Here is a 57,186-nt window from a genome sequence, read left to right as displayed (position 1 = left end):
ATCTTTGAGCAATCCAATCATGAAACGTAGTTCAAAAGGCGGCCTTGTCTATTCGACCGACGGCGGACAGATGTGTCCCGAATGCAGGCAGGTGATCGCGGAATGTATCTGCAAGGCAGTTGCCAAGACATTACCGGTAGGCGATGGCGTGGTGCGAGTGTCACGCGAGACCAAGGGCCGTGGCGGGAAAAGCGTGACGATCGTTAAAGGCTTAGCGCTCGATCCTCTCGCCTTGGCCTCATTAGGCAAGCAATTGCGCACAGCCTGCGGTTCTGGTGGAACGGTCAAGGATGGCGTGATCGAAGTGCAGGGTGACCATTGCGAGCGGGTCATCGAAGCGCTCAAGAAGTACGGCTACAGCGCGAAGCGCGCCGGGGGCTAATCGCTTCAATGAGCGTTAACGCCCCGACGTAGATCGATTCCGCTTCGCTTCGTGCCGATCAACAAAGGTGACTAGACATACCGCGCTTCGTTGAGGTCGGCGATGAGCGTCGGTCCGGTTGGATGCCAGTTCAACCGGGCTTGTGTCTGAACACTCGAGGCCGGCATATCCAAGCCGACGAACATTGCCATCCATCCAAAATGCGACGCCGCTTCATCCGGGCTGATCGAAACGACGGGCAAGTTCAGACCCCGACCAAGCGCCTCGACGATTTCGCGGCTACTGACCCCTTCTTCGCCGACCGCATGATATCGAGCCCCCTGTTGGCGCTTTTCCACGGCGAGCCGATAGAGACGCGCCACATCGGAGAGATGGCCAGCCGGCCAGCGGTTACGGCCCTCGCCCACGAAGGCGCAGACGCCTTTCTCCCGAGCGATAGCAACGAGCGGCGAGATGAGACCCTGCCTGAACGGGTTGTGAACCTGAGGTAGACGCACCACTGACACATTGACACCCGCCTCCAGAAGCGCGTTCCCAGCAACCTCAGATGCGATCCGAGGATTTGGATGACTGATATTAAAGACATCCTCGGTCGCCAGTTGACCATGCTCGCCGCTGCCCATGCCGGTCCCGGAGGTGATGATCAGAGGACGGTCGGAGCCAGCGAGCACCGAACCGAGTGCCGCGATCGCTCGCTTGTCCTTTTCGCAGTTCTCCACGAATCTTGAGAAATCGTGATCGAATGCCGTGTGGATGACGGCATCTGCTTTTGCGGCGCCGCTGCGCAGGCTTTCCGGGTCCTCCAGGGTTCCGCGATGCACTTCCGCACCTGCATCGATAAGCGCTTGCGCTCCCGCGTCCGAACGCGTCATGCCGATCACATGATGACCCGCGTTGATAAGTTCGGGAACGATGGCCGCACCGATGAAGCCCGTCGCGCCCGTCAGAAAGATACGCATAGTGAAACCTCCGTGATTGTCACCGCGACTATCTGACCATTTCCCGTTCTGTTGAAGTGGTGACGTCATCCTATGAAAGGAACTAACAGGATCCCGATGTCGGCCGGCCAATCCAACGCTGACGCAATACGTCGATCCGCCCCAACCTCAGCGCCCGGCCTTAAGCTGTGTCCACAGCCTGTTTTCAAGGCGCAGGATATCGGCCGGCAAAGGCAATGACAGCGTGAGCGATTTCATCTTTTCTCCGCGAGGATAAACCGCTTCATTCTCGAGGATCGCCGGCTTCACAAAAGCACGGGCCGAAGCGTTAGCGTTCGGATAGAAAACCTGATTGGTGATCGCCGCGCTAACCTTGGGCTGAAGGATGTAATTGATCCATTGCATTGCAGCTTCCGGGTGTGGCGCATCTTTAGGAACTCCCATCAGATCGAACCACAACACCCCATCGCCCTTGGGAATGACGTAGCGAATCTCATAGGCGCGATGGGCCTCTTCTGCACGCCGCTTCGCGATCCCGACGTCGCCCGACCACGCTAGCGCGATGCAGACATCGTTATTGGCGAGATCGTTGATGTAGCCGGAAGAATTGAACTGGGTGATGTACGGGCGAATCGTTTTGAGCAGCTTGAACACTTCCTGATAATCGGCGGGGTTCTTACTGTTGGGATCCTTATGCAGGTAGATCAACCCAACCGAGAATGCGTCCTCCGCGGAGTCGAGCACGGAAACGCCGCAGGTTTTCAGCTTCGAAACGTATTGCGGATCGAACAGCAGGTCCCAACTATCGTAGGGTGCGTCCTTGCCTAATATCTGCGTCACTTTCGTGACGTTGTAACCGATGCCGTCCGTGCCCCATGACCATGGCACGGTGTATTGATTGCCCGGATCGGCCGACGCAAGCATCTTCATGAGCACGGGATCCAGATTGGCCAGGTTTGGAATCTTGGTCTTGTCGAGTTTCCGATAGACACCTGCTTCGATCTGCTTGCCGGCATGGCTGGATGACGGCACTACAACGTCATAGCCCGATGATCCGCTTAGCAACTTTGCCTGCAAGGTGTCGTCGCCGTCATAGACGTCGTATCGCGTGTGAATGCCGGTTTCCTTTTCGAACCCAGAGACGGTGTCGTCGGCGATATTGTCCGACCAGTTGTAGACATTCAGCTCTTCGGCTTGAGCATGGTTTGCGGTCGCGGCCAGCATCCCCACAGCTGCGAGGAGTCCAGTGACGACAGTGATGAGATGGCGGGGTGTCATAGCAACCTTTCGGTGTTAATGAAGGAACTCATGCAAGGGGAAGAAGCGTCAGTCAATCAGCGAACGAGGCGGCGGTCGCGGCGCCAACCAACTTGTTCCAGTGCTTTCAGCAAACGGTCGGCGCCGAGCGCGGGGACATGAACGCCTTGGCCGTCCATATCTTCAGCAGCAACAAGGGCGTTGAGAATGGCTTCTTCGACCGCTTCCGCAGCCGCGACGAATAGCGGAGAAATGAAATCGTGAATGACGCTGCGCACGCTGATGACAGGCTCGATTGCCTTGCCGTAATCCGCCGGCGGTATGCCGCGGTTACCCACCGAGAAGGCAATGAAGATGTCGCCACTGGAGTATTCGGTGCCGCCGCCCACGCGGGCTAATCCAATGCTCGCGCGCCGTGCAATTTGCTCGCACTGATGCGGCAGAAGCGGCGCGTCGGTCGCAAGCGTCACCACGATCGATCCCATTCCGGGGACACCCGCACGACGTCTGTCGAATGGCGACGGCAGGTTCCGCAGCACCTCGCCAACCGGATAGCCGGCCACACGCAGCGCGTTGCGACGGCCGTAGTTCGCCTGGACCAGTGCGCCGACGGTCCAGCCACCGTCCTCTGCCGCGAGCCTGCGCGAGGCTGTTCCAATGCCGCCTTTGAACTCATGACAAATCATGCCGGTACCGCCGCCAACCGAGCCCTCGGCCACCGGTCCACTGCGAGCGGCGGCTTGCGCCTCGTGAACGTGCGCGGCGGTGACATGCTGCCCCCAGATGTCGCTCAGCACCCCATCGAAAGTTTCCAGCACCACCGGCATGCACCAGTACTGGCTATCGCCGACGCATGCGCGTTCGGCGGCGACCAATGCGTCGCGAACCACGCCGACGCTGTGCGTGTTGGTGTAGGCGATAGGCGTAGTCAGCAAACCTGATTCGCGGATCCATTCCAGGCCGGTGGCATCGCCGTTTCCGTTGAGCACGTGACAGCCGGCAAAACATGGATCGAGCCGTGCCATGCCGGCGCGTGGTTCGATGATCGTCACGCCGGTTCGAATCGAAGCTTCTGCGCGGTTTTCGACCAGGGTACGATGACCGACTCTTACGCCTTGCACGTCGGTGATGCTGTTAAACGGACCGGGCGTGCCGTGGCCAACTCGAACACCGATGTCTCTGATACCCATACTTTTCTCCAGTGTTGCTCGCTGTGAGCAAGCTTGCCGACGCGCATGCGACGGGGTACAGAGATGGTAGGGTGGGGGACGACGCGTGAAAATCAGGCCGAAGGGCTAGAACGATGGGACGAGCTACCCTTTAAGGGGTAGTGGGGGAAACTGACATGCAGCTTGATGTATCGGACGTTGCCTTTCATCAGCGGCTTGGACGTCTGGTCGAAAAGCTCGACGACAAACAGTTCTGGCATGCGCTGATCGACCTGTTGCGCAAAGTGGTCCACTTTGACAACTGGGTGGTGGTGATCTTCTGGCCCAACGGGAAACCCCAGTTGATTGCGGAGATCCAGTCACGTACGCCGAACGCCGAACTGTTCAAGGGGTATTTGAACAGCGTCTATTTGCTGGACCCTTTCTATCAATTCAGCCTGGGCGGGATCAGCCCGGGCGTGTATTGCCTGGACGAAGTTGCCCCCGACCACTTCCGGGAAACCGAATATTTTCGCCGCTATTTTTCGGTGAACGTGCTGGAAGATGAGGTGCAGTTGTTAGCCCCGCTGCCCGCGGGTGGAACGCTGTCTGTATCGATGGGCAGTGAACGCCGCTTTAGCTCGACTGAAATCGGAACCCTCTGTCTTTACGGCGCATGGTTGCTTCCGTTGATGTGCCATGCTTTGGCGGCGCAAACAGCCGTGCTTCCGCCGCCGGTAAGTTTACCCGCGGGAGGTGATCGACGCCTTCACTTCGAACAGGCGTTGCGCAAGCGCTCCAATGCGTCGCTGACCAACCGCGAAATCGAAATCGCACTGATGATTCTTGCCGGACATTCGACCAAGAATATGGCAAGGCTGCTTGGCGTGTCACCCGCTACCGCCAAAGTTCATCGGCGCAATCTTTACAAGAAGCTGAACATCTCATCTCAGGCGACACTTTTTCTGCTCATCATGGATGAAGACCCGGAGACCAACTGAGGCGAACCGGTTCTGATGGGTGATCCTAAGGGGATGCCTGGCTTTGAACCGCGCCCTTTCTTCTGTACGCTGTCATCGACAGGCCGTCCGCTGATCGGCCCATTGCAGGAGGATCAGCGTGACCAGACGGGCCGCCAGGCGCTTGAGCGCCGGCGCACCGTTCGCTGGCCGGGGGCCCCACCCACTGAGAAGGAGCCATTCATGGAATCGTCTTCAGGCCAACAACCGGGCGCCCCTGCCGGCCACGTCGCTGAAACCAGCCACGGGTCGATGGCCAAACTGGCGCTGGCCGCCATCGGCATCGTGTTCGGCGACATCGGCACCAGTCCGCTCTACACCATGAGCACGGTATTCGACTCGGGTCACGGGCTGGTGCTCAACCGCTTCAATGTGCTGGGCGTGGTGTCGCTCATCATCTGGTCGCTGATCATCGTGGTGACGCTGAAGTACGTGACGCTGATCATGCGTGCCCACAACCACGGCGAGGGCGGCATTATGGCGCTGCTGGCGCTGGCTTCCAGTTCGGTAATGAACCGGCCCCGCCTGCGCCACGGGCTGCTGCTCGCCGGCGTGTTCGGCGCGGCGCTGTTCTATGGCGACGGCGTCATCACGCCGGCCATCTCGGTGCTCAGCGCGGTGGAAGGGCTGGAAGTGGCGGAGCCGCAACTTAAGCCCTTCGTGGTGTCGATCGCGCTAGTCGTGCTGATCGCCTTGTTCCTGGTGCAGCGGCGCGGCACGGCCGGCATCGGCGCGGTGTTCGGGCCGGTGATGGTGCTGTGGTTCGGCGTGATTGCGGTGTCGGGTCTGCTCACCATCGGCCGCGCGCCGGGCATCCTGGCCGCTTTCAACCCGTTCGTGGGTCTCGAATTTCTGGTGCGCAACGGCTGGCGGGCCTTTGTCTCGCTCGGCGCGGTGGTGCTGGCGCTGACCGGCGCCGAGGCGCTGTATGCCGACATGGGCCACTTCGGCGCGCCGCCGATCCGCCTGTCGTGGTTCGCACTCGTGCTACCCGCGCTGGCGCTCAACTACCTGGGCCAGGGCGCGCTGCTGTTGTCGGACCCCAAGGCCGTGGACAACCCCTTCTTCCACCTCTTCCCGTCGATGGCGCTGTTCCCGATGGTGCTGCTGGCCACGGTGGCGACTGTGATCGCGTCGCAGGCCGTGATCAGCGGCGCGTTTTCCATGACCAAGCAGGCCATGCAACTCGGCTTCATGCCGCGCATGGGCATCGTCTACACCTCCGAACGCGAGGTCGGCCAGATCTACGTGCCCGCCATCAACTGGATGCTGCTGATCGCGGTGGTGGGGGCGGTGCTGGGCTTCGGTTCCTCCACGGCGTTGGGCTCGGCCTACGGTATCGCCGTAACGGGCACCATGATGATCACCACCTTCCTCACGTTCTACGTCGTGCGCTATGCCTGGCACTACAACTGGTTGCTGTGCGTGCTGGCCACCGGCTTCTTCTTCGTCATCGACTTCACGTTCTTCTCGGCCAACCTGCTCAAGTTCGTGGATGGCGGATGGTTCCCGTTGCTGCTGGGCGCCATCATGTTCACCATCATGTCCACCTGGCACCGCGGCCGTGAGCTGATGGTCGAAGAGGCCACCGTCCATGCCGGCGCGCTGCCGCTGGCCAGGTACCTGGACAGCCTGTTCGCGAAGGCAACGATACGCGTGCCCGGCACCGCCGCGTTCCTGACCATCAACCCCAGCACCGTGCCGCATGCGCTGATCAACAACCTGGCGCATAACCACGTGCTGCACGAGCGTGTGCTGTTCGTGCACGTGACCAACCTGGATGTGCCCTATGTGCCGCGCGAGCAGCGCGTGGCGATCACGCCGCTGGGCCACAACTGCCACAGCATCCTCGTGACCTACGGCTTCAAGGACGAGGCCAGCCTGCCGCAAGCGCTGCGCGACTGCGAGCCGAAGGGCCTGGTAGTCGATCCGGCGCAGGTGTCCTATTTCCTCAGTCATGCCACCGTGGTGGCGACCGGAGGCAAGGGCATGCCGGTGTGGCGCGAACGAGTGTTCAGCGTAATGGCGCACAATATCGGTAACCCTGCGGCTTATTTCAAGCTGAGTTCAAACCGGGTGATCGAGCTGGGCTCGCGCGTCGAAATATGAGGTAGAACCCGCAAACATGAAGAGACTTTTCGTTTGCTGCGACGGCACATGGAACTCGGATAGCGACGAGTTTCAGGGGGTGCCTGTTCCAACCAATGTCGTTCGCTTTTTCAACGCGTTGAGTGACCACGGTGACGATGGCGTCGAGCAACTCCGGTACTACCACGTCGGCATTGGCGCTAATGAAGGGCGAGTTCGTCGTATCGTAGACGGTGCGCTGGGATTAGGCCTCTCGCGAGACATTCGAACCGCGTACAAGTGGCTGTCCGACCACTACGAGGAAGGTTCTGAAATCTTTGTCATTGGCTTTTCGCGTGGCGCGTTCACGGCTCGAAGCCTGGTGGGCATGCTTCACCGTTGTGGACTTCCTCGCGAGGCAAGTTGGGCGCTGGTCAAGCAGGCATGGAACCTGTACCGGCTTGACCCAAAAATGCCGGAAAACATCAGCCTGCAGGAACGGTTCTGCATCGAGAATGGCAAACCACCTCCCATTCGCTTCCTGGGCGTGTGGGAGACGGTGGGCGCTCTCGGTATTCCTGAAATTGCGAACTTATTCGGCTTCGGGAGACAGCGCTTCGAATTCCATGACACGAGGCTTTCGCCAGAAGTTGAACGCGCGGTGCAAGGCCTTGCCATTGATGAGCAGCGGAACACCTTCTTTCCAACGTTGTGGACGGACGCGGATGGTTGCGACCCGGTACGCGTGACGCAAGTGTGGTTCCCTGGCGTGCACGCCGACGTTGGGGGCGGCTACAAGGAGACCGGGCTTTCTGATGCCACACTCAAATGGATGATTGCCGAGGCTGCGCAGTGCGGTGCGGTGTTTGAATTGGAGATGTTGGACCAGATAGCGGATGCGGGCCAGTTGTCGGCGGTACATGGCGTCCTTCACAACTCACTCACAGGCTTTTACAGGAGGATCGGATTTCGTCCCCGGTCCTTTCCCTATCTGGCGAAGGATTCACGAATATGCTCCGAATCGATATCGGATCTGGCATTGGCACGGCAGGCCAGTCCGCCAATCTTTCAGGCCCCCTATCGACCGAACATAGACCCTGCGATGGGGGTCCAGGTGCGGGTTTTCGCGAGCACGTTGTGGAACTGGACCGGTATTTTCATGAAGGAAGGGGTGAGCTACCGGTTCAAGGTGCCTGAAGGTCAAACATGGCTGGATGGGGACAGCGTATCGGGCGCGGAGGGCACGCCAGGTAACTGGATGCAACGCCTGTTTGCATGGTCCAAGCGGGTCAGGGGGGCGAACTGGTTTGAACTCTGCGGTGCGATCTCATACCCAGGGGAACCGAGCGAAGCAGGTGTGTCACCTGAACCCTTCTACTTCAGAATCGGCAGAGAGATGGAGATCAAGGCGCCTTACTCGGGTTACCTGTATTGCTTTGCCAACGACGCCACCTGGGCGTACTGGAATAATCAAGGAAGTATTCGGGTTGACATTGCCGAATCAGGCCGCGTGCCGGCTGGCAAAGAGATGGCACACCCGTCTTCCGACGAAGACCTGACTGCGCCGGCAACCGCACCCGGAGGTTCGGGAGCAGGTCAACCATCATGATGCGTCACGCAGTTCGTCAGGTGCACTCGATCCGCATTCACGGCGCGTTAAGGGGCGTTCATGAGCGACCAATCTTCCGGCCCTGCTTCCGGGCAAGCGGACCGTGTCTCAGCCTGGAGCCTGATCAGACCGTACTGGGTCTCTGAGGAACGCAAGACCGCGTGGGGTCTGCTGATCACGATCATCGTCATGGACCTGGTTCTGGTCGGCATCAACGCCCGCCTGAATACATGGAACCGTGATTTCTACAACGCACTGGAAGGCAGGAAGGTCCATGAATTCCCGCAGCTGATGCTGCTTTTCAGCGCGCTGGCGTTCGCGTTCGTCGCGATCTCCGTCTATAACCGCTATCTGCGCCAGATGCTTGGCTTCCGATGGCGCCAGTGGCTGACCACACGCTATCTGCAGGAATGGCTGGGCGACGGCACCTTCTATCGCATCGAGCGCGACCGCCTCGCCGACAACCCTGACCAGCGGGTCGCCGTCGACCTCGAGTCATTCGCCAACACTACACTTTCGCTCACACTCGACCTGCTCTCGACGCTCGAGACACTCGTCTGGTTCTCGATCGTCCTATGGAGCACGGCGGGCGCGCTGGCCGTCATGATTGGCGGCACGCCCGTCCAGATTCCCGGCTACATGCTGTGGGCAGCCATCGTCTATGCGATTGCCGGCTCGCTCCTGACCAACAAGGTCGGGCACCCGCTTGTGTCGATCAACTACCAGTTGCAGCGCGTCGAGGCGGATTTCCGGTTTGGTCTGATCCGTCTGCGCGAAAACGCCGAGCAGATTGCGTTCTACGACGGGATGCGGACCGAGGAATCGACCGCCCAGGACCTGTTCGGCCGGATTCGCGAAAACTGGTGGCGCGTGATGAAGTACACGCGGCGCTACAGCTTCGTGCTTAATTTCTACGCTCAGATCGCCGAAATCTTTCCGATCGTCGTGGCATCGCCCCGTTATTTCGCGGGTGTGCTCAGTTTCGGGACACTGATGCAAATCGCCGACGCATTCAGTTCGGTTAGCGGATCGCTTTCATGGTTCATCAACAATTACGACACGCTCGTCCAATGGCGCGCAACCGTTAATCGTCTGCGCGAGTTCAAGCGCGTCATGCAGCTACCTCATCTGAAGGAGTCTGTGTCGCCCGCCACCGAGCATGGCGGCATCAATCTGCACTACGTCGACGAGAGCCAGCTCGCCACGCACACCCTCACGCTTGCGCTGCCCAACGGCGAGACGCTTGCGAGCGTGCGCGACATTGCCGTCAAGCCCGGTTCGCGCTGGCGCGTGCGTGGGCCTTCCGGCTCAGGCAAGAGCACGCTGTTGCGCGCGCTGGCGGGTCTCTGGCCGTTCGGAAACGGCTCGATCGATGCACCTGTGAACGCGCGCATGATGTTCGTCCCGCAGCAGAGCTACCTGCCGGTTGGCACCCTGAAGGCTGGGCTCACCTATCCAGCAGCGGCCGCCCACTTCGGCGACGAGGAATGTTGCGAGGCGCTGCGTCTGTGCCGGCTCGAAGGCTACGTCGACCGATTGCACGAATCTGACCATTGGTGGCGCATTCTTTCTCCCGGCGAGCAACAGCGGCTAGCAGTCGCTCGTGTGCTGATGCACAAGCCTGACTACGTGTTTCTCGACGAAGCAACGAGTGCGCTCGATACCGAGAACGAAGCGTATCTGTATCGCCTGTTGAACGAGCGATTGCCGAAAGCCGCGATTGTCAGTGTCACGCACCGCGAGTCGCTAGCGGCATTCCACCAGGAGACGCTCGATATTGTGCGCGCGCGCGGGCACACAGTGGCACATACACCGCCGCCGTAGACGTGACTTATGTGACTTGTTGACCGCTACCCTTGCGCAGAACGCCCGGTTTCATCAAGCCACCGAACGATGTTCTGCACCGTATCGCCATAGAAGGTGCGATACAGTTCCTTCGACACATAGCCGATATGAGGCGTCGCGAGCACGTTGGGCAATTCGCGCAGCGGGTGCGGATTGTCGAGCGGTTCGACGTCGTACACGTCCAGCGCAGCGCCGGCAATCTGACCGGTCGTGAGTGCCCGAAGCAGGGCGGCATTGTCGACGATCGCTCCTCTCGACGTATTGATCAGCCGGCTCGTGGGTTTCATCTGCGCGAGCTCCGTCGCGCCGACCAAACCTCGGGTTCGCTCGCTAAACCGCAAGTGGATCGACAGGAAATCTGCCGTGGAGAACAGCACACCCTTGCTGACTCGTTGCACGCCTTTTTCCGCAGCACGTTCCTCGGTGAGGTTCTCACTCCACGCGATGACGTTCATTCTGAATGCCCGGCCGATGATGCCGACAGCCGAGCCGATATGGCCAAGGCCAAGCAATCCGAGCGTCTTGCCCGCGAGTTGTTCGCCAAGCGAAAGCTGCCAGCCTCCCTGACGCACTGATTGAGTCTCGAGAGGAATGTTGCGGGCCATCGCGAGAATCAGCGCCCACGTCATCTCGATCGTCGGCGTGGACGAATAGCCCGTATGACGAATTTCGATGCCGCGTTCGGCAGCCGCCTCCTGATCGATCGATACATTCCCCGGGCCGGTCGAGGCAATCAGCTTCAGGTTCGGCAGGCTTTCGATGACCACGCGGGACAGCGGTGTGCGTTCCCGCATCACGCATACGACGTCGAATGGCTGCAGGCGTTGAATCAGGCTCCCGATATCAGCGACGTGATCGTTGAACACCGTCACGTCTGCCAGGTCCTTAAGCGGCGACCAGTCTGCCACGCTCAGCGCGACGTTCTGATAGTCGTCGAGGACGGCGACCTTGATCGGGAGTTTGGGGTTCATGTTGCGCGCTCCATGAGTTGTTGATATTGCTGCTACCCGAATGCTAAGAATCCCGGCCCGTCACGTAAATCAATAAGTAACGACGCCACCCATCGCGAGCCGCGATGGCTCACCATCGACTTGTGACCGTCATCATGACTCGTTGTCCCGGTGCTTGTTGAGGTGGTCGACCAGCATGCGAGCAGGAAGCGGCAGCGTCTCAAAGTTGCGGGCGATGATGACCAGTGGCCGCTGCGACCACGGTTCATCGAGCTCAACGACGCGAAACGGCACCGACTGCATATATGGCGTCACGCTTCCCTTGGGGAGCACGCCAATGCCGAGACCCGCGCTGACCATGTTGCGCACGCCCTCGAAGCTGGTCACTTCGATGCGCACGCGAAGCCGCATGCCCGCACGCTCAGCGGCGGCGCGACACAACTTCGAAATGGACGTGCCATACGGCATGCTGACGAAGTCGTCCTCCAGAACTTCGGCGAAGGTCACGCTTGCGCGCTCGGCGAGCCGATGATCCGACGGCACGATCACGACCAGCTTGTCGACGGTGTATGGACGCCACTGCAGATCGCCGAGGGCATCCCTGGTAGCCGCGCAGATGCCGAGATCGGCGACACCGCTTGCGATTGCCTGCACGACTTCATCGCTCGACTTCTCGGCCATATCGATCCGCACCTTCGGATTGGTGCGCAGGAAGGTGCGCAGCACACCCGGCAGATACTGGACCATGGCCGTAAAGTTCACATAAATCCGGGTATGGCCCCTCAATCCCGCCGAATACTCAGACAATTCATCCGAAATTTGCTGCAAGTGCTCGCTCAGCCGCTTCGCATGATGATAGAGCGCCTCGCCGGCCGGCGTAGGTTGCACACCGCGGCTGTGCCGATACAACAGCGGCGTGCCGGCGTCCTCTTCGAGATCCGATACGCGCTTACTGACGGCTGACGCCACGATATGCGTGCGGGCCGCCGCCGCGGCAATGCTGCCCTCCTCAATGACAGCCACAAAAATGCGCAGGGACTCCATGTCGAGGCGCAACGGCCGCTCTGCTGAAACACGCATCCTTACTCCTTCGGGTTGGCTATCCGGTCGCGGGCACCCATCGCGGTTGGCGATGCCTCTATTGAACATTGAGAAGTTTTCAATCCGCCTCGTGACCGGCATCCTGTGTGCCATAGGGCTCGATCCTCGCAGGACGAACGGTCGAGGCGTGCGACCGGGCACTGTGCCTCGCGATTCTATGTCGAGGCGGCGCGGTTGTCCTGGACGCCGGCCCATCAGCCTTTTCAGAAGCACAAGCCGGTGGACGGCCGGCACGCAGGAAAACTCGGTTGAAAACATGAAGGAGACGAAAGATGGAACACAAACAACTGGCCTTGAGCGCGCGAACTCGCTGGTACGAGGGGCTCACGGCAATGCACTGGCGTGTGCTGAAGGCCAGCTTTCTCGGCTGGATTTTCGACGGCTATGAGGCACTGGCACTTGTCGTCGTGCTTGGGCCGATGCTGCATTCGGTGCTGTCGCCGGCACAAGCCGCGTCGCCCACGACATACGCAGGTCTGGTTATCGGCATCACGTTGCTTGGCTGGGGGGCGGGTGGTCTGATCGGCGGGATTCTCGCGGACTATGTTGGACGCAAGCGGATGATGCTCTGGTCCGTATTCCTCTATGCGGTGTTTTCGGGTTTGACCGCATTCTCGCAAACCTTCTGGGTGTTGTGCGGGCTGCGCTTCCTGACCGGCCTCGCCATGGGCAGCGAATGGAGCACGGGCGTCGCGCTGCTGTCGGAAACCTGGCCTGAGCGGGCGCGTGCGAAAGGGGCGGGTTTCCTGCAATCGGGCTTCGGCTGGGGCACGCTGATCGCGGCGGTCGTGTGGTACGCGCTGTCGTCGGCGCATCCACTCGGCGCCGAAACCTGGCGGTTGATGTTCGTGCTTGGCGCAGTCCCGGCGCTTTTTGTGCTGTACATCCGCCGCGGGGTCAACGAGTCGGAGAAATGGCAACGCGCGGTGCGCGAAAAACGCTGGAGCGCGACGAGCACGACGAGCACCCAGCCGGTTGCGGGCGACGCGTCTGCTTCCGACAAGCGCCCCTTCACGCTCACGCAACTGTTCCGCGAACCCGAAGCGCTGCGCCGCACGCTGCTTCTGCTCGTGCTGTCGATCGTCACGACCGTTGGCTGGTGGGCCATTTCCAGCTGGCTGCCGACCTATACCGTAGCGCTCGCTAAAGCCGAAGGCATCCCCGATGCGTTGTCGTGGGGCTCGAAGGTATCGATTGCGTACACCATCGGCGCGATTGCAGCCTACATGATCGCGGGCTTCGTGGTGGATGCAATCGGCCGGCGAGCGTTCCTGTCACTCACTTTCGTCGGTGCGCTGCTGACAACGATCGTCACGTACAAGCTGACGACGAGCGTCGAAGCGATGATGGTCGTTGCGCCAATCAATGGCTTCTTCACCCTGGGCTGTGCCTATGTCTGGATGGCGATCTACCCATGTGAACTCTTTGGTTCCAGCGTACGTTCCACCGCGATTAGCTTCGTGTTCAATGCTGCGCGTCTGATCGCGTGGGTGTTCCCGATCATCGCGGGCAGCATGATCAAATCGTTCGGTGGTGTGTCTCAAGCTGCGTTGGCACTCGGCTCTGTGTATCTGATCGGTATCGTGGTTCCGTGGTTTTTGCCGGAGACGCGTGGCACGGGCATGCCGGACTGAGTCAGTTCATAAATTTGGATACCTGATTCTATTTGGAGAGAAAGATGCCTCAAAATTTTCGTATCGGACAGATCGTTCCAAGCTCGAATACGACCATGGAAACGGAAATTCCCGCCATGCTGCGTGCCCGTGAAGCGATCCGTCCCGAGCGGTTCACTTTCCATTCGAGCCGGATGAGAATGCACAAGGTCACGAAGGAAGAACTGGTCGCGATGAACAAGGAAGGTCTGCGCTGCGCGGCGGAACTCGCCGACGCGCGTGTCGATGTCATGAGCACGGCGTGCCTGGTCGCGATCATGGCGATGGGGCCCGGATATCATCGGCAAACCGAACGCGAACTGCTGGAAGTTGCGCGCGCCAATCATTGCCTTGCGCCCGTCATGACCTCCGCGGGCGCGTTGGTAGAAGGTCTGAAGATCATGGGCGCCCGCCGGATTTCGCTGATGGCGCCGTACATGCGGCCCTTGACTGACCTTGTCGTCGCTTATATCGAGAACGAAGGCATTGAGGTCATCGATTCCCTCTGCTTCGAGATTCCCGACAACCTTGAAGTCGGTCTGCGCGACCCGATGCAACTGGTCAACGACGTTCGCGGTCTGAACACGGAAGGCGCGGACGTCGTGGTGGCGTCCGCTTGCGTCCAGATGCCTTCATTGCCGGCGATTCAGCGCATTGAAGACATGCTGGGAATCCGCACCGTCTCGACTGCGGTATGCACCGTTCGGCGCATGCTGGATCATCTTAAGCTTGAGCCGATCGTCCCTGGCGCGGGGGCGTTGCTTGCCGGGGTGTGATCGGCTATCGCTGACGCTCAGCCGATTTTTTCGAATGCGGCTTTGTGCATTAGCGGAGCTCTGCGCGAAGCTCGCGCACTCCCCGCCCTAAGCGATCACGCAAGAGCGTTCCCAACGTCGCCCCGTCAGCGTAGCCGACCTCGACTGCGATGGCGTCGAGCTCAAGGTCGCTGCCGTGGACAAGCGATCTCGCCCGCTCGCCCCGCTGGGTCTTCTGCTCCAGGGCAAGTAAGTGCGGGAGGCGCCATCAATGAACGCCCTCATCGTCATTGCTGGCGCCACCGGCAGTGTCGCGACTTGGCGCTTGCGACCGACAACCGGAAGCTGGAATACGCCGCGCTGCATGTCGGCGAATAAGAAATAGAAAAGACGTCGAACAGTTCGCCTTAAATAGTGGCCGGTTTGACGCCGCACGTCCGTTCGTCCGATGCCGCCTTGATATCGCCCATAATATCGATCTCACGCTGTACCGCGCGGATGACGTCAGTCACCGCGTTGCCGGTTTTTTCAGTGAACGGCGAATCGCGCGGTATGAGCCAACCCGCATTCCTTTCATCGGGAATATCGCTGGGTGGAGTAACGTATTGGGGACTCAATTTTTCGTCAGGTCAAAATGAGCTTTGAGGCGCTTATGTCTACGGACGCAGACACAATCACGGACGAACTCGTCGCCGGAATCGCAGATCGCATGGTCGAAGAAGGCAGGAAGGTGTCTCCAGTGACCATTTGGCCGGAGATTCCTGGCGGGTCGATCGTTGCCATTGCGGCAGCTTTGCAGCGCTGGCGCGAAGCGCGACAGCCCCTCACGCCCCATGTGCAGGTTCAGGCCGGGTTGCCGGAGCATATCGCCGGAACCATGACGAGTGCCGCTGAGCGGCTCTGGATGGCCGCCCAAGGCGAAGCTGACCGGGCGGTCAGTCAGCACCTGAGTGCCGTGAACCAGCACCTCGATGCTGCCCGCACGGAACGGGATGAGGCGCTTGCCGAGTATCAGAAGACAGCGGCGGAAGTCGAAGCCGGGCGTGAGCGGCATAGTGCGCTGGCGAGCGCGCTGAGCATCGCCGAGGATACGTCCGCGCGTCTCGCGGCGGAACTCGCGGCTGCTACGGCGCGTGCTGACGCTGGCGAGGCTCGCGCGGAAGAACTGGCACAACGTGTGTCGGTGGAAGAGGCCGCGCTGGAGCACACGAAGGCGGAACTCGACCAGGAGCGTCACGCGCGTGGGGAGTTGGCCGCTGCTGCTTCCAGCCACCACGATCAGATCGCACAAATGAAGCAGGAGCTCGACGAGGCGCGGCAGGAGGTTACCTCGATCGGCTACGACTGTCAGGCGAAGTCGGCCGAAGCAGATAGAGCGTTGGATGAGGCTAGCGAGGCTTCGGCGCGCGCAGAAGCGGCCACGGCGCAGATGAACGAGAGTCTCGCGCGGGTTGCTGGACTCGAGGCTGAGCGGGATGAGGCGCGCTTTGCGCTCGAAGCAGAGCGCCAGACGAGCGCGGCGCGGAGCGAGGAAGCGTTGATTCAGTTTGATGAATTGCAGCGCGTCGGACCGGAACTGGAGGCGGCGCGGGAGCAGGTCAGCGCCATGACTGAGGCGAAGGCGGCTGTGAGCGCTGAGCTGGCTCAGGTTTCGCACGACGCGTCTGTCGCGAGGGACGAACTGGCTCGGGTCTCGCAGGATGCGTCTGCCGCGAAGGAGCGGGCAGAGGCCGCCGAGCAGCAAGCGGCGACGTTGCAGCAGCGCCTCGCAGAAGTCGAGCAGGCGAAGTCGTCCGAAGCTGAGCGATGGGCGCAGGAATCTGTCGCGGCTTCGTCGCGTGCAGAAGCCGCTACGGCGCAGGCGAACGAGAGCCTCGCGCGGGCCGCCGCGCTGGAGGCTGAACGGGATGAGGCGCATGCCGCGCTTGCAGCAGAGCGTCAGGCGAGCGCAGTGCGGAGCGAGGAAGCGTCGGGTCAGTTCAACGAACTGCAGCGTGTCGGTCGGGAACTTGAGGAGGCGCGAATCGCGCTCGAAGCAGAGCGCCGGACAAGCGCAGAGCGGAGCGGGGAGGTATCGATTCAGCGCGACGAACTGCAACGTATCACCCAAGAGCTCGAGGCGGCGCGACAGCAGGTCAGCGCCATGACCGAGGCGAACGCGGCCGCGACCGCTGAACTGGTCCAGGTTTCGCACGACGCGTCTGCCGCGAAGGAGCGGGAAGAGTTCGCGGAACAGCATGCGGTGACGTTGCAGCAGCGTCTCGCAGAAGTCGAGCAGGCGAAGTCTGCCGAAGCGGAACGATGGTCGCAGGAATCCAGTGCGGCTTCATCACGCGCAGAAGCCGCCACGGCACAGGTGAGCGAGAGCCTCGCGCGGGTTGCCGCGATCGAAGCTGAACTCAATGAGGTGCGCACTGCGCTCGCTGCCGAGCGCCAGACAAGCGCGGCGCGGGGCGAGGAAGCGTCGGTCCAGCTCAACGAACTGCAGCGCGTCACTCGGGAACTCGAGGAAGCGCGGATCGCGCTCGAAGCAGAGCGCCGGACAAGCGCGGAGAGGAGCGGGGCAGCGTCGATTCAGCACGACGAACTGCAAGGCGTCACCCGGGAACTCGAGGCGGCGCGGGAGCAGGTCAGCGCCATGACTGAGGCGAAAGCGGCCGCGATCGCTGAACTGGCTCAGGTTTCGCAGGATGCGTCTGCCGCGAAGGAGCGGGCAGAGGCCGCCGAACAGCATGCGGCGACATTGGCGCAGCGCCTTGGAGAAGTCGAGAAGGCTCGCGCGGAAGAAGCGCGACGCAACCATCAACTTGCCCTTCAGGCGGGCGACTCTGCGAAGGCGGAAGAAGTCGTCGAGTTACAACGGCAGATATCGGCTCAGGCCAAAGCGCATGAGAAGGCCTTTAACGAGCTTCGCACGATTGCTGAACAGTGGGTGGAGCATGCTAAAGACCTGAAGGAACGACTCGCTTCGGCAAACGAAAAGCTATTGTTCATCGACTCGCGCAGCACAGGAGAAGTGGCGCTCATCCGGAAACTCTCGTCTGAGCTTGAGCGGCTTAAGCCCGATAGTGAGTTGGTATCCCGGGACACGCAGCAAAAGCTGATCGGGGCGACGATGACCGAGCGACTTTCGCAGAAGGGTTATCGGTATGACCCGACGACGGCGGTTATGTCGAAGGTAGAGCGTTGATTTCCTGCTGGCCATCGACATCGCCGGCCAGCCCACTGAAGAACGCCGGATCCTTTGATCCGGCGTTCTGCGCCGTCGTGCCGGCAAATCACACGGCTTACCACTTATGCCGGAGTCCGATCACCGCCGACACTTGCGACTTGGTGGTGGACGGTGAGAGCGAATAGATCTGCGCGTACTGCGCATCACCCGCCGCTTTCTGATAGATGCCAACCAGAAATAGATCGGTGCGCTTGCTGAGCAGGTAGTCCACGCCGGTATTCACCTGATGCCATTTTGGACTGTTGTTCTGCGGGTGATATTGCCCTGTCGTGAAGATATACGCGGCGCCCAGAATGAGCTGCGGCGTCACGTAGTCGGTCAACGAAACCTCAAAATTCTGCAGCGTCAGGCGCGACGTGTCGAGATAGTCGAATCGCGCGTTGGTATAAAGCAGCGACAGGTTCGCCGGCCCGAACGCGTAAGCGCCGCCCGCTCCAAACATCCTCTGCTTGTTGACGCCCGCTTTGGTCGCCGGATTCGTGATGAACGGTGACGTGAAGCCATAGTCGTTGACCACCGCGCCGTTCGTGTTATTGGCGTCGTTCGGCGTATTGACCTGAAGGAACGCCAGGCCGGCTGACAGCGGTCCGTTGCGATACTGCACGCCGGCGCTATAGGCGTTGTTGTCGGAGAAGCCACCCGCCTTATTCGAGAAGCCGTAGAGCCCTTCAAACTGAAGACCTTTGTAGTCGATGCTCTTGTACTGGACCGCGTTATTGATCCGGAACGTGTCGAACACGTTATCGCTGTCGCCAATGTGCGCACCGTACGCCGCGAACTGACAGGCCGACGAGAATACACACAGTGTTACCGCCTCGTCGTATTGACGGCCTAGCGTCACCATTCCGAGGGTATCCGACGACAAGCCGACAAACGCCTGCCGGCCAAACTCACGGCCTCCCTGGGACAGTGCGCCAGTCGCCAGGCTGTAGCCGCCTTCCAGCGTGAAGATGGCCTTCAGACCTCCACCCAGATCCTCTACGCCCTTCATCCCCCAGCGAGGCGTCTGCATCGGGCCGCTCGCGAATTGCCACGTCGCGTGGCCTTGCTTGTCGGCGCCTTTCTGATTGTTCGCGTAGACGATGCCGGTCGAGATCAGCCCGTACAGGGTCACGCTGCTTTGGGCGGATGCCGTCTGGCAGAACAGGGCCATTGAAGCGAGAACAAAGATGCGTCGATTCATGATTTCCTTTGAATGGCTTGTTTTGGGAAAGTGAAAGCAAATACTTGAATCTGAATTGTTATTAGGATCACGAAACAAAGTCATTGCGCAGGGAAGGCTTTGTGTCTTCGATGACCGTCTCAACTTTCTCGGGTGAATGGACAGATCAGCCTGGCGTTCCCGCGCCGTGAAGGTCTGTCGCTACCACTGCCTTTCGGTAATCGACCTGTACGGCGATGCGAATCTGGTGCGATTGCTGGCGATTCTTGCGGAACAAAATTCCCGACAGCTAGCACCGAATTTGACCACCAGTGATCGAATTTTTAGCGCATCGAAGGCTTGGAGGTGCGCGAATCGCGCACGCTCGCGTGCAATTTGTCTGATGTTTTACGCAGAATGGGTGAGCTAATTCCGGCATCACTCATCTTCAAAATTGATGCTTGCGGGGACACTTTTGGCTCTTAATAATCGTTTGGACCGGCAGCACTCAGCGTTAAACGACCGGCCCCTTGTATCCAGGAAGGACCAACGGAGGAGATGATGTCAGTAATCGAAAATGCCGGACGTCGGCGTTTGCTGCGGATGACACTCGCGGCGGGCGGCATGGCTGCAACGGGCGCGCTGCTTTCTGTGCGCGCCTTTGCGGGCGACAGGGCAACCGTCAACATGCAACTGGGCTGGATTCCGGGCGGCAACCAGGTCGGTGAGGTGACGGCGAAGCGGCTCGGCTATTACGAGCAGGAAGGCATCGATTTTCACATCCAGCCGGGTGGCCCGAACATTGACGGCGTCGCGATTGTCGCCTCGGGCCGATCCGAGGCCGGTGAGATTTCGTCGAGCCCGTCGATCATGCTTGCGGTCTCAGAAGGCTTGCCGATCAAATGCATCGCGGTCGGGCTGCAGCAGCATCCTTACAGTTTCTTTTCACTCAAGAAGAATCCCGTGCGCACGCCGCACGACATGATCGGCAAGCGTATCGGTATCCAGTCGACGGGCATGGTGCTGCTCAAGGCGCTGCTCGCGAAGAACAAGATCCCGGAAAGCCAGGTCAACATCGTGCCGATCGGCGCCGACATGATGCCGCTTCTGAGTGGCCAGGTCGACGCGGTGACCGGCTGGCAAACCAACACCACAGCGCTCAAGGCGCTCGGGGCAGATCGCGTCGACCTGCGTCTGTGGGACACCGGCGTGCGCCTCTACGCGCTGCCGTACTACGCGAACACCGCGACACTCAAGGACCATCCTGACATCGTGACGCGTTTCATGCGCGCAACCGCGCGCGGCTGGCTTTACGCGAATGCGCATCGCGACCAGGCTGTCGATCTGCTCATCAAGGAATATCCGAATCTGAACCACGCCGATGAGCGCGTCGCGATCGATTCGCTGATGGGCTACGCGTTCGATTAGGCCACGCAGACCCAGGGCTGGGGCACGATGGACGCGAAGGTCTGGGAGGAGCAGATCACGATGTACGGTCAACTCGGCCAGTTCCGGGGAAGTCAGCCCAAGGTCGATGACGTGATGACGATGGACGTTCTCAACGCTACCCGTTCTTCTCGCCTCAAGGTGTAATCCATGCATGCTGCCACTATGAATCCGCCACGCGCGGACGGGTCGGGCTCGTCTGCCGGCGCGCTGCGAGACACCAATCTGTCTATCAGTTGCCGCAATATCAATGTGCGTTTTTTCACCGACCGGCGCAGCGTCACCGCGATCGAAGGCTTGAGCCTTGACGTCGCCGCCGGCGAATTCCTCACGCTCCTCGGTCCCTCTGGCTGCGGGAAGTCGACGTTCCTGCGAGTCGTAGCGGACCTCATCAAGCCGAGCCGTGGCGAGATCAGCGTGCTTGGCGCGGCGCCTCGTGTCGCGCGTGAGCATCGGGACATCGGCTTCGTGTTTCAGGACGCGGCGTTGCTGCCGTGGCGCACGGCGATCCAGAACGTGCAGTTGCCGCTCGAAGTCGCGGGTGGCAAGGCGCGTGCAGGCCGGGCGACACCGCGTGAACTGCTCGAACTCGTCGGCCTCAAGGGGCGCGAGGACGCTTACCCGCACGAGATGTCCGGCGGGATGCGCCAGCGTGTCGCGATTGCGCGTGCGCTCGTCAGCGACCCGAAAGTCCTGCTGATGGACGAGCCTTTTGGCGCGCTCGATGAAATCACGCGTGACCGTCTGAATGAAGAATTGCGTCGCGTCTGGAAAGAGATGGGTCTCACGACGCTCTTCGTCACCCACAGCATTTATGAAGCGGCGTTTCTCGGCCAGCGCGTGCTGATGCTGGCCGCCAATCCTGGGCGTGTGAAGGAGATCGTCCCGGTTGGACTGCCGGAAGACCGGACGCTCGATATCCGCGAGACCCGTGAATTCGTCGAACTCGCTGCCTATCTGCGGCGCGTACTGGAGACCTGCTGATGACCACGTCCGAAATGCAATTGAACCTGTCGTCTCAAGCGGCGGACCCTGAAGCGCAAGCATGGCTTGCGCAACGCCGCCAGCGCCTGTGGCGCGCGCGCCTCCTGCCGGTACTCGGTGTCGCGGGCTTGCTGTTCACGTGGTGGGCGGTGGTGGCGGGCTTTCATGTGAAGCCGTTTATCGCACCGTCGCCGCTCCTGGTTCTGGAGACGCTGTTCAACAAGAGCGACGTGCTGCTGCAGAACCTCGTGCCGACGGCGATCGAGGCAGTGGGAGGTTTCCTGCTCGGCAACCTGGCGGCGATCCTGATCGCCACCGTTTTCGTGCACAACAAGACGCTGCAGGACATCTTCTATCCGGTCGCGGTGATGATCAACTCGATTCCGGTGGTCGCGAAGGCGCCGATTCTCGTTCTCATCATGGGTAACGGTCTTGAGCCGAAGATCACGATCGCGGCGATCGTCTGTTTCTTCCCGACGCTCGTGAATATGGTTCGCGGGCTGCAAGCGGTGAACCCGCAGGCGATGGAACTGATGCAGATCCTGTCGGCAAGCAAGCGCGAAATCTTCTTCAAGCTGCGCCTCTACGCTTCGCTGCCTTATCTCTTCTCCGCATTGCGCATCGCTGCGTCGATGTCGGTAATTGGCGCGGTGGTCGGCGAATGGATCGGCGCCACGCAAGGTATCGGCGCCATGATCATCCAGGCGACCTACAGCTTCGATTCAGCCCTGCTGTATACGGCAATCATCATGAGCGCTGTGCTGTCCGGCATGTTCTTCCTGGTGATCGCGATCATCGAACGCCTGGTGGTGAGATGGCAGCCCGAAAGCACGCATTGAACCGAACACGAAATACCCGAATTCTCAGAGGAGACAAGTGAACATGATCAGCGATTTGATTCAGGAAAGTGCGCGCGATGTGCGCGTTGCGGCCAAGGCAAATGTCGTGGTGGTGGGCGGCGGTCCCGCAGGCCTGTCGGCAGCGATCGGGGCGGCGCGCAACGGCGCCGAAGTGATTCTGCTGGAGCGTTACAACCACCTGGGCGGCCTCGCATCCGGCGGCATGGTGCTGGTGCTCGACGACATGTGGGACAACCACCTGCAGGAAATTTCAGTGCGCGGCGTCTGCATGACCTTCATCGAACGGATGGCGGCGCGCAAGCTGGCGGCGTTCCCGCGCTCGGACGAGTGGGGCGAGGATCCTGCCGCGTATCGCAAGTGGGGACGTTGGGGCACCTTCGACTTTCATAGCCAGAAGACACCTCACCCCGTGTGCTTCGCCGCAGCGTTCGATCCGGATGGGATGAAGCGCGTCGCGCTGGAGATGGTGGAATCGCTCGGCATCAAGTTGCGTTTGCATTCATGGTTCTCGCGCACGCTGGTCGAAGACGGTCAGGTGAAGGGCGTGATCTGCGAGACGAAGAGCGGTCGTGAAGCGATCCTCGCCGACGTGGTGATCGACGCGACGGGGGACCTCGATGTCGCGGCGTCGGCGGGCGTGCCGCATGTCGGTGGCACCTATATCACGACGACGGTATTTCGACTCGGCGGCGTCGATACTGAGGCGGCCGAGCGTTTCGAAGCCGAAGAACCCGAGGCATTCGCGGCACTGGATCGCCAGATCAAGCGCATTCTCGGTGGCTCGTGGGGCTACTGGTGGCTGAAGACACCGTTGCCCGGCGTGGTGTGGTGCAACTGCCCGCACATGGCCGGTCTCGACGGCCTCAAGCCCGAAGACCTGACGCGTGCTGAAGTACAGGGCCGGAAGCACATTCACGCGGTGGTCGATTTCGTGCGCGAAAAGTTGCCCGGGTTCGAGCAGTGTTACGTGATCGATGTCGCGCCGCAAACCGGCGTGCGCCAGACGCGCCTGCTCGAAGGCGAGTATGTGATGACGAAGGACGACCTCGCGCAGCGTACCCGTTTCGACGACAGCATCGCGCGTGGCCGTGACTACTACATGCCGTATCGCGTGTTGCTGCCGAAGCAGATCGACAACCTGCTGGTTGCCGGCCGCCACTATTCGGCGACCTCGCAGGCGCAGAAGATGTCGCGCGAAATTCCGCCTTGCATGGCGATGGGCGAAGCCGCAGGTGTGGCTGCCGCGCTCGCGCTCGACGCGGGCGTGCGAGTGCGCGACGTCGACGTGCACTCGCTGCAGAAGACCTTGCGCACACAAGGCGCCGATCCGGGCGACCAGGCCGGCCGCAACGCCGACGTCCCATCGCTTGCCGCACACATCGAGAAGCGGGAGGCCGCATGAGCGTCGCCGACAACGTCGCGAAGACAACTGACCTGCCGCTTGCCGGCGTGCGCGTAGTCGATCTCACGCAGGTCATGATGGGTCCGGTCTGCACGCAGATGCTCGCGGATTACGGCGCCGACGTGATCAAGGTCGAGAGAAAGGGCGCGGGCGACTTGAGCCGTTCGACGTTCGAGCCGGTGGCCGGTGCGGACAATCCGATCTTCTGCAGTCTGAATCGCAACAAGCGCAGCGTGGCGCTCGACCTGCGCGACGCGCAGCAACTGGCTGATCTGAAGGCGCTGATCGCGGACGCGGACGTGGTCGTCAGCAATTTCCGCGCAGGCGTGATGGACCGTATGGGCGTCGGCTACGAAGACTGCCGCCGATTGAATCCGCGGATCATCTACGCGGTGGGCACGGGCTTCGGCGAAACCGGACCGTATGCGCACAAGGGTGGCCAGGACGTGCTCGCCCAGGCGATGAGCGGTGTGATGGCGCGCCGCGCTGATGAGTCGTTGCCGATTTCCGTGTACCCGACTGCGCTCGCCGACTATTCGGCCGGCATGCACATGGTGCAGGGCATCCTGCTCGCATTGCTGCATCGTGAGCGCACGGGCGAGGGGCAGAAGGTCAACGTGTCGCTGTACAACTCGATGCTCGCGATGCAGATGCAGGAAGCCGCCATGATCATGATGGCCGACTCGGAAGTGAACTGGGCCGCGATGCCGCTCTCGGGTGTCTTCGATACCCAGGATGGCGCACTGGTGCTCGTCGGTGCGTTCAAGGCGAATCCGCTGCGCGACATCTGCGCCGCGCTGGATATCGACGACCTGTCGCTCGACGCGCGCTTTTGCAATCTCAACCAGCAGTTCGTTCACAAGACCGAATTGCAGCGGATTTTCCGGGAACGCTTTGCGAGCAACACACGCGACTTCTGGCTCGCACGCCTCGAAGATCAGGACCTGCTGTGTGCACCGGTGCGCGATCTGCGTGAAGCGCTGGTCGATCCTCAGACGCTGCACAACCAGTTGATTCTGGAAGGCGAGGGCGAAGGCCAGCCGGTGCGCTTCATCGGCAGCCCGATCGAACTTTCGCTCGCGCCGGTTGGCTTGCGGCGTGGGCCGCCGCGCCTCGGCCAGCATACCGAAGAGGTCCTGCAACAATTACGCAGCAAGGTCGCCACGGAGGCTGTATGAGCGTACGTCTTGTCATCGACCAGCACGTTGCCACGGTGACGCTGGCGCGGCCGGAAGCGCTCAACGCCGTGGACCTCGCCACCGAAGCCGAACTGCAACGCGTGTGGAACGAGCTCGAACGGAACCGCGATGTGCGGGTCGTGGTTCTGACGGGCGAAGGCGAGCGCGCGTTCTGCGTCGGCGCGGACCTGAAGAATCCGTCGGTGAGCGGCCTTGAGTACTGGGCGGCGCCACGGCCAGGCGGCTTTGGTGGCATTGCGCTTCGCGAGACGCTCAACGTGCCGGTTATCGCGCGGGTCAACGGTTATGCGCTGGGTGGCGGCTTCGAAATGGTGCTGGGTTGCGATCTGGTGGTCGCGTGTGACGAGGCGAGCTTCGGGCTGCCCGAGGCGCTCGTCGGGCGCATGCCGCTTGACGGCGGCATGACCCTGCTGCAACGCCAGATCCCGTACCGCCAGGCGATGGCGATGCTGATGACCGGCCGCCGCGTTTCGGCACGCGAGGGACTCGAGATGGGCCTCGTCAACGAAGTCGTGCCGCGTGCCGAACTGGACGCCGCCGTCGAGCGCTGGGTTCAGGCGCTGCTCGCGTGCGCGCCGCTGTCGCTGCAGGCGATCAAGCAGGTGGTCAAACGCACCTCCACACTCTCGCCTGCGGACGCCCAGGCACTGCGACTGCCCGCCTTGGTGGCCGCGTTGCAATCCGAGGACGCGAATGAAGGCGTGCGCGCGTTCCAGGAGAAGCGCAAACCGGTCTGGAGTGGACGCTGATGGCCTACGTCATCACTTCGCCGTGCATCGACGTCAAAGACGGTGCGTGCGTGCAATGCTGCCCGGTCGACTGTATCTACGAGGGCGGCCGCACGCTCTACATCCACCCTGAGGAGTGCATCAACTGCGGGGTGTGTGTATCGGTGTGCCCGACCGAAGCGATCTTTCACGATGAAGAACTCCCGCAGTCGGAGGCCATTTTCGCCGCCGTGAACCGGGATTTCTTCGGGCCGGAAGCGAGTGCGCTCGGTTCCCCGGGTGGCGCATGTGACGTCGGCAAGGTAGCCTGCGATCATCCCGTGGTCGCCGCCTGGACGGTGCGGCCGATGAACTGAGAAAACACGATGCATGCGAATGTCCTGAAGTATTTTGTCGAAGTGGCTCGGTGCAGTTCGATCCGCAAGGCCGCGCAGAACCTCTATGTCGCGTCGAGCGCGGTCAACCGGCAGATCCTGAAGCTCGAAGCCGAGATGGGGACCGAACTGTTCGACCGGCTGCCGAACGGCATCCGGCTGAACGCGGCCGGCGAGCGCATGCTGCAACACATTCGCGCGACGCTGAACGACTTCCACTTGATGCGCAGCGAACTTGACGACCTGAAGGGCGAGCGCAAGGGACACGTGTCGGTGGTGGCAATGGACTCGCTTTTCGTCGATTTTCTGCCGGCGACCGTCGAGGAGTTTTCAGACGCCTATCCGGCTGTCACTTATTCGATCGCCGCGGTGCCGCCGCACGACGTACCGACGCGACTCGTGAGTGGCGAGTATGACGTCGGCATTACGTACATTACGAAGCTGCCCGCCGGCCTCGATGTCGTGACCGAGGTATCGTTGCCGCCGGGTGTGGTGATGGCGTCATCGCATCCGCTAGCGAAGACGGAGCGCATCAGCTTCGACGAATGCCGCAATCACGCGTTTCTGCGGCTCGAAGGACGATCGCCGATCCAGGGCGTCGTCACGACCGACTTTCCCGAGTACTGGGAGTCGCTGCAGCCGAGCGTCACCTGCAACTCTACGACGCTGCTCAAGCGGCTGATTGCGTCAGGGCGGGGCATTTCATTTTTTTCCAAACTGGCTTTCCTCGACGAACTGGCGCGCGGTGACGTGGTATGGAGACCGCTCGACGACGTGAACGTGAACGCACTCACCGTCGGCGTCATCACACCCAATCAGCGTGCGTTACCTCACGTGACGCTGGAGTTCGTCGAACGTATCGTGCGGCGCCTGAGGCATGTCGAATTGGCGTTGCGCGACGCGTGATCTTCAACTAACAGGAACATAACGTGGTCACATCAGGCTATACAGATACCCGTCTTCTGATCAACGGCGAGTGGTGCGACGCCGCCAGCGGCAAAACTCTCGACGTCATCAACCCCGCTACCGGCAAGGCCATCGGCAAGGTGGCTCACGCCGGCATCGCCGATCTGGACCGGGCGCTGGCCGCCGCGCAGCGCGGCTTCGAAGCCTGGCGCAAGATTCCGGCCAACGAACGCGCCACCACCATGCGCAAGGCCGCGGCTCTGGTGCGTGAACGTGCTTCGGACATCGCCCGCCTGATGACGCAGGAACAGGGCAAGCCGTTCGCCGAGGCGCGCGTCGAAGTGCTGTCCGCGGCGGACATCATCGAATGGTTCGCCGACGAAGGCCGCCGCGTCTACGGCCGGGTCGTGCCGCCGCGCAATCTGGCGGTGCAGCAAACCGTGCTCAAGGAGCCGATCGGCCCGGTGGCGGCCTTCACGCCGTGGAATTTCCCGGTCAATCAGGTCGTGCGCAAGCTGAGCGCGGCGCTCGCGTGCGGCTGCTCGTTCCTCGTCAAGGCGCCGGAAGAAACCCCGGCGTCGCCGGCGGCGCTGCTGCAGGCGTTCGTCGAAGCCGGCGTGCCGGCCGGTACGGTCGGCCTCGTGTTCGGCGATCCGGCGGAGATTTCCAGCTACCTGATTCCGCATCCGGTGATCCGCAAGGTCACGTTCACCGGCTCGACGCCGGTCGGCAAGCAACTGGCCGCGCTGGCCGGCACGCACATGAAGCGCGCGACGATGGAGCTGGGCGGTCATGCGCCTGCCATCGTGGCCGAAGACGCCGACGTCGCGCTGGCCATCAAGGCCGCGGGTGCCGCGAAGTTCCGCAATGCCGGCCAGGTCTGCATCTCGCCGACGCGCTTTCTGGTGCACAACAGCATCCGCGAAGAATTCGCCGCGGCGCTCGTCAAGCATGCTGAAGGTCTCAAGCTCGGCGACGGCCTGGCGGAAGGCACCACCATCGGGCCGCTCGCCAATGCGCGCCGTCTCACCGCGATGAGCAAGGTGCTCGACGACGCGCGCAAGACCGGCGCGAAGGTCGAGACGGGCGGCGAACGCGTGGGCTCGGAAGGCAACTTCTTCGCGCCGACCGTGCTGACCAACGTGTCGCTCGAATCGGACGTGTTCAACAACGAGCCGTTCGGCCCGATCGCCGCGATCCGCGGTTTCGACACGCTCGAAGAAGCGATCGCCGAAGCGAACCGTCTGCCGTTTGGTCTCGCCGGTTATGCGTTCACGAAGTCGTTCCGCAACGTGCATCTGCTGTCGCAACAGATGGAAGTCGGCATGCTGTGGATCAACCAGCCTGCCACGCCCTGGCCGGAAATGCCGTTTGGCGGCGTGAAGGATTCGGGCTATGGGTCGGAAGGCGGTCCGGAGGCGATGGAAGGTTATCTGGTGACGAAGGCCGTGTCGGTCATGGCTGTCTAGAAGCGCGAAACGGTCAAATCCGGTGGGCTCGTAAGCAGACGGTCACCACAATTCGCACCCGTCATTTACGCCTCTATTGCCTCAGAAGTGGCGTGACAACGCGTTGCAAGCGATCGGATGTCCAAACGGGAGATTTGTCGTCCCACCCGTTGTCCGCGAGGAGACCCGTTCGTCCGATCGTGAAGCTCACCGGAATGCGCCACATGCGCCCGTAGTCACCTGCCCAGGCGCTGCCCAGCAGGCCCACCGGAAAACTAAGGCCGGCGGCAACCTCACGAACGGTTGACAGATCGTCTGCTCCATCCAGACTGAACCCGAGTACTTGCAGCCCGCTATTTGCGTTGCGCGCGGCATAGGCCGACAGCAGAGGCAGTTCGTCACGGCACGGCTCGCACCAGGTGGCCCAGAACGTCAGAATAACCACCTTGCCGAGCAGATCAGCGCTGCTTATGCTCCGGCCATCCAGTGTATGAAGGACTAGAGGCGGAGCCGGTTGACCAACGGCCAGCGTGGCCGCGCGGGCCGCCAAGGGCCGGCCCAACCCATCTGCACCCAGGCACACTGCCAGCACGGCACGCAACCACGCGCGCCGCGCAGTCGATATCGAGGAGGCGGGGTCGTCTTGCGCCAGTGGCGCTCGCGATTCGTCAGAACGCATAGCTCATTCCCACGTTGCCGCTCCAGCGTGGAAACAACTGATAACCGTCGAGTTTGCTGTATATAGCGCGCTGCACGAAGCCATACACCTCCAGGTTTTTCCATACGTTGACGGTGATGCCGGGGCTGAGATAAACGACGGTTCCCGCTGTGTTCGCAGTATCCGCAAGCGTGCCCTGGTCATGGCTCTTGCGGGTAACGTTGATCTGCAACTGCGGAACCCACTTCGGATTCGCCTCGTAGCGCAGGCCGAGGCTCAAACTGGCCAGATTCCCGGGGCGGTATGTCGCGCCGGGGTGATCGAGATTCTCCACGATTGCGGACTGGAATTGCCCGTTGATGAACGCGTCGAAGTTCTGGCTGATCGCCTGGTAATAGTAGGCCCCTACAATCAGGTCAGTACTGCCGGTGCCCGGCTGCAAGCTGGTGTCGAGCGCCTGGCCTGCGGCCGCATTGGGGCCGTTCGAGAAGAACACTGGATTGTGCCCAACGATTGCACCCGTATTGACGTCCTGACCACCGTACCGGCCTGTGGGTAACTTGACGCCAAGCTGCAGTCCAAGATTGTGCGTAGGTAGAAAACCCTGATAGTTGGCGATGAGCTTGATGTCTCCCAGGCCTTTGCTGGTTGCGCCGCTCACGTTGTCGGGAGTGAGCTGGTCCGTCGTCGCGTTGCCATATGTCGTGTGGCTACGGTAAATATAAGGAATGAGCGCACTGAAGTTCCAGCTCGCGCTGGGGCTATAGCTGATGCCGAGATTGATGTATCGATTGATCGTCTGGCGCTCCACCTCCTGGCTGCCACCGGCGTCATTGATGCTGGCGGGTTGTGTGTTCGACACTGAACCGGTGCCGCTGCGCAACTGGTTCTGGTTGATGAAGTTGTATTCGATGTTGATTCGCCAGCCTGGGGCGGCGGAATAGCCCATCGCTGCATCGGTGCTCAAGGAGCAGCCGCAAGTGGCGCATGCGTGAGCCGCAGCGGGAAAGATCGCGGCCATGGCGAAAGGCAGCGTGCAGCGCAATAGCGCGTTCGGGTTGGTAGACATGGTTTCCTCTCCGCTCGATGCGGGCGCGCGTCAACCCCCTCCTCGGGAGGAAGGACGTGCGTGTTTTCCTGAGACGACAGACTGCCGCGACGGCCTGATTACGAAGCAGGCTGACGCTGCGACTGACAGAAACAACGACTAGGAAAGGACGGGAGGATCGCGAGGCCGGCCGGATGGAAACGCGGCCGCGTGAGGGACAAACGGGGGCGGCGCCGATACTTGCGCATCCGCTAGTGAAAGCATTGCAACGAGGCCGGCCGGAGGGACACTCGGAGCGGCTACATGATGAGCGAGGAAGTCGCAGTATCCACACGCTGCGGTCTTGTCCGGGGACGCATGGTGTGCGGCGGGAGCGTCACTGTCGACTGCCGAACAGATGGCACTGACCGGCTCATCGGCGCGGGAGGCAACGAGCAACTGGCTCACGAGCGGCGCGAAAACGACAAGCCACATGGCGATAAGGCCAAGCCATGCGACAGAGTGTTTGTGGGCGCCGGGCTTCATGGGTAGTCAAAAATTTTTCAGGATTCTATCCGTCGGATAGCGGGCCCGTATAGCACCTTCCTTATGCGTGCCATCAGCCGGAAGGGGCCGGATCGGCTGGACAGGTACTTCGTTGGGTAACTGAAAGTCGGGACCGTTTCGCGCGGAACAGAAAGCGCCCGCGGTCAGATCGACACGTTGATCAGCCGAAAGGGTTTGCGAGACCGGCGGTGCGAGCATTGCCATCGGGATTGCAAGCAATCTGAGAATGCCGCCAATCTTCGGATTGAAAAGGCGAGGCATGATCTTGACGGACCGACCGGCTAGTGTGTTGTAGACGATTGTCGCGCAAGTTTTTGACAGCGCCGATGGGTAAATATCCTACAAAAGAGTAGGGAAAGAACGGGGCATGTCGCGATACAAAAAAGGGAGATCACTCGGGAATAAAGGAAATTCTGCCCGGGTATTACAAGAGCGTGCCGAGTCTTTGCGAGAACCCTTGATGCTTTTCGAAGCGGCACGAAATCCCGGCGCAAACTGCGTGATTCGATTGGCGTCGGGCATGTCATGCACCATGCTGGAGAATATGATGAAAGCTCTGACTTTAATCCCTATTGCCGCATTGACGTTGTGCACCACGCTCGCCTATGCGGGTGACAACACCGACACATCCAAAACGGCCACCGACAGCAACGCGGCTATGACGTCGGACGCAGTCGGCGGTACGTCCGTGGGCGGTAGCGATAGCGGTGCCATCCATGGCAAGACTCGCGCGGAGGTCAAACAGGAATTGCAGCGCGCCCAGCAGGACGGCACGATGGATCGCCTGAACGCGCTCTACGGCGGAGAGTGAGCAGATGCAAGGGATGGCCGACGCCTTGCTTGCGGAGAAACACCAACACGCTGATTTTGTCTTTCGAGCCGAAAGTAACCGGAACAATCGCAACGTCGCCGAGCATGATCGCCTGGTGCGTTGCGATGTTGTTCGACCAGTCCTGTTCGTCGTAGTCCTGAACCTTCGTGAAATAGTCGGCGTCGCCAGGCAGCCTGTTTCGCGGTGGAACGCTAACACATCGCTACCGAGCCATGGCTGGTGCGGTGTCTTCTGCCACCGACGCAACATCAGGCGCTACGTCGGGCGCAACATCAGGCGCTACATGGGACAGCTTCATCATGCGCGGCTGGAGCAGCAGCGCGACGAGCCCGCTCCAGCCGGTCTGATGCGAAGCGCCGACCCCGCGTCCAGTGTCGCCGTGAAAGTACTCATGGAACAGGACGAGATCCTGCGAACGCGGGTCGGCTTGCAGCATTGGATAAGCGGCCATCACGGGCCGCACGCCTTGTGCATCTTTGAGAAAGAGCGTGGTGAGCCGCCGTGCAAGGTCGTCGGCAATCCCGCTCAGCGAAGCGCGGTTGCCCGATCCCGTCGGATATTCGATGCGAAACTCATCACCGTAGTAGCGATAGAACTCATACAGCGATTCGATCAGCAGATAGTTGACGGGTATCCAGATCGGCCCGCGCCAGTTCGAATTGCCGCCAAAAACACGCGAGTCCGATTCGGCTGGCTGGTATTGAACGCGGAGGTTCACGCCATCATGGTCGAAGACGTACGGTGCATCCCGATGCACACGGGAAAGCGCCCGCACGCCGTGCTCGGAGAGAAATTCGTTTTCATCGAGCGCGCGCCGCAACAGCGCTGTCATCCGCTGTCCGCGCAACAGCGACAGCAGCGTGGTGTTGCCCGTGCCGGGTTCGGTCCAGCGCGACACCAGCTTTGCCAGATTGGGCCGATGATCGAGAAACCACGCCAGCCGTTCGCGCAATCCCGGCAGATGACCGTACACCCGATCCTCGAGCACGTGAACGGCGAACAGCGGAATCAGTCCGACGATTGAACGAATGCGCATTGGCACACGGGTACCGTCCGGAAGGTGCAGTACGTCGTAGAAGAATTCGTCTTGTCCATCCCATAACCCTGTTCTGCAGCCTTCGCTGCAACTGACCGCTTCCGCGATATACAGAAAGTGCTCGAAGAACTTCACCGCGATTTCGACGTACGAGTTGTTCGTCATCGCCAGTTCGAGGCCGATCTGCATCAGGTCGAGCGCGTACGAGGCCATCCATGCCGTGCCATCGGCCTGATCGATGCGACCGCCGGTCGGTAGCGGCGAAGACCGGTCGAAGATGCCGACGTTGTCGAGCCCAAGAAAGCCGCCCTGAAAGATGTTGCGGTCATCGGCGTCCTTGCGGTTGACCCACCACGAGAAATTGAGCAGCAGCTTGTGGAACATGACCTCAAGAAACTCATGATCGCCAATGCCCGTCACCTCGCGGTCGAGTTCGTACACCCGCCATGTTGCCCACGCATGAACGGGCGGATTCGCATCGCCGAACGCCCACTCGTAGGCGGGCAATTGCCCGTTCGGATGCATATAACGCTCCTTCACGAGCAGCAGCAATTGCTTCTTCGCGAAGTCGGGATCGATCATGGCGAACGCGACCGCATGAAACGCGAGGTCCCACGACGCGTACCATGGATACTCCCACTTGTCGGGCATCGACACGACGTCGCCATTGCACATGTGCCGCCAGTCCGCGTTGCGGCCGCGCCTCCGTGCTCTCGGTGGATTCGGTTGGCCGGGGTCGCCGTCATGCCAGCGCGTCACGTCGAACTGGTAGTACTGCTTCGACCACAGCATGCCGGCGAGCGCCTGACGCTGCACGAGCCGAGCATCGGCGTCGGGGATGTCGTGCTGAAGCGCCGCATAGAATTCGTCGGCCTCCGCTTGTCGGCGCGCAAAGAGCTCGTTGATCTCGAGCGGCACGGTATTCGAAGCCGCAGCCGGGGACGATTCTGGACGCCAGCGCAGATACAGCACCGAGCGCTCATGAGGCGCGAACTGTAGATACACATGCGCGGCGGCGCGGGTGCCCTTGTCGCGCCGGATTGCCTGCTCGTCGCCGTCAACGAGGTAGTCATTGAAGCCGTCCTTGAACGGTCCCGTTCCTTCGAAGCCGAAAATGCGGCGCACATTCGTTTCGTTTTCACAGAAGAGCCACTCGATCGGCTGTTGCGCCGACGCCGTCACGATCATCGTTCCGAGCGCGGGATTGTGCGCGACGACGCGCGCGCCTTCCTCAGTATTCGGCTCCAGCGTGAGCGACGGCTTGCCGGGCTTGCCCGACCATGCCCATCGGTTGCGCGCCCAGAATTGCGGCAACAGATGAAGCGCCGCGCACTGATCCGCGCGGTTTTCGACGCTAACGCGCATCACGATATCGTCGGGCGTGTGCTTCGCGTACTCGACGCAGACGTCGAAGTAGCGGTTATCGTCGAACACGCCCGTATCGAGAATTTCATATTCGGGCTGATCGGCGCCGCGCCGCAGATTTTCATCGATCAGATCCTGGTACGGGTACGCGTCGTGAGGATACTTGTACAGCATCTTCATGTACGAATGCGTCGGCGTGCCGTCGAGATAGAAGTAAAGCTCCTTCACGTCCTCGCCGTGATTGCCTTGCGCGTTCGTCAGCCCGAAGAGCCGTTCCTTGATGATCGGATCGTGCCCGTTCCAGAGGGCGAGCGATACGCACCAGTCGAGCGGGTCGTTGCCGAATCCGGCAATGCCGTCCTCACCCCAGCGGTACATGCGGCTGCGCGCATGGTCGTGCGGAAAGTAGTCCCATGCGGTGCCGTATTCGCTGTAGTCTTCGCGAACGGTGCCCCATTGCCGGTCGCTTAGATAGGGCCCCCAGCGGCGCCAGCGGTCGAGTTCCGGACCATGGAGACGGGCACCTTCCTTCGACTGGAGCAGATTGATTGCGCGTAGCGGTGGCACGGAACCTCCCAACCCGAAATCGACCATCCAACGCGCTCAGTGCGTGAATGTCGTTCCCTTTCCATCACGAGCGCCGTGTGTGCGATGCTCATCAGGCGCTCAACATCCTCTCTACGGTGCCTTAATGATAGGTGCCAGCAGCGAACGACGATAACCAACATCTCCGACCGTCTCGTTAATTAGCTGATTAACGGATTTTCCAATGAAAGTGCAACGAGGGGCGCCAGGAAGTCCGCGTGTGCCGGTCGCGAGTACCGCAAGGGCTCGGACATGAGCAGGATCAGGTTAGCTATTTGCGACGCGTTGAGGGCTAACCTATCTTGTACTACTGGATGGCATTGACTACGTGGGTTATCCAAAAAATCGCATTGCTGGGAGGTTCACGATGAACAGCGACGCAGCTTCGCCACCGGGCGGGCAGGAGAACCAGGCAGAAGCCGACACTAACGGCGCCGATCGTTCTACCTCGGCAGATGCGCAAACTCCATATAGCACCTCACGCTGGAATCAGATATTTCCGGTACTGACGGACCCTGAGATCGATCGGATAAGGCGATTCGGTGCGATGTGCAGCTACGCCGTCGGCGAATTTCTCTATCGCGCGGGTGGCATGAGTCCAGGCATGTTCGTCCTGTTGTCAGGCACGATTCGATACACCGCACGCGACGGACTCGGCCATCGACGTTTGCTGCGCTCTCAGGCAAAGCGGGGTGAATTCACGTCCGACGTTGGCATGCTTTCAGGCAAGCCCGGGCTCGTCGATGCTGAGGTTATTGAAGACGTTAATGCGCTCGTGATTTCGCCGGATAAGCTGCGTGCGCTGATGATTGGCGAGGCAGAGCTCGGCGAAAGGATCATGCGCGCGCTGATTCTGAGGCGCGTCGCTGCAATCGAGCGTGGCCAAGGGGCGGTGCTCGTCGGCCCGCCCGACAACGAGCGGCTCCTCGCGCTGCAACATTTCCTGCAACGCAATGCTCTCCCGCATATGACGCTTGACGTAGGCGGTGCCGATGCTATCGCATTGCTCGAGCGCATGACTCCCGGGCGCGATGACATGCCGCTCGTCGTCTGCCCGGATGGCACCGTGCTGCGCAATCCGGACGAGGGGCAGCTCGCCTCGTGTCTGGGACTCGTGCCGGAATTCGATTCAGGGCATCTCTACGATGTCGCGATCGTGGGTGCCGGGCCTGCCGGCCTGGCGGCAGCCGTCTATGCGGCGTCCGAAGGCTTGTCAGTGGCCGTCTTCGATTGCCACGCGCCGGGCGGCCAGGCCGGCACGAGTGCGCGCATCGAAAACTATCTGGGCTTTCCGACCGGTATATCGGGCCAAGCGCTAGCCGGCAGGGCATTTAACCAGGCGCAGAAATTCGGTGCGCACATCGCGATTCCGGTCGAAGTGAAGGCCTTGCATTGCAGCGCATACCCGCTCGAGGTCGAGCTTGCCAGTTCGCGGCGCATTGCGGCACGAACGGTGGTCGTCGCGAGCGGCGCGGAGTATCGGCGTCCGGCAGTGAGCGGACTTGCGGGCTTCGAAGGTCACGGTGTCTACTACTGGGCGACGTCGATCGAGGCCCGACTTTGCCGCGGCGAACCGGTGCTGCTGATCGGCGGTGGAAATTCAGCCGGGCAGGCCGTTGTGTTTCTGGCTTCGCATGCTGCCCACGTTCATGTTCTCGTCAGGGGCCAGGACCTCGAGCACAGCATGTCGCATTACCTGATCGAGCGTATTGCTGCGTTGCCGAACGTGACGATCCATACAGGCGCTGAGATCACAGCCTTCGAAGGCGATGAACGGCTAGATTCTGTCTACTATCGGCGACACGATGGTGGTCTCGAATGCTTGAAGACGCATCACGTGTTCCTTTTTATCGGTGCCGACCCCAACACGAACTGGTTGCGCACGTGCAGTGTGTCGTTGGATCCGAAAGGATTTGTGTTGACGGGTACGGACCTCGAAACGGGAGCCACCAGATCCATGCTGCCATTGCATACCAGTGTCGACGGTGTGTTTGCAATTGGCGATGTTCGATCGGGTTCGACCAAGCGCGTTGCAGGGGCCGTGGGGGAGGGGGCCGCCGTGGTCGCGGAGATTCACCGCTTTCTTGCCAGCCATAAGCAGTCTGTCGCGATGGATTGCAAGGTTTGACCACTTCCGATGTGACTACCATCCAAATTTAAGTTCGACGCCGACATAGTCCGCGCTTGCAAAACGGCAACGAACGCCACCGCGTTCGTACCTGCGAACGGCCTGGGCCACATACGTGTCATGGCGTCTCCGTGTCGTGAGCTGGGTGCAATACGCCGCGTGCCTTCAATGCCAGCCACAGGAGCGCGACGAACGGCAGCAGCAACGCCCAGAACCCTGTGTGCCGATATGCGAGGGCGCCGAGGATTGCGCCAACGGCGAACGCGAGAATCGTCGGCAACATCTTCGCCAGACGGGTTCGCGCCACTGCTCGTGCGTCGGATGGCATCTGCGGCGACAGGATGTCGATCGAGTCGAGCACGGCCTGCGTCACGTTGCCCGTCATCACGGTGTTGGGCACACCGGGACGCGGGACAAGCCGGCCGTGCGCATTCTGCACGCCCATTGCCGCTGCGCCGATCATCCCGCAGACGATGACGGGCGTGCTATCCGCATGCACAACGGGCGAGACGCCGACGCCCGCGAGGCAAAAGGCCAGCATGAGTGCTGCCTGGACAACGTAGAGAACGCACGCCGCGCGGTTGGGCGTCGCGGGTTCGATGCGCTTCACAATCACGCTGCTGACGGCCACACCTGCAATGAATGCGGGGAACGCCATCAACTTCATGAACACGCCCTGGCCGTAACCTGCCGCTTCGGCGCCGATCAGCACGAAGTTGCCCGTGACGTGCGCAGTGAACAGCCCAAAAAGCGCGACAAAGCTGAGCGTGTCCACGTAGCCCGCGATGGCGGCGAGCACGCTATCTTCAGATTTCATCAATCGTCTCCCGTGTTGGGGAATGACATCGGGCGGCCTCGCGACCGTCATGGCGCATCACCCCGGCGTCCCGCGTCTACGGCGTAACCGCATGAATCTCGGCGATATATCCACCCGGGAACTGCACGAGCGCGGCTTCGCGCTTATCCGAAGTGAACGGCGGGACCAGCACCATGACGCCTGCCGCCTTCGCCTTCTGCAGCGTGTCGGCGAGATTCGTCACTTCATAGCCTGTCATCTCCCGGCCGAACGGCCATGGCAACTGGCCGTCCGTCACCAGCACCGTCATCTTGCCGAATCCCGACTCGATCCGCACACGCCGGTACGTATCTCCCGGCCGGCCAATTTCGACACCAGGCGCGTTGTGATCATCGGACACAACTTTGCCATGCGAAAAAGCCACGAAGTTGCGAATCAATAGATTGGCGCGCTCCGGCGACACGTAGACCCGGTTCTCGGGCACCGTCTGCAAAGAACCATAGTTCGGCGCCTGATTGTGCCAGTACAACTGCATGTTGACGCCGCCCGGCCAGGAGACGATCACGTCACGTCCGATCGGATCGGGGAACGTCGCCACCGTGACATTGGCGTGGTGCCGCCTGGCCGACTTGACGGCCGCGTCGATGTCGGTCACGAGATATCCCGTGCGCTCGCTACCGAACGGATACGGAACAGGCGTCTTGAAGCCGAACACCGACAACGTGCCGACCGGCGTGAAAACGAGTTGCGACATCGTCTTGCTCGACGTGGGTGTCACCTGAAAGACGCCCTGTTGCGACTTGTGGCCGCCGAAGGTTGCGACAAGACTATCGGTGAATTTGTCGAAGTCTTCAGGCGCTACATAGACATGGGTGGTGTCGTATTGCGGCCCCACAGCGAGCTGCGGCTCTGCGATGGGCTGTGGAATTTTTGGTGGTGTAGCCGACGCGACTGACGATGCAGCGAGACAGATGATGGCAAACGCCGTTGCTGCCAGGGAACGAAGATTACGCATGGTATTGAAAGTCCTTTGAGGTTTTACTGAACACCAACACGGCCGGAGGATTGCTTGATACCGGCAAGGCATGTCGCCATGACGAGCGCGGCGCGCACCGCCAGCGGCAACCAGCGCTGCGCGAGCAGCGCAGCGATCCAGTGCGGATTCCTTTGTGCGTTTGTACTCATGTCAGACGCCAACGGCCGTGAATTTCCCGTCCTTGATGGCGATCGCGCTCGCTGTCGGGTTCGCACGATTCAGCGTCGTGAAGCGGCCATCGGGCCGAATCAGATCGGGGCTGTCTTAACTGGATATCGTATGGATTCCTGATGGCCGGCGGCACCTTGTCGCACGGCCGGAGTCATGACATCAGTTGAGGCAGTGGGTGGCCGGTTATCTGACCGATTACCTGGCCGGAACCGCGGGCACGATCTCGTGGGACCCGTTGGCGCGCTGCGGCGCCTTGTGCACCATTGTGTACGCGTAGTCCACGCCCATCCCGTACGCACCAGAGTGCTCCCTGACCACGTTCATGACGGCGTCGTACGTGTCGCGACGCGCCCAGTCACGCTGCCATTCGAGCATTACCTGTTGCCACGTCACGGGCACGACGCCGGCCTGGATCATGCGCTTCATCGCATAGTCATGCCCGTCCTTCGACGTGCCACCCGAGGCGTCTTCGACCATGTAGATCTCATAGTCGCCTTCCAGCATCGCGCTGAGTGCAAAGGTGTTGTTGCAAACCTCTGTCCACAGGCCGGAAACCACGATCTTCTTGCGTCCATTCGCAGCCAGCGCGTCACGAACCTTCTGGTCGTCCCAGGAGTTCATCGACGTGCGTTCGAGCACCGGCTGACCGGGAAACACGTCGAGCAGTTCGGGATAGGTAAAGCCCGAGAAGCTTTGCGATTCGACCGACGTAATGGTGGTGGGAATGCCGAATACCTTCGCTGCCTTGGCGAGACCTACCACATTGTTCTTCAGCACTTGCCGATCAATGGATTGGACGCCGAATGCCATCTGCGGTTGTTGGTCGATGAAAAGCAGCTGGGAATTTTGCGGCGTCAGTACTTCAAGCTTGGGGTTGCTCATGATGGGTTCCTTTCAGTGTGTATGGACGATTAGGCTTGCTTCAGTTTGTCGATGGCATCCAGCACGTGCGTGCTGTACGTGATGGCAGCGCCGGCATTCAGGTTGATCGCGACACCCAGCGCTTCTGCGATTTCCGCATCGGTCACGCCGAGCTTGACGGCCTCTGCCGAATGAAAGGCGATACAACCATCGCAGCGCGTGGTGACTGCGACGGCCAGCGCGATGAGCTCACGCGTCTTCGCGCCGAGATGGTTCGTGTTGGCGCCCGCACCAGCGATGAGGCCAAAACCGCGAAGGGTGTCCGGCGTGCGTGTGGACAGTTCCTTGAGGCGAACATTGATGTCCTGAATCGTTTCTTTCCACTCAATCATGAGATGACTCCAATAGGGATACATGGGGAGCAGGCGCACGAGCGGGCCACTCAACCGGCCCACGGTTCGCCTCGCTTCGGATCGATGTGATTCATCGGCTCCGGGCGTCAACGAATTGACTGAGATGAATGCTAGTCGCGGCCGTGAAACGCGTCCTTGAAATACGTTCTGACCTTGCGATAAACTTGTTATCTATTTGATTATTAAAGATTTTGTTTGTACTATCCAAGCGAACGAATCGACGTGTAACGACCATCACCCGTGCGTAGCGGTTGGCGAAAATGAGGTTGGCGAACATGAACCTTGTTGAGATGCTCCAGGCCGCCGGCATCGACGGAAACAAGGCCGACTTCTATCTGGCCTCGCTGGAACTCGGCGAGTCCACCGTCGCTTCGATCGCCCAGAAGGCGGGCATCGGCCGCACCAATGCATACGAAGTGCTCGACCGGCTGCTCGCCGACGGACTCGTCGCGACCGTGCAGAAAGGCGCGCGCAGCTATGTCATTCCGCAGGATCCGATCGCGCTGCTCAGGCGTATCGAGGCGCAGCGTCAGCTCGTTCAGGAAGTGCTCCCGCGGCTGCGCTCCATTCACAACTCAGCGGGTGGAAAACCGCGGGTGCGCTATTTCCCGGGTATCGAAGGGATCAAGACTGTGCTCAACGAAACGCTCGAATGTCAGAGCAAAGAGTTGCGCGCGGTGATGTCTAACAGCGAGCTGTTTGAGACGCCGGGTTTTGAGGTCATCAGGGACGTCGCGGTGCGACGCATCCGTGCGGGTATCAATCTGCGCATAATCCGCTCCGGTCCGGGCGATACACGCGATCTATGGCGAACATCGACGCGCGATCGCCGCGAACTCCGCTTTGCGCCCGCGGATTTCGAAGCGGGCATCACGACCTATCTGTACGACGACACCGTGGCTTTTATTTCATCGCGGGCCGAGCACTACGCGCTGTCCATTCAAAGCGCGGAGTTCTTTGCGTTCGAGTGCAGTCTGTTCGAAGTGCTATGGAACACGAGCACGCCCGATCGGTCCGACAAACCCGCGTGAACGGTTTTAGTTCGCGCCAAGGGTACTGCGCGTCAAGGTTTGCCACCGGCCTCGTCCGTTCCTTGAGCATCGTCATTTCCATCATGTTGCCGGCCTCCTCTCGACCGGACCGCGATCCCGCCCAGGGTGACTGGACCGGGGGTGGAGTCCTCGATGACCTGGGACGGCGCCACATTGCCCCTTGCCCCCGGCGCGAACGCGAGAATGCGCAGGTTCGGCTCGGCATCAAAGAGCCGCCCGTCCGAGGAGATGGCGATCTTGTTTCCCGGCAAGCCAGAGCCAGTGATTCCCGTGGCTGGACCGCTGATTGTCCGTACCGGCGGCACGTCGCCGTTCGCCTTGGCGGCGAAAACGCTCACCTGGATCTGCGTCACGTCCGCGGTCTGGTTGTAGACGAATAACTCGTCCGTACGCGGATCGACAGCGATCGTCATGTTGTTCCTTGCAAAAAGTCCGGCCCCGGGCAGCAGGCCGGTTTTGCTACCCGTGAGGCTGCGCAGAAGCGGCGGCGCGGTCATGCTCCGACGCGTGCCAAACGTGTCGATGATCGCCGCCCCCCGTATGTCATAGCCCGCAATCAGCAGATTGTCGTCGCTGTCAATCGCAATGCTCACGTACTGGACGATATTCGGATCGGTGATGTGAACCGGATTGGTTACAGGCCCGGAGCTGTTGGCGGGAGCGACCAGCACCCCCGCCTCCGTGGGGCGAACGGTCAGGACGAAGTCGTTGAGGTGGGAATCCACCGCGATGCTGAGCAGGTCATTTGTCATCGTCAACATGAACGACCGCCTGGGCGCCTCATTGCCCTCGGCCTTTCGCGGAAAGATGTCGACGGTGCTGTTGGTAAGAAACTGCGCGACGTGAAAGGAGTCCTTCTTGTCGATCACCGTCGCTCCGGCGGTCATGAGGGTGGTGAGCGGCCCTTGCAGCACCTGGCAGGGCTCCGTCGCTCCGTTGGCGCGCAAGGAGTAACCGCGAATCTGATCACCGAGAATGAGGAAGACGGCGTCGTTGGGGCAGGCGGCGTGCGCCAGTTGGACCCCGAACAGCATACTGACGACGGCGACACATAGCGCGGGTTTCATGACACGCCTCCTTGGTCATATAGTGCGAATGCGCCAATCAAGCATAGGCCCCGGGCGGAGGCCGAACGGAGTTCCGCCAGTTCGAACCTGTGTTTTGGCGGGCGATGCGAGGGAACACCCATCGATATCGAACGGTAGTGCGGTCCGACAAGCGGTCATGCAACGCGAGACCTCGCAGGGACGATCCGACCTCTCACGAAATAGGAGGCCACCCGCCTGAATGAACTCGCCCTGTACTACCATGATGATCCTTCGTATGTGCGATGGCGCGCAGAAGAATTCTGACGTGGGTTCATAGTAGTTTTGGTCGCCTTGATATGAGGAATGTGACCCGCGTAATCCCGGCATCAAATTCGCCATATTGATAGGTTCATCAGGATTGCTGCATGCGGGCTGTGCCGGGACGTGTTGGGCATCGTTCGCATGAGGGGGTGAAGCGAACAATGGCCATTATTCGGGGCGATTCCAGGTTTAGACTCTTCCTGCTCACCGGGCTTGTGGCATTGGCTTACTACGCGGGCGCAAAAGTAGGACTTGCTTATGCGATAGTGGGCGGCGCAGTGTCTCTGGTGTGGCCCTCCAGTGGCATCGCCCTTGTTGCACTGCTCGCTCTGGGCTTCGAAGTTGCCCCCGGAATCGTCATTGGCTCCATCCTCGCCAACGTGTCGGTGGGCGTGCCCTTGCCAGTGGCCGCTGTGATTGGTGTTGGCGCGATAGTTGCAGCCTTGACGGCGGCAATACTGTTGAACCGCGTAGCCCGATTCCAGGTCACCCTCGACCGCATCAAGGACGTGTTAGCCCTCATTGCTCTCGCTGCGGTGCTCAGCACGGCAGTGAGTGCGCTGATTGGCGCGACCGCCGTATTCGGAGGGGGCTTGATGCCGGCCGCCGAGTACGGCGCAGCTTTTCTGAAATGGTGGCTCGGTGACATGATGGGCGTGCTGGTGGTGGCTCCGCCCCTGCTCAGCCTGCTCGCGTATCCGAACCCCATCCGCTCGGCGGAGCAGGCCGTGGAGGCGTGCGGACTGGCCATTGCGACCTTCTGGGTGAGCTACCTCATCTTCGGTGCCCCGCAACTTGCCGGACACGGCTACTATCCTGCAGCCTTGGCGATCTTTCCGTTCATTATCTGGGCGGCTCTGCGCTTCGATCACCTGGGCACCAGTCTCGCGACCTTGATGGTCTCAGTCGTGGCTATCTGGGGTACCACCCACGGCACGGGCCCCTTCGCCGCCAATTCTCCGGTGGATAGCCTCGTGAGGTGGTGCACCTTCGCGAACGTCGTGGCGATAACCGGACTGCTGCTGGTGGCGGCACGTGCTCAGGAGCAGCGCGTCCATCGCCTGCTGCAGGCCTCCTACGTCGAATTGGAACGGCGCGTAGAGGAGCGAACCGAAGACCTGGAGAAGACAAACAGCGAACTGAAGGAGGAGATCGCGCAACGTCGTCTGTTGGAAGAAGAACTGATCCAGATCGGCGATCAGCAGCAAAGACTCTTTGGCCGGGAACTGCATGATGGACTTGGGCAACACCTGACCAGCCTGGGTTTGTACTGCGCCGCCTTGAATCAGAAACTGCAGACGCAGGGCCACCCGGCCGCCGCCGACGCCGCTACCATCGTCGGATTGGTGAAGCAGTCGTCCTTGATGACGCGCAGGATTGCCCATGGCCTGGACCCGGTCGCCATTGAATATGGTGGCCTTGCGGCCGCACTGCATGGCCTGGTGGAAACGGCTCGCACGCTTGACGGCATAGACTGCATGCTCCGGATCCAGCCAGATGTAGACTTACTGGATCAGCCTACTCAGATCAACCTGTATCGTGCGGCACAGGAAGCAGTCAACAACGCGCTGAAATATAGCGAAGGCCGCCACATTTGGATCGACCTGGAGCGCGTAGGCGGCTTGCAGACGCTTTCAATCAGTGACGACGGGGTGGGCGTCGGCCCGGAACAAATGGCGCGTGCCTCAGGACTGGGACTCCAAAACCTGCGTCACCGGGCGAGTCTTCTGGGCGGCTCTTGTACGGTGGCCCGCAATGCTTTGGGTGGCACCACGGTCGCCATCAGCTATCCGATACCGGAGCGCCCAGACCATGCACGGGAAGCCGTCTAGCCCAGGCCGCGCGACTCAAATCCTGATCGTGGATGACCACCCCATCATCCGGGAGGGGATGACGCACTTGCTGAATCTGCAAGAGGATCTGCACGTCTGCTGCGCGGTCGGCAGCGCCGAAGAGGCCCTGGCGGCGATGGACTGCCTGCCCGACATGGCCATTGTGGACATCAGTCTGCAATCGGACTCCGGCCTGGATCTTGTCAAGACCCTCCGCCACCGCTACCCAAAATTGGCAATCCTCGTCCTCAGCATGCATGACGAAAGCCTGTTTGCCGAACGCGCACTACGGGCCGGGGCAAACGGTTATCTGATGAAGCTCGAGGCCACGGAGCATGTCGTGAGCGCCATCCGCGAAGTGCTGTCAGGCAATATTTATTTGAGCGCCGCCATGCATGAAAACCTGGCGCGAGCCCTTGCGGGTCCCAGAAAAACGCCGGCCGGCCCAATTGCGAGCCTTTCGGTTCGGGAATTCGAGGTCCTGCATCTGATCGGACTCGGTTTCGGTACCCGCGAAATCGCCGCGAAACTGAATCGGAGCGTCAAGACCATCGAGGCACACCGGGCCAACATCAAAGAAAAGTTGAATATCCGTAGCGGCAACGAGCTGATGCGCTTTGCAATTCAGTGGATCGAGAGCCAATAGAGCGGAGCCCAGTCACTGAATAAGGCAATCCCCTAGCCTCGTTTAGGAAAGGCGCCTTATTCATGCGCTTGCGGTCAGCGCATACAGTGCAGTGGTACCTGCCGGCATGCCGCAACCCGTGGACGGGGTGGGCAGTCGAAACCCAGCAGCTCCACGAGGATCGCCGACAGGTTGCAGGTGATGAAAATAGATCCAGACTGGATGCACCGGTCCTATCCTGGAGCGGTCGCGATACAAAAAAGGAAGATGACTCGGGAATGAAGGAAATTCTTCCCGGGTATGCAAGAGCGTGCCGAGTCCTTGCGAGAACCTTTGATGCTTTTCGAAGCGGCACGAAATCCCGGCGCAAACTGCGTGATTCGATTGGCGTCGGGCATGTCATGCACCATGCTGGAGAATATGATGAAAGCTCTGACTTTGATCCCTATTGCCGCATTGACGTTGTGCACCACGCTCGCCTATGCGGGTGACATCACCGACACATCCAGGACGGCCACCGACAGCAACGCAGCTATGACGTCGGACGCTGTCGGCGGTACGTCCATGGGCAGTAGCAATAGCGGCGCCCTCCATGCCAAGACTCGCGCGGAGGTCAAACAGGAATTGCAGCGCGCCCAGCAGGACGGCACGATGGATCGCCTGAACTCGCTCTACGGCGGGCAGTGAGCAGATGCACGGGATGGCCGACACCTTTTTGCTCACTGCAATGATGAATATTGCCAACGGGTGAACAAGTTCTGGCACGGCGGCTTTCACCCACTTTGTCGTGCTTTGCTGGTGGCTCAACGTGTGCGCGTCCGAAGCGAAGGTGACCCGATGATCAAGACGTTCACTGTCCTTCTCGCCTACCAGTGCCTTGGCGAATTGATAGCCTACGCCGGGAACCTGCCGATCCCCGGCGCGGTTATAGGGATGATCCTGTTGTTAGCCTCGCTGAGTCTCCGCCCCGGCCTTTCATCCGCGATTGAGAGCGACGCTCTTGCCCTGCTTAGGTTTCTGCCTCTTTTGTTCGTTCCAGCAGGCGTCGGCATCATGGTTTTTGCCGGCCGCGTGGCTCATGACCTGCTCCCGATAGCCGTGTCCGTTGTTGTGTGTACGGCGCTAACAATCGTCGTTACCGCGTTTGTCGGCCAAGGCTTGTGCGCTTTATGGCCCGCGCGCGCTGCACCGCTTGCACCCCCGACAACACCGTTTGCATCGCCGCTCCATGCCGACGGAAACACAGCGCTTGCGGCTGCCGACATTGAGAAGGTTGATACACCGTGAACGTTCATCAGAACATCGCGTCCGCGTGGGCATTTCTCGGAACAACACCGCTTCTTTGGCTGACCCTCACGTTCCTCGCGTACGCAATCGCGCAGGTCGTCCACGGTTCGTTGGGAAAAAGTGCGCTCGCGAATCCCGTGTTAATTGCAGTGGCGCTTTTGATACTTGCCTTGCGTGAATCGAACACATCGTATGTCACCTACATGCAAAGCGCCCAGCCCATTCAATTTTTGCTCGGACCGGCAATCGTCGCGCTCGCTATACCGATGCACCGACAATTGCCTAAATTGCGCCGGCTGGCCCCGCAATTGGCTGGCGCACTTGTGGCGGGTTGTGCGACGGGCATCTCATCGGCCCTTTTGATCCCAAGGCTCCTGGGAGCCACGGGTCAAATACTTGCCACGATTGCTCCGAAGAGCGTTACGGCAGGAATCGCTATCCGTATTTCCGAGAAAATCGGCGGGTTGCCGTCGCTGACGGCCGTCCTTGTGATCATGACCGGCATCACTGGCGCGGTGATTGGCAGCGGCCTTTTGAGGTTGATTCACGTGTCGAGGCATGACCTGGGTGGCTTCGCACTGGGTGTCGCGTCCCATGGAATCGGCACTGCTCGTGCGTTGCAGATGAGCGAAGAAGCCGGCGCATTTGCGGGCCTCGGGATGGGCCTGAACGGCATTCTGACGTCCTTTGTCCTGCCAATTATTTATCCAATCCTGAGCGGTTTTTTCTGACGCGACAGACCCACTTACTTCTATTTCGACGACGCAGGCGTGTTGCGCTCGACGCAAAAGAGCCCGGACCCGCTTCACGATCACCTCGACGATCATCCGTCGAATTGAGCGGCATGGGCGCGAGGCGCGTTGCCAGGCGATCGCGAAGCGGTGGCGGGCGAGAAGCGTTCAATCGCTAATGGTTATCCGGCGGATGATTGCGGTCTCCATTGCCGCCGCGCGCCTCGCCGCCGTGCTCACCGGACGGACCGCCCGGGTGCCCGGCAGCCTGTCCCTGAGGACCGCCCGTCATTTGCCCGGGCGGCTGCGCAGGCCCGTGCGTATATCCTGGCTGCGGCTGCATCGGCCCATGAGCGTACCCCGGCTGGGGCTGAGGTTGCGGCTGCGGGCTGCCGTGCATGACCGGCCTCGGGTTCATAGCCGGACCGCCCGCCGCCGGCTGGCCACCATGCGGCCGCGGATGATTCGCCCACCGGTCCCGGTCGTGATACCAAGGCTGGCCGCGATAGTAGTGATCCCAGTAAGTTCCGAACGAGAACGCCACGATCGGCACCCCAATCTGCAAGCCGTAAGTCATGATCGGCACCTCGGTACCCTGATACGGATAGTCGAGATATTCGCCGTAGACCCAGCCGCGCAGTCCGGGCGCTCCGACGTCGCACCAGCTGTAATCGGAAACGCAGCCGTACACCGTAAGCTCCGCGCTCGGCGGCACTTGCGCGACCACCGGATAATCCCCGGACGGACCCGCATAAACGTCCACGGGCTGATTCGTATACGCCAGCGATTGAGCGAACGCAGCGCCGGACAGCGCCATCAGGCAAACGCCTCCCGCGATGGCTCGAGTGACGATTTTCTTTTGCACGATTCCTCCCTCGGAAAGAGCGGCCCATGCATGAGGTGCGCTATTCGTTTCGTCCCGGCCTTAACGGCGCCTCGATAGCAGGGCCACATTGCTTTGACAAGCCTGGGGGCGTTCGAATTGCACCCGACTGTCTGCGCAATTACGGTTTGTCAGCGTTCTTACCGTTCAGCAACTTTCATGCTTTGCCGCTCTTTGCGTTGCCTTTATCTTTCGTCGATTTGTTGGCCCATTCGCGTACCGCCTGCGAAAACAGCCGAAGCGCTTCCGGTGGGTGCCGGTTAGCCGGATAGTAGAGACACAAGCCTGGCATGGAAGGACTCCAGTCCGGTAGTAGATGAACCAATCGGCCGGTCGCCAGATGTTCCACGACAAGATATTCCGGAACCCAGGCGACACCGATGCCGGCCAGCGCGGCATCGACCATCAGGTTTGAGTTACCTAGCGTCATGGGGCCATCGACATCGACATTGAGGCCACTGCTTCGACGTTCAAACTCCCAGTGGTATAGCGTACCGCTAAGAAATCGATAGCGGATGCATTTGTGCTGTCTTAGGTCCTGAGGTGTTTTAGGCGGCTGGTGGCGAGAGAGATACTCGGGCGATGCGACCGCTGCAAACCGGAATGCCGGACCGAATTCGACCGCAATCATGTCGCGCGGAACATCGTCGAGCACCCGTATCCCAGCGTCAAATCCGTCTGCCACGATATCGATCAATCGGGTATCCACGACGACCTCCACGTGAATCTCCGGATAAGCCGCGAGAAAATCCGGAAGCACGTGCTGGATCAGTGGTCTCGCGCCGGCTTCGGCCGAGCTGATCCGGATTGATCCGGACGGCCGGGTACCCGCGGACATCACTTCATTGATGCCATCTTCAAGGTCGGCAAGTGCCGGACCGGCACGCCGCAGCAAAAGTTCGCCAGCTTCAGTTAGCGCTACCGAGCGGGTCGTCCTATTGAAGAGGCGCACGTTGAGACCCGATTCGAGATTCCTGATCGCATGACTCAACGCCGGCGCGGAAACTTCGATGTTCAGCGACGGCAATGAACGCCGTCAGTTCCGACAGACCTGTGCGCAGCATAATTAACTTTCATTTAACACCCCGTGAAATTGTAGCCTTATTGTTAATGAATTCACATCAACCTAAGATCTGGACATTGATTTCAACCGGAGAAGGTCTGTGGAAACGCGCAATGGCTTGAGCAACAACATTGAAGGCAAAGTTGTCGTTATCACGGGTGCCAGCAGCGGCTTGGGCGAAGCGACTGCCAAGCATCTGAGCGCGCAGGGCGCGATCGTCGTACTGGGCGCGCGGCGGGTCGATCGCATTCAGTCGCTAGCACAGGAATTAATCGACAAAGGCGGCAAGGCACTGGCTATGGCAACCGACGTGACTCGTCACGAGGATGTCAAAGCCCTGGTCGATGCAGCAGTGCAGACCTTCGGGCGCGTCGACGTCATGCTCAACAACGCCGGATTGATGCCGCATTCACCGCTTGAGCGCCTGAAGATCGATGACTGGAACCAGACGATCGACGTAAATATCAAGGGTGTGTTGTACGGCATCGCCGCTGCCTTGCCACACATGAAACAGCAGAAGAGCGGCCAGATCATCAACGTCGCTTCCGTGGCGGCACGGATCGTGCGGCCCGGCAGCGCTGTCTATGCGGCAACCAAGAGCGCCGTGCTCATGATCTCGGAAGGCTTGCGCCAGGAAGTCAAACCCTACGGTCTTCGCACGACGATTCTCTCGCCGGGTGCGGTTGCGACGGAGCTTCCGAACAGCATTACGGAACCGGATATAGCCGGCTTCATCAGCAAGTTCTACGAAGAGATCGCGATCCCAGCGGAATCGTTCGCACGCGCCGTCGCCTTCGCGATTAGTCAGCCTCCGGAAGTCGACGTAAATGAAATCCTGTTTCGACCCACTCGTCAGGAAATTTAAGCGATCGGCCAATCCAGGAACAAGGAAGAAGCGTCATGCAAAAAGTCATCGTTGTAATCGGTCCGGGATCAATTGGGCAAGCCATTGCGCGACGGGTGGGCACAGGCAAACACCTGTTACTCGCCGACCTGCGTCAGGAGCAGGCCGACGCAGCGGCAAAGACGCTGAGCGAGGCGGGTTTTGAGGTGACGACGGCGGCCGTCGACATTTCATCGCGTGCGTCCGTTGAGGCCCTGGTCGCGAAAGCGACTTCACTGGGCGCCGTCCATGGCCTCATTCATGCGGCCGGCGTTTCGCCGTCGCAGGCCTCACCAGAGACGATCCTGAAAATCGATCTCTACGGCACGGCGTTGATCCTCGAAGTATTTGGCGAAGTGATGGCCGAGGGCGGAGCGGGAGTTGTAATCGCCTCTCAGTCCGGTCATCGTCTGCCGCCGCTGACCACGGAAGATAACCACGCGCTTGCGACGACGCCTGTCGAAGAATTGCTAAAGCTGCCAATGCTTCAGTCTGATCAGGTAAAGGATTCGTTGCATGCTTATCAGTTGTCGAAACGCGGCAACGCCCTGCGCGTGATGTTTGAGGCAGTCCGCTGGGGCAAGCGTGGCGCTCGTATCAATACCATCAGCCCAGGCATCATCATCACGCCGCTTGCGAAGGACGAGTTATCCGGCCCGCGTGGGGCAGGCTATCGGCGCATGATTGACGGGTGCCCGGCCAAGCGCGCCGGCACGCCGGATGAAGTTGGAAATGTTGCCGCGCTGCTCATGGGGCCTGACGGAGGATTCATCACCGGAAGCGATTTCCTGATGGATGGTGGCGTGACGGCGTCTTACTGGTTCGGAGAGCTGGCACCGCAATAATGGTGTGACGTTACGCCAGACTCCTACGTGAAAGGATTAGAAGCTATGACAGACAAACAAGCCCAAACCATCATCCGCAACGGCAGCAAGCCGTCTATCAAAGGCCCGGGAAGCTGGTTTACCGGCGCCGTCCGTATCGACAGCCTGTTCCAGATGGAGGAGCCGGGGCGAACCGGTGGTGCCATCGTGACGTTTGAGCCCGGCGCGCGCACCCACTGGCATACGCATCCACTCGGTCAGATTCTGGTCGTGCTTTCAGGGGTAGGTTGGACTCAATGCGAAGGTGGCCAGCGCAGTGAAATCCGCGCTGGTGACATCGTCTCGTGCTCGTGCGGAAAGCGACACTGGCACGGTGCTGCTGCAACCACGGCGATGTCGCACTTTGCGGTCACTGAAATGCTCGACGGCAAGAACGTCGAGTGGATGGAGTCGGTAACCGATGAGCAGTATGAGGCTGGCCCGCTCATCACTGACTAAGCCACCAACCGAGACTGTCTAACGATGTTGTCGAATGGCGCTTCATGGCCGACATCTCCCGATAAAGGTAAGCGATCCATCTTCGGCGTCTACCAACTGACGCTCTGAGCGAGGAGCATAGGTGTCCACCTAACATTGAGGTGGACACCTATGGCTGACAATAATCCTGAGTTGAGAGTCGTGTTCCAGAGCCGCGATGGGCGCAGGCGCTACGACGAAAAAGGAAAGCGGGCGCTCATCGAGGCAGCCTTGCAGCCCGGCGTATCCGTTGCCCGTGTTGCGCAGGAGCACGGGCTTAACGCAAATCTGCTGCGCAAGTGGATCACCAAGTACCTGATGGCGCGCGAGAAGGCACTCACGCAGGCGCCGCAGGATAGCGGCGCCGACGAACCGCATGGACTGAGTGCTGGGCAAGTCATCGACAGTGTACCTGTTGAGATTGTCAATTCGCAGAGGCACCCGGTGACAGAGCAACCTCCCGGCGCCTTTGTGCCGGTCATGCCGGCGCCGTTGCCAATGGCACCAGCGTTGGCGATGACACTCTCGTTACACGTGCGCCTGTCCAACGGCGTTGAGTTCGACCTCGGCAAGGCAAGCATTGATGAGTTGACCACCGTCGTACAGATGCTGGGGAGGCTGCCATGTTCCGGTTCGACGTAAGCCTGAAAGTTTACCTCCACCGCGATCCGGTTGATTTCCGCTACGGCATGAACAGTCTCTCGATCCTCGTCGAGCAGGCCATGCGACTCAATCCAATGGACTCCTCTCTTTACATCTTCGGGAACCGGCGTCGCGACCGCATCAAGATCCTCGGCTGGGATGGCAGCGGGTTCTGGCTTATGACGAAGCGACTTGAGGCAGAGCACTTCATCTGGCCCGGCAACAAGACCGAAGTCGTGACCTTGACAACCGATCTGCTGCACGCGCTGCTCGACGGCGACGACATTACCACCATCCATCGCCATCCAAGGCGGGAATATCTGCGCGTGAGCTGAACGCGCGTCAGGCATGCTGGTCTAACCCGGCATGCCTGCCCAGATCACGATCTCCGCCGACGAACTCAATGCGTTACTCGCCATGCGGGAGGCGTACGCCACCCTGGAGCGCGAGCATGAAGAAACCCGCAGCATGCTGCGTCTGATGACTGCGGAGCGCGACCTGGCCGAGGAACGGCTGCGTGCTTACCGGCGTGATCTGTTTGGAGCAAAGAGCGAAGCACGGGACTCCGAACAGTTTGGATTGTTCAACGAGGCCGAAGCGCTTGGTGCGAATGCGACACCTGCCCAGGAAGAGACTCCCGGGGCGAAGGTCGCGGAGCACACACGCAAAAAACGTGGTCACCGCAAGCCGCTTGATCCCAATCTGCCCCGTGAGATTCGCCGGCACGAACTTCCGGAAGCCGAGCGTTTCTGCAGCAACGACGGCCATGCGCTGGTGGAGTTCGGCGTTGAAATCAGCGAGCAGCTCGACGTGATTCCGGAACAGGTCCGCGTGATCCAGCATCAGCGGGTCAAGTATGCCTGCCCGTGCTGTGATCTGGGCATCAAGGTCACGCCGGCGCCGCTGCGCATCATCCCCCGGGGGTTACTGACCGAATCGGCACTCGCGTGGATCGCGGCCGGCAAATACCAGTTCGGTATGCCGCTGTACCGCCAGGCTGGACTGCTGCGTCGCTTCGGCGGTGATATCTCATCCAACACGATCGCAGCCAGCATGGTTCGCGTCGGCCTAGCGGCGCAACCGGTGATCAACCTGATGCGCGACGCACTGCTTGATGCCGAGGTGATCCTGTGCGATGAGACGACCTTCCAGGTACTCAAGGAGAAAGGACGAAAGCCACAGACGAAGAGCTATCTGTGGTCACAGATGACGGGCACGGGAATCCCGATCCGTTGCTTTACCTATACGCCGGGGCGTGGTGCGAAACTGGCCGACAAGTTGTTCACAGGTGTGCGGGAGGGCGCAGTACTGATGACAGATGGCTACGAGCCATACAACGGTATCGCCGAGCGATACAAGCTTGTGCATCTTGGCTGTGTTGTTCACGCGCGCCGTTACTTCGTCAAGGCAGAAGAAAACGTCCCCAAGGCTGCACGTACGCCAGATCTGCTCGCAACACGCTTCATCAAGCTGTTTGGCAAGTTGTTTGCCGCCGAGGCACGCAGTCAAACGTGGAGTGCTGACCGGCGTCTGCGCCTACGGCAGCGCTATAGTGCCCACGTACTCGAGGTCATCAAGGATCTCATGATCAAGCAGTCTCCTGGCGTGCTGCCGCAGAGTCTGCTTGGCAAGGCGCTGACCTATCTGCGTGAGCAGTGGCCGAAGCTGGTTCGTTACATCGAAAACGGTGACTGGCCAATCTCAAACAACGCCTGTGAAAATTCCATTCGCCCCTTCTGCCTGGGACGCCGTGGCTGGCTCTTCTCGGATACCGTTGACGGCGCTAACGCGAGCGCCAATCTGTATTCTCTTGTTGAAACGGCGAAAGCCAACGGCATCGATCCGTACCGCTATCTGACCTGGCTGTTTGAACGTCTCCCCCTGGCAAAGACCGTTGATGATTACGACGCCTTGATGCCCTGGAAAATGCCACTCTCCCTGCGCTGATCCGCCGCCAAATCTACTTCACAAACACCACGCTCGTCCACTACTCAGAGGGACGGCGCTAATGGATCGCTTACCGATAAAGGATGACCATTTTCAAACAGCGGGCGGGTGTATTCTGCGGTCGTATGCACGCCATTTCGCCGACGTCGGCGCTCATTGTTCGGAGAAGCGATGAACATCAGCACACACAAGCCTGGCACTCCAACCTGTCAACTGGTGCAAGCTGGCCCACAGTTCGAGGGGAAGCAAGGGCTGACCTATGCGGTAGGTATCTCAGCTGAAAGTGTGGGATCGAAGCATGTGCATCTTCAGCTAGCAACAATTCCGCCGGCTGCCCGGGCCAAAGCGCATCTCCATGCGGAGCATGAGACGGCCATCTATCAGCTGAGCGGCATCTCGGGGTGCTGGTATGGCGAACGATTGGAGCACCATGCGGTGGTTCGGGCCGGAGATTTCTTCTACATCCCCGCAGGGATGCCGCATGTTCCGTACAACGCGAGCGCGGATGAGCCTTGCGTCGCGGTAATCGCCCGAACCGATCCCAACGAACAGGAGAGCGTCACGATGCGGCCAGATCTTGATGCCTTACCTGACTGGTCGAGCGTTCTGCCTTCACCGCTCTGATTGATCTGAGTGCAAGGGAGCTTTGCGCCATGACGCGTCACCATGTCGTGGCTGAACAGGACACGCGAGCATCGGAAACTGCACATGCCGTTTGAAGGCACGCGGCCAGTATGGGACGGTCAACAAGACCTGTCAGTCGCGAACCGATACCGCCTGCTCAACCACTCTGCGCCTGAGAGTAACCAGCGGCGTTCGGATCATATGTGTTTGCGGAAATGCCCCGCTCCTGATGCATGGCAACGGCCTCGGCAAGCCTCCTGCCGACCTGGTCAGCGCCCTTGATGCCCGGCAGACGCCTCACGGGACGAGTTGCATCGTTGGTCGTTAGAATGATCGTGCCGACACCGAACAGGCGCTGCCACCATGGGTGGATCGACGTGACGCACTGAATCCGGGAAATCTCGAGAATTGATACACGGCGATGCAGAATACCTTGCGTCCAGGTAATCCGCGCGGTATCGATGACGATTCGGGTGAACGCGGTCTTGGCGAACGGCAACCCGACACCGATCAAAACCGCACCAGCTTGTGCGAGCAGCACATGCCACTGAAGCGGGAAAGAGTTAGACGCGTAGACATGTATAGCGCCAATCATTGCCATGACAGCGCCCCCCTTGAGGATCGCGGCAAGGTTGCACGCCTGCGACGGAGCGCCACTGAAAATTACCTGATTGGCCATTGCACATGTCCCTTTTTCTGACCCACGGACCATTTGTCCGTCGAAAAAGGCAGCGCTGCCTGATTCGGTTGCGCGTCAGCAAATTGAGTGGCCGGCGGCAATGCAGCGATTCTCGCGCCATGCAGACATACGCGCCGGCTTAGTTTCACATGTTTCAAACGTCCGGTGGCGACGCAACGCATCGTCGACGCATCGGCTGTTGAAGCGAACATAGTTGACTCGCACGTCACTGTCTTGAAGTCGTAGCGCGACTTGATACCTATGGTGTGCCAGTATAGCCTTTACGACGAGTATCGTCCGCGATGTACGCACAGAGACCAGCTTTGTCCGATACCGAACTTCGGCTGGACCATTAGAGCGGTCCGCGATTCGTTGCTGCTGAAACCTTTTCCTGCTGGAGGCACGATAGTCACTGCGCCGAAATGCAAAACGCCAAAAGTCCCGACGTGACCTCGTCGATGATCTGCTTCATTTCCGGATACGGGGGATGGAATGGGGTTGGATTTTGCGGACTGCCCCACTCGATCGTGTACGAAAACACCTTCGCTTTTTTTGCATCGACCAGGTGACGGCTAAACGCATAGTCATCCGACGTGCCGGCAGTCGGATAAAGGCTCATCGACTGTTCCGTCTTGTAGAGTCGGCCACGCGATGCCTTGATCGCATCACGCATCTCATTCGCCAGATTGACTGCGATCTTCTTGTCCTCGGCCGCGATGTACTCTCGGTACGCCTTGTCGTTGGCGATGCCGCGCTTGCCGTCATACGCGGGGTTCTGGAAATTCATCGCTGGATCGGCGCTTTGATCGACATCGTCACCCCAGTTGTACAGGATGTCTTCCGAGTAGCTATGCAGGTCGACAAAATAGCGAATGTGCGGAAAGTTGTCGAACATCCAGACAGCGTTCTTTGTCTCCGGCTCGGAGGTTGCCGCGGGGCCAATGTAGACATCGTGATCGCACGGATCCGTGGAGTTTGCAATCGGCGACTTCGGATCGAAGTACTTTGGGAAGTCCCAGAGAAAATCGTAATTGCGGTTGACGTCGACACCGACACATTGGGATTGCGTATGTCCCGCCGGCGCAGGTCGACGATTCTTGCGCCACATCGGTTCGGTCAGCATGCTGTAGTTGCGTCCGTCAGGATTGGCTTGCGGAAAGACGTAAATGTCCTTCTTCTCCACCACAGATTTGATCTGCGCTGCGGTAAAGGTCCTGCTGCCTATTGTGATATCCGTATTTGTCCGGTATGCGTTGGCGAGCAGTTGCACAAAGTTGACGAGAATGTCGGGGCTGCCCCATTCGCGTGCGTGAACGCCGCCAAGGAAATAGATTCCGACGCGGCCCGCGCCGCTGCCTTTACCAATCTTGAGCGCGTGACAAACGCGCTGCTCCCATGTCTCGTTCGGCAGCTTGATCAACGTGGTGAACGCGTCATTCGGAGCCTCTGATTCGGCAACCAGGGCCGCTTCAATATGCGCGACGTCGAGGTATCCCGTGCCAGCGGCGACCGACAATGCTTCACGCGTCAATGCGCCGACTGGGCTTTTGCGTTTCTCCTTCTGTCGCGCCACACCCTGGATTTGCGCATCCTCAAGACGTTCAACCTTGTAACCCGCAGCTTCAAGCGCACGAATTTGTTCGTCGCTAGCGTGCGCGTCGACGCGGTAGCCTTCTGCGACTTTCTCGACAGTATGCCGGGCGACCGTGACTTTATACTTTGTCACGAGGTCGGCCATCGCCGCGTAGTCGCTTCCGGTAATTCTGGCATGGTAGCTCGACACTTTCATTCTCCCTTCAGTTTTCTGCCTTCGTAATCTTAAAGACGGTACAGCGGCAGTCATTTCAAAACCACGTGTCATTCGAATATCTGATTGATGCCTGTGATCCCTGCTAAACCGATCCCTACACCTATACGATCGACAGGCTGAAAGGCTGACGACAACTTCAACTAACGTTGTGACTACCTAGTCGGCGCCGACAGCTAAAGCGCGTCACACGGCGTTCGTCTCGTGACAGCGGTCCAGTTGCGCCAGGCGTTCGGCCTCATGGCGGCCGAGGCGTCGGTAGCGGAGGCGTTGGGGGTGATGCTTTGGGTCATCTCAAACCGATCGAGCGCGTCGGAGTCTGACATTGCCGGAAAGGGATTGAGTTAGGTGTATGCCTTGAACATGCATCAGCAGGTCGACAAGGTGACCGCCTACGTTAGACATGTCTATTGATAGTCTAGCGTGTCGTCGACTTTGGTGATCTTCCAGTTGTCACCTTGCTTGCGCACCCCCGGCGTCAGACTACTTGTCGTGTTATCTGATTCCTATAGACATGGTCCGGG

52 protein-coding genes and 3 pseudogenes are annotated in these 57,186 nt (G+C 60.3%); 33 read left to right on the top strand and 22 right to left on the bottom strand.

Annotation, left to right across the window (positions count from 1 at the left end; genetic code table 11):
* The first annotated feature begins 19 nt into the window (after positions 1-19).
* On the top strand, positions 20-382 hold the full coding sequence (locus M0D67_RS33505; RefSeq protein ID WP_266241187.1) for a translation initiation factor Sui1: 363 nt from the start codon (positions 20-22) through the stop codon (positions 380-382).
* A 71-nt stretch (positions 383-453) separates the two neighbouring features.
* Here the strand turns inward: M0D67_RS33505 and M0D67_RS33500 are convergent, their stop codons facing one another.
* The 3 genes from M0D67_RS33500 to M0D67_RS33490 all read right to left on the bottom strand — a co-directional run bounded on the left by M0D67_RS33500 (position 454) and on the right by M0D67_RS33490 (position 3,767).
* On the bottom strand, positions 454-1,341 hold the full coding sequence (locus M0D67_RS33500; RefSeq protein WP_266241185.1) for an SDR family oxidoreductase: 888 nt from the start codon (positions 1,339-1,341) through the stop codon (positions 454-456).
* Between the two features lie 147 nt (positions 1,342-1,488).
* Entirely contained in the window at positions 1,489-2,544 is a 1,056-nt protein-coding gene (locus M0D67_RS33495; RefSeq protein WP_266241225.1) for a polyamine ABC transporter substrate-binding protein, read from the bottom strand.
* A gap of 110 nt (positions 2,545-2,654) precedes the next feature.
* Positions 2,655-3,767 carry a P1 family peptidase gene (locus M0D67_RS33490; protein WP_266241183.1) on the bottom strand — a complete coding sequence of 371 codons (1,113 nt, stop codon included), beginning with the start codon at positions 3,765-3,767 and terminating at the stop codon, positions 2,655-2,657.
* A 155-nt stretch (positions 3,768-3,922) separates the two neighbouring features.
* Here M0D67_RS33490 and M0D67_RS33485 point away from each other — a divergent pair, with 155 nt between their 5' ends.
* From M0D67_RS33485 to M0D67_RS33470, 4 genes are all read left to right on the top strand, one after another.
* Positions 3,923-4,726 (top strand): helix-turn-helix transcriptional regulator, encoded by an 804-nt coding sequence (locus M0D67_RS33485; RefSeq protein WP_266241181.1) that lies wholly within the window; start codon positions 3,923-3,925, stop codon positions 4,724-4,726.
* A 270-nt stretch (positions 4,727-4,996) separates the two neighbouring features.
* Positions 4,997-6,853: a potassium transporter Kup gene (locus M0D67_RS33480; protein WP_154559436.1), complete on the top strand. Its 1,857-nt coding sequence runs from the start codon at positions 4,997-4,999 to the stop codon at positions 6,851-6,853.
* Between the two features lie 16 nt (positions 6,854-6,869).
* The gene (locus M0D67_RS33475; RefSeq protein ID WP_266241179.1) at positions 6,870-8,420 is read left to right on the top strand and encodes a DUF2235 domain-containing protein; all 1,551 of its coding nucleotides are present in this window, start codon (positions 6,870-6,872) and stop codon (positions 8,418-8,420) included.
* 60 nt (positions 8,421-8,480) lie between these two features.
* The gene (locus M0D67_RS33470; protein ID WP_266241177.1) at positions 8,481-10,244 is read left to right on the top strand and encodes an ABC transporter ATP-binding protein/permease; all 1,764 of its coding nucleotides are present in this window, start codon (positions 8,481-8,483) and stop codon (positions 10,242-10,244) included.
* A gap of 26 nt (positions 10,245-10,270) precedes the next feature.
* Here the strand turns inward: M0D67_RS33470 and M0D67_RS33465 are convergent, their stop codons facing one another.
* Positions 10,271-11,236 carry a D-2-hydroxyacid dehydrogenase family protein gene (locus M0D67_RS33465; protein ID WP_266241175.1) on the bottom strand — a complete coding sequence of 322 codons (966 nt, stop codon included), beginning with the start codon at positions 11,234-11,236 and terminating at the stop codon, positions 10,271-10,273.
* Positions 11,237-11,368: 132 nt separating this feature from the next.
* Entirely contained in the window at positions 11,369-12,295 is a 927-nt protein-coding gene (locus M0D67_RS33460; RefSeq protein WP_266241173.1) for a LysR family transcriptional regulator, read from the bottom strand.
* A gap of 293 nt (positions 12,296-12,588) precedes the next feature.
* Here M0D67_RS33460 and M0D67_RS33455 point away from each other — a divergent pair, with 293 nt between their 5' ends.
* On the top strand, positions 12,589-13,950 hold the full coding sequence (locus M0D67_RS33455; RefSeq protein ID WP_266241171.1) for an MFS transporter: 1,362 nt from the start codon (positions 12,589-12,591) through the stop codon (positions 13,948-13,950).
* Between the two features lie 44 nt (positions 13,951-13,994).
* Positions 13,995-14,744 (top strand): Asp/Glu racemase, encoded by a 750-nt coding sequence (locus M0D67_RS33450; RefSeq protein ID WP_266241169.1) that lies wholly within the window; start codon positions 13,995-13,997, stop codon positions 14,742-14,744.
* 49 nt (positions 14,745-14,793) lie between these two features.
* Here M0D67_RS33450 and M0D67_RS33445 read toward each other — a convergent pair.
* Together M0D67_RS33445 and M0D67_RS33440 are read right to left on the bottom strand one after the other, a co-directional pair.
* A pseudogene (locus M0D67_RS33445) lies at positions 14,794-14,949 on the bottom strand (AraC family transcriptional regulator); the annotation flags it as partial.
* Positions 14,950-15,130: 181 nt separating this feature from the next.
* Entirely contained in the window at positions 15,131-15,340 is a 210-nt protein-coding gene (locus M0D67_RS33440; RefSeq protein ID WP_266241167.1) for a hypothetical protein, read from the bottom strand.
* Positions 15,341-15,375: 35 nt separating this feature from the next.
* On the opposite strand from M0D67_RS33440, the gene M0D67_RS33435 reads away from it, so the two are divergent.
* Positions 15,376-17,913, top strand: coding sequence for a DNA-binding protein (locus M0D67_RS33435; protein ID WP_266241165.1), 2,538 nt, complete (start codon positions 15,376-15,378; stop codon positions 17,911-17,913).
* A 97-nt stretch (positions 17,914-18,010) separates the two neighbouring features.
* On the opposite strand, the gene M0D67_RS33430 is transcribed toward M0D67_RS33435, so the two are convergent.
* Positions 18,011-19,138: a porin gene (locus M0D67_RS33430; protein ID WP_266241163.1), complete on the bottom strand. Its 1,128-nt coding sequence runs from the start codon at positions 19,136-19,138 to the stop codon at positions 18,011-18,013.
* 519 nt (positions 19,139-19,657) lie between these two features.
* Between M0D67_RS33430 and M0D67_RS33425 the strand changes: the two genes are divergently transcribed.
* The 10 genes from M0D67_RS33425 to M0D67_RS33380 are packed head-to-tail and all read left to right on the top strand — an operon-like array spanning position 19,658 to position 28,464.
* Complete coding sequence (locus M0D67_RS33425) at positions 19,658-20,524, top strand: ABC transporter substrate-binding protein (RefSeq protein ID WP_266241161.1); 867 nt, start codon at positions 19,658-19,660, stop codon at positions 20,522-20,524.
* 27 nt (positions 20,525-20,551) lie between these two features.
* Positions 20,552-20,689 carry a hypothetical protein gene (locus tag M0D67_RS33420; protein ID WP_266241159.1) on the top strand — a complete coding sequence of 46 codons (138 nt, stop codon included), beginning with the start codon at positions 20,552-20,554 and terminating at the stop codon, positions 20,687-20,689.
* A 3-nt stretch (positions 20,690-20,692) separates the two neighbouring features.
* Entirely contained in the window at positions 20,693-21,526 is an 834-nt protein-coding gene (locus tag M0D67_RS33415; protein WP_266241157.1) for an ABC transporter ATP-binding protein, read from the top strand.
* A complete protein-coding gene (locus M0D67_RS33410) occupies positions 21,526-22,365 on the top strand; it encodes an ABC transporter permease (RefSeq protein WP_154559338.1) in 840 nt (279 codons plus the stop codon). The genes M0D67_RS33415 and M0D67_RS33410 overlap by 1 nt, the downstream gene beginning before the upstream one ends.
* Positions 22,366-22,402: 37 nt before the next feature.
* A complete protein-coding gene (locus M0D67_RS33405) occupies positions 22,403-23,788 on the top strand; it encodes an FAD-dependent oxidoreductase (protein ID WP_266241155.1) in 1,386 nt (461 codons plus the stop codon).
* On the top strand, positions 23,785-24,966 hold the full coding sequence (locus tag M0D67_RS33400; protein ID WP_266241153.1) for a CaiB/BaiF CoA-transferase family protein: 1,182 nt from the start codon (positions 23,785-23,787) through the stop codon (positions 24,964-24,966). Before M0D67_RS33405 ends, M0D67_RS33400 begins: the two co-directional genes overlap by 4 nt.
* A complete protein-coding gene (locus M0D67_RS33395) occupies positions 24,963-25,736 on the top strand; it encodes an enoyl-CoA hydratase-related protein (protein ID WP_154559335.1) in 774 nt (257 codons plus the stop codon). The genes M0D67_RS33400 and M0D67_RS33395 overlap by 4 nt, the downstream gene beginning before the upstream one ends.
* The gene (gene fdxA, locus M0D67_RS33390; protein WP_097395489.1) at positions 25,736-26,071 is read left to right on the top strand and encodes a ferredoxin; all 336 of its coding nucleotides are present in this window, start codon (positions 25,736-25,738) and stop codon (positions 26,069-26,071) included. The genes M0D67_RS33395 and fdxA overlap by 1 nt, the downstream gene beginning before the upstream one ends.
* A gap of 9 nt (positions 26,072-26,080) precedes the next feature.
* The gene (locus M0D67_RS33385; protein ID WP_154559334.1) at positions 26,081-26,995 is read left to right on the top strand and encodes a LysR family transcriptional regulator; all 915 of its coding nucleotides are present in this window, start codon (positions 26,081-26,083) and stop codon (positions 26,993-26,995) included.
* Positions 26,996-27,018: 23 nt separating this feature from the next.
* Positions 27,019-28,464, top strand: coding sequence for an NAD-dependent succinate-semialdehyde dehydrogenase (locus M0D67_RS33380; protein WP_266241150.1), 1,446 nt, complete (start codon positions 27,019-27,021; stop codon positions 28,462-28,464).
* A gap of 73 nt (positions 28,465-28,537) precedes the next feature.
* On the opposite strand, the gene M0D67_RS33375 is transcribed toward M0D67_RS33380, so the two are convergent.
* The 3 genes from M0D67_RS33375 to M0D67_RS33365 form a co-directional block, all read right to left on the bottom strand.
* A complete protein-coding gene (locus tag M0D67_RS33375) occupies positions 28,538-29,122 on the bottom strand; it encodes a TlpA disulfide reductase family protein (RefSeq protein ID WP_266241148.1) in 585 nt (194 codons plus the stop codon).
* Positions 29,112-30,170, bottom strand: a complete 1,059-nt coding sequence (locus M0D67_RS33370) for a transporter (RefSeq protein WP_266241146.1) — start codon at positions 30,168-30,170, stop codon at positions 29,112-29,114. The genes M0D67_RS33375 and M0D67_RS33370 overlap by 11 nt, the downstream gene beginning before the upstream one ends.
* Before the next feature lie 138 nt (positions 30,171-30,308).
* Positions 30,309-30,674 carry a DUF2946 domain-containing protein gene (locus M0D67_RS33365; RefSeq protein ID WP_266241144.1) on the bottom strand — a complete coding sequence of 122 codons (366 nt, stop codon included), beginning with the start codon at positions 30,672-30,674 and terminating at the stop codon, positions 30,309-30,311.
* 388 nt (positions 30,675-31,062) lie between these two features.
* On the opposite strand from M0D67_RS33365, the gene M0D67_RS33360 reads away from it, so the two are divergent.
* On the top strand, positions 31,063-31,506 hold the full coding sequence (locus M0D67_RS33360; RefSeq protein ID WP_266241142.1) for a DUF4148 domain-containing protein: 444 nt from the start codon (positions 31,063-31,065) through the stop codon (positions 31,504-31,506).
* Positions 31,507-31,729: 223 nt separating this feature from the next.
* Here the strand turns inward: M0D67_RS33360 and M0D67_RS33355 are convergent, their stop codons facing one another.
* A complete protein-coding gene (locus tag M0D67_RS33355; RefSeq protein WP_266241141.1) occupies positions 31,730-34,495 on the bottom strand; it encodes a glucosidase in 2,766 nt (921 codons plus the stop codon).
* A 385-nt stretch (positions 34,496-34,880) separates the two neighbouring features.
* Here M0D67_RS33355 and M0D67_RS33350 point away from each other — a divergent pair, with 385 nt between their 5' ends.
* A complete protein-coding gene (locus tag M0D67_RS33350) occupies positions 34,881-36,641 on the top strand; it encodes an FAD-dependent oxidoreductase (RefSeq protein ID WP_266241140.1) in 1,761 nt (586 codons plus the stop codon).
* Between the two features lie 118 nt (positions 36,642-36,759).
* On the opposite strand, the gene M0D67_RS33345 is transcribed toward M0D67_RS33350, so the two are convergent.
* The 5 genes from M0D67_RS33345 to M0D67_RS33325 all read right to left on the bottom strand — a co-directional run bounded on the left by M0D67_RS33345 (position 36,760) and on the right by M0D67_RS33325 (position 39,897).
* A complete protein-coding gene (locus tag M0D67_RS33345) occupies positions 36,760-37,458 on the bottom strand; it encodes a YoaK family protein (RefSeq protein WP_266241139.1) in 699 nt (232 codons plus the stop codon).
* Positions 37,459-37,534: 76 nt separating this feature from the next.
* Entirely contained in the window at positions 37,535-38,452 is a 918-nt protein-coding gene (locus M0D67_RS33340) for a glyoxalase (protein ID WP_266241138.1), read from the bottom strand.
* Between the two features lie 23 nt (positions 38,453-38,475).
* Positions 38,476-38,622, bottom strand: coding sequence for a hypothetical protein (locus M0D67_RS33335; RefSeq protein WP_266241137.1), 147 nt, complete (start codon positions 38,620-38,622; stop codon positions 38,476-38,478).
* Between the two features lie 217 nt (positions 38,623-38,839).
* Complete coding sequence (locus M0D67_RS33330; RefSeq protein WP_154565434.1) at positions 38,840-39,526, bottom strand: hydrolase; 687 nt, start codon at positions 39,524-39,526, stop codon at positions 38,840-38,842.
* Positions 39,527-39,555: 29 nt separating this feature from the next.
* Complete coding sequence (locus tag M0D67_RS33325; RefSeq protein ID WP_266241135.1) at positions 39,556-39,897, bottom strand: carboxymuconolactone decarboxylase family protein; 342 nt, start codon at positions 39,895-39,897, stop codon at positions 39,556-39,558.
* A 296-nt stretch (positions 39,898-40,193) separates the two neighbouring features.
* Here M0D67_RS33325 and M0D67_RS33320 point away from each other — a divergent pair, with 296 nt between their 5' ends.
* The gene (locus tag M0D67_RS33320; protein ID WP_266241133.1) at positions 40,194-40,949 is read left to right on the top strand and encodes a TrmB family transcriptional regulator; all 756 of its coding nucleotides are present in this window, start codon (positions 40,194-40,196) and stop codon (positions 40,947-40,949) included.
* A 32-nt stretch (positions 40,950-40,981) separates the two neighbouring features.
* On the opposite strand, the gene M0D67_RS33315 is transcribed toward M0D67_RS33320, so the two are convergent.
* Positions 40,982-42,037 (bottom strand): hypothetical protein, encoded by a 1,056-nt coding sequence (locus M0D67_RS33315; protein ID WP_266241131.1) that lies wholly within the window; start codon positions 42,035-42,037, stop codon positions 40,982-40,984.
* 443 nt (positions 42,038-42,480) lie between these two features.
* Between M0D67_RS33315 and M0D67_RS33310 the strand changes: the two genes are divergently transcribed.
* The 5 genes and pseudogenes from M0D67_RS33310 to M0D67_RS33290 all read left to right on the top strand — a co-directional run bounded on the left by M0D67_RS33310 (position 42,481) and on the right by M0D67_RS33290 (position 46,794).
* Positions 42,481-44,151, top strand: coding sequence for an MASE1 domain-containing protein (locus tag M0D67_RS33310; RefSeq protein WP_266241129.1), 1,671 nt, complete (start codon positions 42,481-42,483; stop codon positions 44,149-44,151).
* The gene (locus tag M0D67_RS33305) at positions 44,075-44,797 is read left to right on the top strand and encodes a response regulator transcription factor (RefSeq protein WP_308112625.1); all 723 of its coding nucleotides are present in this window, start codon (positions 44,075-44,077) and stop codon (positions 44,795-44,797) included. Before M0D67_RS33310 ends, M0D67_RS33305 begins: the two co-directional genes overlap by 77 nt.
* Before the next feature lie 402 nt (positions 44,798-45,199).
* Complete coding sequence (locus M0D67_RS33300) at positions 45,200-45,463, top strand: DUF4148 domain-containing protein (protein ID WP_166618287.1); 264 nt, start codon at positions 45,200-45,202, stop codon at positions 45,461-45,463.
* A 150-nt stretch (positions 45,464-45,613) separates the two neighbouring features.
* Positions 45,614-45,937, top strand: a pseudogene (locus tag M0D67_RS33295) (CidA/LrgA family protein); the annotation flags it as partial.
* Positions 45,938-46,059: 122 nt separating this feature from the next.
* Positions 46,060-46,794, top strand: a complete 735-nt coding sequence (locus M0D67_RS33290) for an LrgB family protein (protein WP_266241124.1) — start codon at positions 46,060-46,062, stop codon at positions 46,792-46,794.
* A 175-nt stretch (positions 46,795-46,969) separates the two neighbouring features.
* On the opposite strand, the gene M0D67_RS33285 is transcribed toward M0D67_RS33290, so the two are convergent.
* Together M0D67_RS33285 and M0D67_RS33280 are read right to left on the bottom strand one after the other, a co-directional pair.
* Entirely contained in the window at positions 46,970-47,659 is a 690-nt protein-coding gene (locus M0D67_RS33285) for an SH3 domain-containing protein (protein WP_266241123.1), read from the bottom strand.
* A 175-nt stretch (positions 47,660-47,834) separates the two neighbouring features.
* Positions 47,835-48,741 (bottom strand): annotated as a pseudogene (locus tag M0D67_RS33280) (LysR family transcriptional regulator).
* 117 nt (positions 48,742-48,858) lie between these two features.
* Between M0D67_RS33280 and M0D67_RS33275 the strand changes: the two are divergent.
* From M0D67_RS33275 to M0D67_RS33245, 7 genes are all read left to right on the top strand, one after another.
* Positions 48,859-49,605, top strand: a complete 747-nt coding sequence (locus M0D67_RS33275; RefSeq protein WP_154565445.1) for an SDR family oxidoreductase — start codon at positions 48,859-48,861, stop codon at positions 49,603-49,605.
* A gap of 35 nt (positions 49,606-49,640) precedes the next feature.
* Positions 49,641-50,468: an SDR family oxidoreductase gene (locus M0D67_RS33270; RefSeq protein ID WP_266241121.1), complete on the top strand. Its 828-nt coding sequence runs from the start codon at positions 49,641-49,643 to the stop codon at positions 50,466-50,468.
* Between the two features lie 45 nt (positions 50,469-50,513).
* Entirely contained in the window at positions 50,514-50,945 is a 432-nt protein-coding gene (locus M0D67_RS33265; protein WP_266241119.1) for a cupin domain-containing protein, read from the top strand.
* Positions 50,946-51,095: 150 nt separating this feature from the next.
* A complete protein-coding gene (locus tag M0D67_RS33260; RefSeq protein WP_063494892.1) occupies positions 51,096-51,605 on the top strand; it encodes a transposase in 510 nt (169 codons plus the stop codon).
* Positions 51,587-51,940 (top strand): IS66 family insertion sequence element accessory protein TnpB, encoded by a 354-nt coding sequence (gene tnpB / locus M0D67_RS33255; RefSeq protein ID WP_063494893.1) that lies wholly within the window; start codon positions 51,587-51,589, stop codon positions 51,938-51,940. Before M0D67_RS33260 ends, tnpB begins: the two co-directional genes overlap by 19 nt.
* 31 nt (positions 51,941-51,971) lie before the next feature.
* Positions 51,972-53,552: an IS66 family transposase gene (locus M0D67_RS33250; RefSeq protein WP_266241113.1), complete on the top strand. Its 1,581-nt coding sequence runs from the start codon at positions 51,972-51,974 to the stop codon at positions 53,550-53,552.
* A gap of 171 nt (positions 53,553-53,723) precedes the next feature.
* Positions 53,724-54,176, top strand: coding sequence for a cupin domain-containing protein (locus tag M0D67_RS33245; protein WP_200564999.1), 453 nt, complete (start codon positions 53,724-53,726; stop codon positions 54,174-54,176).
* A 157-nt stretch (positions 54,177-54,333) separates the two neighbouring features.
* Here M0D67_RS33245 and M0D67_RS33240 read toward each other — a convergent pair whose 3' ends face one another.
* Together M0D67_RS33240 and M0D67_RS33235 are read right to left on the bottom strand one after the other, a co-directional pair.
* On the bottom strand, positions 54,334-54,855 hold the full coding sequence (locus M0D67_RS33240; protein WP_166618286.1) for a PH domain-containing protein: 522 nt from the start codon (positions 54,853-54,855) through the stop codon (positions 54,334-54,336).
* A 409-nt stretch (positions 54,856-55,264) separates the two neighbouring features.
* Positions 55,265-56,644, bottom strand: coding sequence for a M14 family metallopeptidase (locus M0D67_RS33235; RefSeq protein ID WP_266241110.1), 1,380 nt, complete (start codon positions 56,642-56,644; stop codon positions 55,265-55,267).
* Positions 56,645-57,186: the final 542 nt, after the last annotated feature.

The sequence above is a fragment of the Paraburkholderia sp. SECH4 genome (assembly GCF_030511745.1).
Taxonomy (GTDB): domain Bacteria; phylum Pseudomonadota; class Gammaproteobacteria; order Burkholderiales; family Burkholderiaceae; genus Paraburkholderia; species Paraburkholderia madseniana.
Note: the sequence above shows the minus strand (reverse complement) of the source record. Positions and strands in the feature narration are given on the sequence as shown.

Excerpts from the sequence above, each read along its gene's own strand:
- M0D67_RS33235 (WP_266241110.1), bottom strand. The coding sequence starts at position 56,644 with ATGAAAGTGTCGAGCTACCATGCCAGAATTACCGGAAGCGACTACGCG.
- M0D67_RS33330 (WP_154565434.1), bottom strand. The coding sequence starts at position 39,526 with ATGAGCAACCCCAAGCTTGAAGTACTGACGCCGCAAAATTCCCAGCTG.
- tnpB (WP_063494893.1), top strand. The coding sequence starts at position 51,587 with ATGTTCCGGTTCGACGTAAGCCTGAAAGTTTACCTCCACCGCGATCCG.
- M0D67_RS33475 (WP_266241179.1), top strand. The coding sequence starts at position 6,870 with ATGAAGAGACTTTTCGTTTGCTGCGACGGCACATGGAACTCGGATAGC.
- M0D67_RS33460 (WP_266241173.1), bottom strand. The coding sequence starts at position 12,295 with ATGCGTGTTTCAGCAGAGCGGCCGTTGCGCCTCGACATGGAGTCCCTG.
- M0D67_RS33480 (WP_154559436.1), top strand. The coding sequence starts at position 4,997 with ATGGCCAAACTGGCGCTGGCCGCCATCGGCATCGTGTTCGGCGACATC.
- M0D67_RS33250 (WP_266241113.1), top strand. The coding sequence starts at position 51,972 with ATGCCTGCCCAGATCACGATCTCCGCCGACGAACTCAATGCGTTACTC.
- fdxA (WP_097395489.1), top strand. The coding sequence starts at position 25,736 with ATGGCCTACGTCATCACTTCGCCGTGCATCGACGTCAAAGACGGTGCG.
- M0D67_RS33315 (WP_266241131.1), bottom strand. The coding sequence starts at position 42,037 with ATGAAACCCGCGCTATGTGTCGCCGTCGTCAGTATGCTGTTCGGGGTC.
- M0D67_RS33400 (WP_266241153.1), top strand. The coding sequence starts at position 23,785 with ATGAGCGTCGCCGACAACGTCGCGAAGACAACTGACCTGCCGCTTGCC.
- M0D67_RS33485 (WP_266241181.1), top strand. The coding sequence starts at position 3,923 with ATGCAGCTTGATGTATCGGACGTTGCCTTTCATCAGCGGCTTGGACGT.
- M0D67_RS33420 (WP_266241159.1), top strand. The coding sequence starts at position 20,552 with ATGGACGCGAAGGTCTGGGAGGAGCAGATCACGATGTACGGTCAACTC.
- M0D67_RS33345 (WP_266241139.1), bottom strand. The coding sequence starts at position 37,458 with ATGAAATCTGAAGATAGCGTGCTCGCCGCCATCGCGGGCTACGTGGAC.
- M0D67_RS33495 (WP_266241225.1), bottom strand. The coding sequence starts at position 2,544 with ATGCTGGCCGCGACCGCAAACCATGCTCAAGCCGAAGAGCTGAATGTC.
- M0D67_RS33415 (WP_266241157.1), top strand. The coding sequence starts at position 20,693 with ATGCATGCTGCCACTATGAATCCGCCACGCGCGGACGGGTCGGGCTCG.
- M0D67_RS33265 (WP_266241119.1), top strand. The coding sequence starts at position 50,514 with ATGACAGACAAACAAGCCCAAACCATCATCCGCAACGGCAGCAAGCCG.
- M0D67_RS33240 (WP_166618286.1), bottom strand. The coding sequence starts at position 54,855 with ATGGCCAATCAGGTAATTTTCAGTGGCGCTCCGTCGCAGGCGTGCAAC.
- M0D67_RS33425 (WP_266241161.1), top strand. The coding sequence starts at position 19,658 with ATGTCAGTAATCGAAAATGCCGGACGTCGGCGTTTGCTGCGGATGACA.
- M0D67_RS33430 (WP_266241163.1), bottom strand. The coding sequence starts at position 19,138 with ATGAATCGACGCATCTTTGTTCTCGCTTCAATGGCCCTGTTCTGCCAG.
- M0D67_RS33350 (WP_266241140.1), top strand. The coding sequence starts at position 34,881 with ATGAACAGCGACGCAGCTTCGCCACCGGGCGGGCAGGAGAACCAGGCA.
- M0D67_RS33335 (WP_266241137.1), bottom strand. The coding sequence starts at position 38,622 with ATGAGTACAAACGCACAAAGGAATCCGCACTGGATCGCTGCGCTGCTC.
- M0D67_RS33365 (WP_266241144.1), bottom strand. The coding sequence starts at position 30,674 with ATGAAGCCCGGCGCCCACAAACACTCTGTCGCATGGCTTGGCCTTATC.
- M0D67_RS33470 (WP_266241177.1), top strand. The coding sequence starts at position 8,481 with ATGAGCGACCAATCTTCCGGCCCTGCTTCCGGGCAAGCGGACCGTGTC.
- M0D67_RS33375 (WP_266241148.1), bottom strand. The coding sequence starts at position 29,122 with ATGCGTTCTGACGAATCGCGAGCGCCACTGGCGCAAGACGACCCCGCC.
- M0D67_RS33360 (WP_266241142.1), top strand. The coding sequence starts at position 31,063 with ATGTCGCGATACAAAAAAGGGAGATCACTCGGGAATAAAGGAAATTCT.
- M0D67_RS33245 (WP_200564999.1), top strand. The coding sequence starts at position 53,724 with ATGAACATCAGCACACACAAGCCTGGCACTCCAACCTGTCAACTGGTG.
- M0D67_RS33490 (WP_266241183.1), bottom strand. The coding sequence starts at position 3,767 with ATGGGTATCAGAGACATCGGTGTTCGAGTTGGCCACGGCACGCCCGGT.
- M0D67_RS33410 (WP_154559338.1), top strand. The coding sequence starts at position 21,526 with ATGACCACGTCCGAAATGCAATTGAACCTGTCGTCTCAAGCGGCGGAC.
- M0D67_RS33435 (WP_266241165.1), top strand. The coding sequence starts at position 15,376 with ATGTCTACGGACGCAGACACAATCACGGACGAACTCGTCGCCGGAATC.
- M0D67_RS33450 (WP_266241169.1), top strand. The coding sequence starts at position 13,995 with ATGCCTCAAAATTTTCGTATCGGACAGATCGTTCCAAGCTCGAATACG.
- M0D67_RS33320 (WP_266241133.1), top strand. The coding sequence starts at position 40,194 with ATGAACCTTGTTGAGATGCTCCAGGCCGCCGGCATCGACGGAAACAAG.
- M0D67_RS33370 (WP_266241146.1), bottom strand. The coding sequence starts at position 30,170 with ATGTCTACCAACCCGAACGCGCTATTGCGCTGCACGCTGCCTTTCGCC.
- M0D67_RS33310 (WP_266241129.1), top strand. The coding sequence starts at position 42,481 with ATGGCCATTATTCGGGGCGATTCCAGGTTTAGACTCTTCCTGCTCACC.
- M0D67_RS33505 (WP_266241187.1), top strand. The coding sequence starts at position 20 with ATGAAACGTAGTTCAAAAGGCGGCCTTGTCTATTCGACCGACGGCGGA.
- M0D67_RS33270 (WP_266241121.1), top strand. The coding sequence starts at position 49,641 with ATGCAAAAAGTCATCGTTGTAATCGGTCCGGGATCAATTGGGCAAGCC.
- M0D67_RS33455 (WP_266241171.1), top strand. The coding sequence starts at position 12,589 with ATGGAACACAAACAACTGGCCTTGAGCGCGCGAACTCGCTGGTACGAG.
- M0D67_RS33385 (WP_154559334.1), top strand. The coding sequence starts at position 26,081 with ATGCATGCGAATGTCCTGAAGTATTTTGTCGAAGTGGCTCGGTGCAGT.
- M0D67_RS33260 (WP_063494892.1), top strand. The coding sequence starts at position 51,096 with ATGGCTGACAATAATCCTGAGTTGAGAGTCGTGTTCCAGAGCCGCGAT.
- M0D67_RS33500 (WP_266241185.1), bottom strand. The coding sequence starts at position 1,341 with ATGCGTATCTTTCTGACGGGCGCGACGGGCTTCATCGGTGCGGCCATC.
- M0D67_RS33300 (WP_166618287.1), top strand. The coding sequence starts at position 45,200 with ATGAAAGCTCTGACTTTGATCCCTATTGCCGCATTGACGTTGTGCACC.
- M0D67_RS33340 (WP_266241138.1), bottom strand. The coding sequence starts at position 38,452 with ATGCGTAATCTTCGTTCCCTGGCAGCAACGGCGTTTGCCATCATCTGT.
- M0D67_RS33465 (WP_266241175.1), bottom strand. The coding sequence starts at position 11,236 with ATGAACCCCAAACTCCCGATCAAGGTCGCCGTCCTCGACGACTATCAG.
- M0D67_RS33325 (WP_266241135.1), bottom strand. The coding sequence starts at position 39,897 with ATGATTGAGTGGAAAGAAACGATTCAGGACATCAATGTTCGCCTCAAG.
- M0D67_RS33305 (WP_308112625.1), top strand. The coding sequence starts at position 44,075 with ATGCTTTGGGTGGCACCACGGTCGCCATCAGCTATCCGATACCGGAGC.
- M0D67_RS33395 (WP_154559335.1), top strand. The coding sequence starts at position 24,963 with ATGAGCGTACGTCTTGTCATCGACCAGCACGTTGCCACGGTGACGCTG.